A 56,228-nucleotide genomic window follows, 5' to 3' on the forward strand; every position below is an offset into this window, starting at 1 on the left:
CGAGGACTGCAGGAAAGAAGACTTCTTCGGCAACCCCGACGCCCGTTCCCCTCGCGCCAAGGACTTCCTCTCCAAGATCCTCCAGCATTGAGCGCGACGGGTCCTGCAGCGACAATTCGTGCATGACCCAGACCCTCACCATCACCCGCCCGGACGACTGGCACCTGCACGTGCGCGATGGCGCCGCGATGGCCGCCGTCGTGCCGCACACGGCGCGCCAGTTCGGCCGCGCCATCATCATGCCCAACCTGCGCCCGCCGGTGACCACGGCCGAGCAGGCGGTGGCCTACCGCGAGCGCATCCAGGCCGCGGTGCCGGCCGGCGTGGACTTCACGCCGCTGATGACGCTGTACCTGACCGACAACACCCCGGCCGAAGAGATCGCCCGGGCGCAGGCGGTCGGCGTGGTCGCGCTCAAGCTGTACCCGGCCGGCGCCACGACCAACAGCGATGCCGGCGTCACCGACATCCGCAAGACCTACCGGACGCTGGAGGCGATGCAGCGCGCCGGCCTGCTGCTGCTGGTGCACGGCGAGGTCACCGACCCGGCGGTCGACATCTTCGACCGCGAGGCGGTCTTCATCGACCAGGTGATGATCCCGCTGCGGCGCGACTTCCCGGAGCTGAAGGTGGTGTTCGAGCACATCACCACCCGCGAAGCGGCCGAATACGTGGCCAGCGCCGACGAGCACACCGCCGCCACGATCACCGCCCACCACCTGCTCTACAACCGCAACGCGATCTTCACCGGCGGACTGCGCCCGCACTACTACTGCCTGCCGGTGCTCAAGCGCGAGCTGCACCGCGAGGCCCTGGTGAAGGCCGCGACCTCGGACAGCCGCCGCTTCTTCCTGGGCACCGACAGTGCGCCCCACGCCGCGCACCTGAAGGAACATGCCGCGGCCTGTGCCGGCTGCTACACCGCGCTGAGCGCGCTGGAGCTCTACGCCCTGGCCTTCGAGCAGGCCGGAGCGCTCGAGCGCCTCGAAGCCTTCGCCAGCTTCAACGGCCCGGACTTCTACCGCCTGCCACGCAACACCGGCACGGTGACCCTGAAGCGCGAAGCCTGGACCCTGCCCGAGACGCTGCCCTTCGGCGAAGCCCTGATCAAGCCGCTGGGCGGCGGCGAGACGCTGGCCTGGCGACAGGTCGACTGAGCGCGGCCACCCCTCAGCGCCCGGCGCGGCGCTCTTCCCTCAGCATGAAGAGGTAGAGCGCCTCCACCTGCTCGCGGGCCCAGGGCGTCTTGCGCAGGAACTTCAGGCTCGACGGGATGCTCGGGTCGCTGGTGAAACAGCGCACGGGCATGCGCTCGCCCAGGCCGGCCCAGCCGTAACGGGCGACCAGGGCGGTGACGAGGGCTTCCAGCGTCACGCCGTGCAGCGGGTTGCGGGGTTGAGCGGACGTGGGAGGCGGCGCGGAGGACATGGCGGGATTCTGGCATCCCCGCCGCCGGCCCCGGCTCAGGCGGGACCGGCCAGGTCGATCTCGAACAGGCCGTCGACCTGGCGCAGCGGGTATTCGTCCAGCTGGCAGCCGGCAGGTCTCAGGCCCGCGCCGCTGCGGCCGTCGAACACCCAGCCATGGGCGGTGCACACCAGCACCCGGCCGTTGAACTCGGAGTTGTTGACCAGCGACTGCTGCTCGTGCGGGCACACGCCCTGGAAGGCACGGGGCCGACCGCCGTCGGGCCACAGCACCAGGACCTCGTGGCCATCGACCAGGAAAGGCGTGGACTCCCCCTCGCCCAGGTAACGCTGCTTGCAGAGGGTCTGGAAGGCCATGGTCCGCTCCTGTCGGCATCGGTTCGATGGGCTCCATTGAAGACCATCTCCGGCCGGCGGCTTCGGGGCACTTCGCAATCCGCAGCAAAGCACTGCACCGATTTCCGCGGCCGATGCGCAGCCGGGCCGCAGCTGCAATAGTGGAGCGCCGCTGCAGCGCCTGCAGTCCCTGATCGCGACACGCCATGAGCAACCTGTTGTCCGGCGAGACCTCGCCCTACCTGCTGCAGCATGCCGGGCAACCGGTGCACTGGTTTCCCTGGGGCCCCGCCGCGCTGGAGCGGGCGCGCCGGGACGACCGACCCATCCTGCTGTCGATCGGTTATTCGGCCTGCCACTGGTGCCATGTGATGGCCCACGAGTCCTTCGACGACGAGGCCACGGCGGCGCTGATGAACCGGCTGTTCGTCAACATCAAGGTCGACCGGGAAGAACGGCCCGACCTCGACCAGATCTACCAGACGGCCCACCAGCTGCTGACCCGCCAGGGCGGGGGCTGGCCGCTGACCGTCTTCCTGGCACCGGACGGCACGCCGTTCCACAGCGGCACCTACTACCCGCCCGAGGCCCGGCACGGCCGGCCGGCGTGGCGTGACCTGCTGGAGTCGGTCGCGGCCGCCTGGCAGTCGCAGCGGGGCGCCATCGACCAGCAGGGCGAGGCGGTGCGCCAGGCGCTCGCGCGGACCACGCCGCAGGCGACGGCGTCGGAGCCCGCCGCCGTGCTCGCCGCGCTGGGCGGGCCGCTGCAGGCCGTCGCCGGCGCCTGGCTGGCGCAGCGCCACGACCGGGAGCACGGCGGCTTCGGCGGCGCCCCGAAGTTCCCGCATGCGACCGACCTGGCCTGGCTGCTGGAGCGTGGTGTGGCCGAAGGGGATGGCGACGCCCGGGACATCGCCCTGCTCACGCTCACCCGCATGGCGCAGGGCGGGCTGCAGGACCAGCTCGGCGGCGGCTTCTTCCGCTACAGCGTCGACGAGCGCTGGCAGATCCCCCATTTCGAGAAGATGCTCAGCGACAACGGTCTGCTGCTCGGCCTCTACGCCGAGGCCACCGCGCTGACCGGCGATCCGCTCCACGGGCGGGCGGTCGAGGACGGCGCAGGCTGGCTGATGCGGGAGATGCAGGCGCCCGAAGGGGGTTACCTGTCGTCCCTGGACGCCGACGTCGAGGGACGGGAGGGGCGCCACTACGTCTGGACGTCCGAGGAGGTGCGCGCGGCGCTGACGCCGCTGGAATGGGACCTGGCGTCGGCGCACTGGGACCTGATCGCCGCGCCGAATTTCGAGGCGCGCCACTGGCACCTCGGCGTGGTGCGGCCCACCGCGCAGCTGGCCGCGACCTTCGATCAGCCGCAGGCCGCGATCGACGAGATCATCACCACCGTGCGGGCCAAGCTGCTGGCGCGGCGGGAACAGCGCCTGCCCCCCGGACGCGACGACAAGGTGCTGACGAGCTGGAACGCGCTGGCGATCACCGGGATGGTCCGCGCCGCCGGCCTGGCCGGCCGGCCCGACTGGCTGCAGTCCGCCCGCCGGGCCGCCGACTTCATCCACGACCACCTGTGGATCGAACACCAGGGACGGCACCGCCTGCTGGCGACCTGGAAGGACGGCCAGGCCCGGTTCGACGCCTACCTCGACGACCACGCCTTCCTGATCGAGGCGATGCTGGCGCTGCTGCAGGCCGACTTCCGCCTCGAGGACCTGCGGTTCGCGCAGGCGCTGGCCGACGAGCTGCTCGACGGCTTCGAGGACACCGCGCAGGGCGGCTTCTTCTTCACCCGGCACGACCACGAGCGGCTGATCCACCGGACCAAGACCGGCCGGGACCAGGCCCTGCCCTCGGGCAACGCCTCGGCCGCCTGGGCGCTGCAGCGCCTCGGACACCTGGTGAGCGAGCCGCGTTACCTGCGGGCGGCCGAGCGCACCCTGCTGCTCTTCGCAGCCGAGGTGGCCCACCAGCCGGGCGCGTGGTCCCGGCTGCTGCAGGCCGCGGTGGAGCAGCAGTGCCCGCCGGCGCTGATCGTGCTGCGCGGGCCCCAGGCCCGCGAGTGGCGGGATGCGCTGCTGCAGCGCTGCCTGCCGCACACCCTGGTGCTGGCCCCGCCCGACGCCACCACCGGGCTGCCGGCACCGCTGGACCACCCGCTGCCGGCCGCAGGCGGCACCACGGCCTGGGTCTGCAGCGGCACGCAGTGCCTGCCGCCGGTGCACCGACTGGACGAGCTGCTGGCCGGTCTGGCCCCGGCACCGGCACCGCCCACGGGCCGCTAGCGCCGAGGCCGGGCACCCCCGTGACGACATGCCCCTTGAAGTCACGGGGACACACCCTCACTTCATGATGGTCGCCATCCCACGACGCTGCCCCACGCCATGAAACGCATCTTCCTGTTCCTGCTGACCAACTTCGCGGTGATGATCGTGCTGAGCATCGCCGCGCGCGTGCTCGGAGTCGACCGTTTCCTGACGGCCAACGGGCTGAACATGGGGGCGCTGCTCGGCTTCGCGCTGATCATGGGCTTCGGCGGCGCGATCATCTCGCTGCTGATGAGCAAGCCGATGGCCAAGTGGAGCACCGGCGCGCAGATCATCAACGACTCGGCCGACCCGACCCACCGCTGGATCGTTCAGACCGTCGCCCGTTTTGCCGAGCGGGCCGGCATCGGCATGCCCGAGGTGGCGATCTACGAAGGCGAGCCCAACGCCTTCGCCACCGGGGCGTTCAAGAACGAGGCGCTGGTGGCCGTCTCGACCGGCCTGCTGCACGGCATGACCCGCGAGGAGGTCGAGGCCGTCATCGGCCACGAGGTCGCCCACGTCGCCAACGGCGACATGGTCACGCTGACGCTGATCCAGGGCGTGACCAACACCTTCGTGATCTTCCTGTCGCGGGTCATCGGCTACGCGGTCGACCGCATGCTCTCGCGCGGCGACGACCGCGAGCACAGCGGCCCGGGCATCGGCTACATGGTCACCTCCTTCGTGCTGGAGATGGTGCTGGGCGTGCTGGCCTCGATGATCGTGGCCTGGTTCTCGCGCCAGCGCGAGTTCCGCGCCGATGCCGGCGCCGCGCAGCTGATGGGCGACCGCGCACCGATGATGCGGGCCCTGGCCCGCCTGGGCGGCATCGACTCGGGCGACCTGCCCCAGAGCGTGCAGGCCATGGGCATCACCGGCCGGCCCGGCGGCCTGATGGCGCTGCTGTCGAGCCACCCGCCGATCGAGCAGCGGATCCAGGCGCTGCGCGACGCCCGCTGAGCCGCCCCGGCCCGACGCGCCGACCCGACTCAGTAGCGCCCGGTCACCCCGGCCAGGCGCAGGTAGAGCGATGCGCACCAGGCGATGAAGGTGCGGCGCGCCAGCCCCGTCCAGCCCTGGGCGCGCACGCGCTGCGGCGTGATCATGTCGGCCTGGGTGAAGGCCTGCTCGATCTCGCTGGCCAGCGCCAGGCTGAAGTCGACGTCGCGCACGATCAGGTTGGCCTCGAGGTTGAGCAGCAGCGACAACGGGTCGATGTTGGAGCTGCCGACGGTGGCCCAGGCCTGGTCGACGACCATGACCTTGGCATGCAGGAAGGCCGGCAGGTACTCGTAGACCTCGATGCCGCTGCGCAGCAGGTCGTCGTAGAGCACCCGGGCGGCCATGGCCGCGAAGCGGTAGTCGGGCTTGCCCTGCATCAGCAGGCGCACCTGCACGCCCCGCTCGGCCGCCTCGCGCAGCACGCGGCGGAAATCGCGCCCCGGATAGAAGTACGGCGTGACCAGCCAGATGCGTTCGCTCGCGGACTCGATGGCCTGGGTGTAGGCGCGCTCGATGGTGCGGCGCTGGCGCACGTTGTCACGCAGCACGAAGGCGGCCAGCGCGGGCGTGCCGTGTTCGCTACGCCGGGACACCGCCTCATGGCGACGGCTGCCACGCGGCAGCCTCAGTCCGCGGATCATGCCGCGCAGGTGCTCGAAGGAGCGTGGCGCACGCACCAGCGCGCGAGCCTCCTCGCGCCAGTCCTGCCCGAACCAGGCGCGGGACCACATCGCCCGCACCGCCTGCTGCATGGCCAGCACGACCGGGCCGTGCACACGCACCGCGTAGTCGAGCCGCGGCTGCGTGCTGCGGCCGTGGTGCAGGTCGTGGCAGTCGTCGATCAGGTTGATGCCGCCGACGAACCCGACGTCACCGTCGACGACGCAGAGCTTCATGTGCAGGCGGCGCAGCTGGCCGGGCTGCAGCCAGTGGGTCCAGCGCTCGAGCGGGCGGAACACGGTCACCGCCACGCCGGCCGCGCTCAGGCGCGGCTCGATCTGCGCCAGGCCGTCGTGGCCGCCGAAGCCGTCGATCACTACCCTCACGCGCACCCCGCGGCGCGCCGCCTGCTCCAGCGCCTGCGCCACCTGCAGCGCCGCGTCATCGGTGTGGAAGATGTAGGTCGCCAGCCAGACCTCGTGGCGGGCGTGGCCGATCGCCTCGATCATCGCGGGAAAGAGCTCGCGCCCGCCGCGCATCAGGTCGAGCCGGTGACCGGGCCGGAACACCGGCCGGGGCATCAGGTACCAGGACCAGGGCGGCAGGTCGCTGCCGTCCGCTCCGGGCGCTGCCGCCGCGGGCCCGCTCACGTCGGCTCCAGCTCCATGATGAGCGGCAGGTGATCGGACAGGCGCGCCCAGGCGGGGCCGCGTGGCACGGCCAGGCCGGTGCAGCGCAGGCCGCGGGTGTAGACCCGGTCGAGCGAGAACAGCGGCAGGCGCGACGGGAAGGTCAGCGGCGCACGACCCTGGCTGTCCAGCCCGGCACGCAGCAGGCCGCAGGCGTGCAGCACCGGATCGAGCCGCTCGCCCCAGTCGTTGAAGTCGCCGGCCACCAGGATCGGCGCCTCGGGTGGCACCCGCTCGTTCAGGTAGGCCCCCAGGCGCTCGGCCTGGCGCAGCCGGCTGGCGTGGATCAGGCCGAAGTGCGCGACGACCGCATGGATCTCGAGGCCCTGCCAGTAGATCGGCACGTGCAGCAGGCCACGCTGTTCGAAGCGGTGGTCCGACACGTCGTGGTGGCCGACCTCGCCCGTGGGCCAGCGACTCAGCAGCGCGTTGCCGTGCTCGCCATCGCGGGTGATGGCGTTGCTGCGGTAGATCGACTCGTAGCCGTCGGGCGCCAGGAACTCGGCCTGGCCCTGGTTGGGCCAGCCGAAGGTGCTGCGGTCGAAGCGGCGCGCATCACGCTGATGGAACAGCCGCACCTCCTGCAGGAAGACCAGGTCGGCCTGCAGCGCCGCCATGGCCGCACCCTGGTTGTGGATCTCCAGCCGCTTGCCCGGACCGACCCCGCGCACCCCCTTGTGGATGTTGTAGGTGACGATGCGCAGGCGCCGCGCCGGGGCGCTCTCACCCTCCTCGCCCGAGGGGCCGAGATCGCGCCAGGCGGTCGTGCTCCAGAGGCGTCCGGCACCGGTGCGGCGCGTGCTCATCGGGCGGCCCCGCAGCGCGCCGGCAGGGCCCGGATGGCCTCGGCATTGCTGCGCGAGAAACAGCGCCCGGCCGCCTCCTGCCAGGGCAGCCAGACGTGCTGCAGGTGCTCGCGCGGCGCCAGCGTCACCGGGATGCCCGCCGGCACCTGCAGGCCGAAGACATGTTCCGTGTTCTGCGTCACGCCGGGCCCGTAGCGGTGGCGCCACATCGGGTAGATCTCGTAGACATTGCGCAGGTCCCAGTCGACCAGCGCCGACGGCGGCACCCCGGGGCTGCCGACGACGATGCCGGTCTCCTCGGCGACCTCGCGGATGCAGGTGGCCCGCGGGGGCTCGTCGACGAAGTCCATCGAGCCGGTGACGCTCTGCCAGAAGCCGGGCTTGTCCGCCCGCTCGATCAGCAGCACGTCGAGCGCGGCGGTGTGGATCACGACCAGCACCGAGGTGGGAATCTTGGGGGGACGGGGAACGGGCGCAGTGGGCATCGGGGGTCCCGGCGGGGCCGGTCAGCGGAGGACTCGAGCCGATTTTGCCCGGGTTGCCCACCGCGCAGGCGGCGAACGACTTTCGGCTCCTAAAATGTAACCAGAGTTTTCAAGGAGGGATGCATGACGTCTGTTGCGACACCCGCAGGAGCCCGGGCCCGGTCGACACCGGCCCCCGACCTGGCCCGTGCGCTCTCGCGGCCGCGGGTGGCCGGACTGGACTTCCTGCGGGCGGTGGCCGTGCTGCTCGTGCTGGCCGACCACTCGGGCCTGACCCACGTCGGCCCGCTGGCGATCATCGACGGCGGCCTGGGGGTGGAGGCGTTTTTTGTCATCAGCGGCTTCCTGATCACCTGGCTGCTGCTGGGCGAGCATGAAGCCCGCGGCCGCATCACCCTGCTGGCCTTCTACCGCCGGCGTGTCGCGCGGCTGATGCCGGCGATGCTGCTCTACATGGCCGTGGGCATGGCGCTGCTGCTGGCCACCGGCCGGCCCGTGCCCTGGGGCGCCGTGGCCTCGACGACGCTGCACGTCGTCAACTACTACCAGGCCTTCACCGGCGCGGCCTCGCACTACCTGTCGCACTGCTGGTCGCTGGCGGTCGAGGAGCAGTTCTACCTGCTCTGGCCGGCGCTGCTGCTGGTGCTGCTGCGCCGGGGCTGGCCGCTGGCGCGTGTGCTCGCCGGGGCGCTGCTGGGGCTGTGGGCCCTGAAGGTGGTGCTGGTGCTGGGCGTGGGCATCAGCGACGAATACGCCTACCGGGCGCTGGAGATGCGGGCCGACCAGCTGCTGGTCGGCTGCCTGCTGGCCGTGCTGCTGAAGTCGGCGGCCGGACGGCACTGGTTCGAGCGGCAGGCCCGGCGGCGCTGGGTGGCCGGGGCCGTGCTGGTCGCGCTGCTGGCGTCGACCGCGCTGCTGCGCGACTCGATGGTGGCCAAGTACCTGCTGGGTTATTCGATCGAGCCGGTGCTGGTCGCGCTGCTGCTGCCGCTGGTGGTGCTGGCGGCCCAGGGCGAAGGCTGGCCGGCCAGGCTGCTGAACCTGCCCTTCATGGTGCTGGTGGGGCAGATCTCCTATGGCGTCTACCTCTACCACCCCTTCGTCATGCACCCGGTGCGCAAGGGGGTCGAGCGCCTGAGCGGCGCGCCCGGGCTGGGCATCGGCGTGTCGATGCTGGCGGTGATCGGCGTGGCCTGGCTGTCGTTCCGCTGGGTCGAGCAGCCGCTGCGCGAGCGCTGGCGCGGCCGCTGAGCGCGTCCCTCGGGCTCAGCGCTGCCGCATCACCGACACGAAGGCGGCGATCAGCAGCGCCGCATGCAGCACCACGGCGCCCAGCGTCAGCACGATGACCGGCCGCAGGCGCCGTGGCTGCCGGGCCCGCACGATCAGCCCGATCGCCGCCACCAGGCTCAGCGGCGCCGAGCCCAGCGCCCACCAGGCGGTGGTCGGCAGCCACAGCGCCAGCCACCACCCCGCCAGCCAGGCATGGGCCGACAGCACCAGGACCAGATGTCCCCAGGCAGCCCGCACCGGGCCGAGCCGCACGACCAGCGTGCGCTTGCCGACCTGGGCATCGCTGCGGGCGTCGGGGAACTCGGCCACCCACAGCATCGCCGCGATCAGCAGCGCCAGGCTGACCCCGGCCAGTGCAGGTGCGGCATCGAAGTGCCGCCGCTGCACGTAGTCCGCCCCGATCACCACCAGCCACCAGCCCGCCGCGACCGCCAGCTCGCCCACCCCGCGCGACATCAGCGCCAGCCGCGGATGTGAATAGGCCCAGCCGAGCGCCAGCCCCGCCAGACCGATGGCGAGCAGTCCCGGCCCGGCGCGCGCGGTCAGCAGCAACCCGCCACCGACGACGACCATGCCCAGCATCTGCACCATGTCGCGCAGTTGCGCCGCGCTGAACACGCCGTCCTGCACCACCCGCGAGCCGCCGGTGAACGGCCCGATGCGCTCGGTGTTGGCCGCATCCGAGCCGATCAGCGCATCCCCCCAGTCGTTGTGCAGATTGACCGCCGCATGGGCCAGCAGGGCCAGCACGACGGTGGCCAGCGCCGCCGGGCGATCGATCACCACCCCGCAGGCGGCGGCCGAGCCGATGCCGGTGAGCACCGCCCCCAGCGTGACCACCAGGAAACCCGGGCGGGACGCCACCACCCAGCGCCCCACGGAAGCGAGAGACTCGTGCCATGACATGCCCCTGAGCGTGCCCGCTGGCCGCCCGAGCCGCCTTGACGGCCGTCAAGCGGCTGCCGGCCGGCGACACGGGCCCCGCCGTGCCGCGGCACCAGGACAAAGGGCGCCCGAAGGCGCCCTGTGCAGACCGGCCCGGACGGTGTCCGGATCAGCTGGCGGCCGCGGCCTGCGCATTGCGCAGGCGGATGTGCAGTTCGCGCAGCTGCTTGTCCTCGACCACCGACGGTGCGCCGGTCAGCAGGCACTGGGCCCGCTGGGTCTTCGGGAAGGCGATGACGTCGCGGATCGACTCGGCCTTGGTCATCAGCGTGACCAGGCGGTCCAGGCCGAAGGCCAGGCCACCGTGCGGCGGGGCGCCGTACTGCAGCGCGTCGAGCAGGAAGCCGAACTTGACCTGCGCGTCTTCCTTGCTGATGTTGAGCGCGCTGAACACCTTGCTCTGCACCTCGGCGCGGTGGATGCGGATCGAACCGCCGCCCAGCTCCCAGCCGTTGAGCACCATGTCGTAGGCCTTGGCGATGCACTGGCCCGGATCGGTGTCCATGTAGTCCTCATGGCCGTCCTTGGGCGCGGTGAACGGGTGGTGCACCGCGTTCCAGCGGTCGCCCTCGTCGTCGTGCTCGAACATCGGGAAGTCGACCACCCACAGCGGCGCCCAGCGGTCCTCGAACAGGCCGTTCTTCTTGCCGAACTCGCTGTGGCCGACCTTCAGGCGCAGCGCGCCGATGGCGTCGTTGACGATCTTGGCCTTGTCGGCGCCGAAGAACAGCAGGTCGCCGTTCTGCGCACCGGTGCGCGCCAGGATGTCGGCGAGCGCCTGGTCATGCAGGTTCTTGACGATCGGCGACTGCAGGCCGTCACGACCCTTGGCCACGTCGTTGACCTTGATCCAGGCCAGGCCCTTGGCGCCGTAGATCTTGACGAACTCGGTGTAGCTGTCGATCTCGCCGCGGCTGATCGCGCTGCCCCCCGGCACCCGCAGGGCCACCACGCGGCCGCCCGGGGTGGTCGCCGGCGTCGAGAAGACCTTGAAGTCGACCGTGCCCATCACGTCGGTCAGCTCGGTGAACTCGAGCTTGACGCGCAGGTCGGGCTTGTCCGAGCCGTACAGGCGCATCGTGTCGGCGTAGGCCATGACCGGGTAGTCGCCCAGCTCGACGTTCATGGTCTTGCGGAAGACGTGGCGGATCATGCCTTCGAACATCGAACGGATCTCTTCTTCGGTCAGGAAGGAGGTCTCGATGTCGATCTGCGTGAATTCGGGCTGGCGGTCGGCGCGCAGGTCCTCGTCACGGAAGCACTTGGTGATCTGGTAGTAGCGGTCGAAGCCGGCCACCATCAGCAGCTGCTTGAACAGCTGGGGCGACTGCGGCAGCGCGAAGAAGTGGCCGTCGTTGACGCGGCTGGGCACCAGGTAGTCACGCGCGCCTTCGGGCGTGGACTTGGTCAGCATCGGGGTCTCGATGTCGACGAAGCCGTTCTCGTCGAGGAACTTGCGCACCTCCATCGCGACCTTGTAGCGCAGCATCAGGTTCTTCTGCATCTGCGGGCGGCGCAGGTCCAGCACGCGGTGCGTCAGGCGGGTGGTCTCCGACAGGTTCTCGTCGTCGATCTGGAACGGCGGCGTGACGCTCGGGTTCAGCACCTCGAGCTCATGGCACAGCACCTCGACCTTGCCCGACACCAGGTTGGCGTTGTCGGTGCCCGACGGGCGGGCGCGCACCAGGCCGACCACCTTCAGGCAGAACTCGTTGCGCACGCCTTCGGCGATCCTGAACATCTCGGCACGATCGGGGTCGCAGACGATCTGGACCAGGCCTTCGCGGTCACGCAGGTCGATGAAGATCACGCCGCCATGGTCGCGGCGACGATGGGCCCAGCCCATCAGGGTAACGGTCTGGCCGGTCAGTGCTTCGCTGACGAGGCCGGCATAGCTGCTGCGCATGTTGTGTTCTCCGGGAATCTGGTTCTTGGGGCCCGTGCGCCCGGGACGGGGCGGCACGGGCACGGGCGCCCCGTCAGGGCGCCCGCGGGGAGGGGGTCACTTGAGGGCGACCGGCACGGTCGCCGGGGCCTCGACCGGACCGACCACCCCCATCGAGATGATGTATTTCAGGGCCTCGTCCACGCTCATGCCGAGCACGCGCACGTCGCGGCGCGGCACCATCAGGAAAAAGCCCGAGGTCGGGTTCGGCGTGGTCGGCACGTAGAGGCTGACGTGGTCGTCGTCGAGGTGCTGGGCCACTTCACCGCCGGGCTTGCCGGTCACGAAGGCGATGGTCCAGGAGCCTTCGCGCGGGTACTGCACCAGCACCGCCTCGCGGAACGCGTTGCCATTGCTGGAGAACAGCGTGTCCGAGACCTGCTTGACCGAGCTGTAGATCGACTTGACGATCGGGATGTTCGTCAGGATGCGGTCCCACTGGCGCAGCCACCACTGGCCGACGAAGTTGGCCACGAACATGCCGGTCAGCAGCATCAGCAGCACCAGCAGCAGTACCCCGAGACCGGGCACGTCGCCCAGCACGTTCAGCGCATGCTGGGCGCTGACGGGCAGCACGGCGCCGGCCGCCGACAGCAGGGCCTGGAACACCCCGTCGAGCACCCCCACGATCCACAGCAGGACCCAGATGGTGATCGCCAGAGGCAGCCAGACCAGCAGTCCGGCGATGATGTATTTCTTCACGTGTACTCGAAGCAGGGGGCCAGGGGCACTGCGCCTCGCAGACGCCCGACCCGCAAGATTAACAGCGCCGGGCCCGGCGCCCGTGACAACCGGGCGGCAGGCCGCAGCGCCGACGGGGCTTCAGTGACAGGCGCAGGAGCCGCCGCACGGCGTGCTGCCACCGGCCGAAGCGGCCGGTGCGGCATCGGCGGGCGCCGCCGCAGGCGCCGGTGCCGCAGCGGCCGCACCCGCGGCCGGCACGGCGGCGGCGCTGGTCGCGCTGCCCGAGCCATTGCGGAAATCGGTCGCATACCAGCCCGAGCCCTTGAGCTGGAAGCCGGCGGCGGTGAGCTGCTTGGAGAAGGCCTCGGCCCCGCAGGCCGGGCAGGTGGTCAGCAGCGGATCGGACATCTTCTGCAGCACGTCCTTGGCATGGCCGCAGGCACTGCAGCGGTAGGCGTAGATAGGCATGTCTAAACCCTTGATTCGAAAACGGGATTGTAAATTAGGGGGTCTGTCCGCGTCTGCGGGCGGTCAACCTGAGAGCTGCCAGCGCAGCAGCAGGGCCGCACCCAGCACGCCGACCAGGAAGCCGAAGAACATCAGCAGCAGCGCCTGCAGCAGGCGGTTGGTGCGGCGCTGTTCGACCAGCACCGCCTGCATCAGCTCGCGCGACGGGCCGGCCTGCTGGGCCGGCGCACCGGCCTGGGCCTGCAGCGCGTCATGCAGCAGGCGGGGCAGCGCGGGCAGCAGTCGGGCGTAACGCGGCGCTTCGCTCTTGAGCTGGTGGACCAGCGCGCGCCAGCCGACCTGCTCGTTCATCCAGCGCTCGAGGAAAGGCTGGGCCGTGCTCCAGAGGTCGAGCTCCGGATCGAGCTGGCGCCCCAGGCCCTCGACGTTGAGCAGCGTCTTCTGCAGCAGCACCAGCTGAGGCTGGATCTCGACGTTGAAGCGGCGCGAGGTCTGGAACAGCCGCAGCAGCACCTGGCCCAGCGAGATGTCCTTGAGCGGCCGGTCGAAGTGCGGCTCGCAGACCGCCCGCACCGCGCCTTCGAGCTCGTCGATGCGGGTGCTCGCCGGCACCCAGCCGGACTCGACGTGCAGCTCGGCCACCCGGCGGTAGTCCCGCTGGAAGAAGGCCAGGAAGTTCTGCGCCAGGTAGTCCTTGTCGCGCTCGTCGAGCGTGCCGACGATGCCGAAGTCCAGCGCGATGTAGCGCTGGAAGGTCTGCGGCGCGGTCGACACCATGATGTTGCCCGGGTGCATGTCGGCGTGGAAGAAGCCGTCGCGGAACACCTGGGTGAAGAAGATCGTCACGCCGTCGCGGGCCAGCTTGGGGATGTCGACCCCGGCCTCGCGCAGCCGGTCGACCTGGCTGATGGGCATGCCCACCATGCGCTCCATCACCAGCACCTCGGCGGTGCTGAGCTCCCAGATCATCTCCGGGATCATCACCAGGCCGAGCCCGTCCATGTTGCGGCGCAGCTGGGTGGCGTTGGCGGCCTCGCGCACCAGGTCGAGCTCGTCGTGCAGGTACTTGTCGAACTCGGCCACCACCTCGCGCGGGCGCAGCCGGCGGCCGTCGCCCGACAGGCGCTCGACCCAGCGGGCGGCGCTGCGCAGCAGGCCGAGATCGGCGTCGATGATGTCGAGCACGCCCGGGCGCAGCACCTTGACCGCGACCTCGCGGCCGTCGTGCAGCTGGCCGAAATGCACCTGCGCGATCGAGGCGCTGGCCACCGGGTCGGCGTCGAACTGGCGGAAGACCTCGTGGATCGGGCGGCCCAGCGCCCGCTCGATCAGCGCATGGGCCTGCTCGCTCGGGAACGGCGGCACCCGGTCCTGCAGGCGGGCCAGCTCGTCGGCGATGTCGGGCGGGATCAGGTCGCGACGCGTCGACAGCACCTGGCCGAACTTGACGAAGATCGGACCGAGGCGCTCGAAGGTCAGGCGCAGCCGCACGCCCCGGGGGGCGTCGAGCCGCCGGCCCAGCACCAGCACCCGCGCCAGCGTCATCAGGCCCGGGTAGCGCAGCTGCTGCAGCACCATCTGGTCCAGTCCGTTGCGCAGGCAGACCCAGGCGATCAGCGCCAGCCGCAGGGCGTGTTTCATGAAGGCAGCCGGTGGAAGGAGGATCGGGACCCGCGGATCACGACAGCGCGCCGCCCGCACGGGGCAGGCGCTGCAGCAGCGCACGCAGCGCCTGGGCCGCCGCGCGGGCCACGCCGCCGAGCAGGCGGGCCGGTCCGTCGCCGACGATGCGGGCCAGGTCGTCCTCGATGTCCCAGCGCAGGTGCTCGGCCAGCCAGCTGACCTCGGCGGCCAGGCCGGCGTCGCCGCGGATGTCCAGCGGCGGGCGACCATCGGCGCCCGACAGGCTCCAGCGCAGCAGTTCGGTGGCCGACAGCGTCACGGTCAGCGTGGCCTGGTCGGCCGGCAGCGCGCCCTCGGCGGCGCCGTCGTCCAGCTCCAGCAGGCCGGCGGGCGTGATGCGCCAGACCATCGCCGGCGGGGGCGGCAGCAAGCGGGGCCACTGCTGCCAGTCCACCCCGATGGTGCGGCCGATCTGCGTGCCCAGGCGACGCTGCGCCTCGGGTTCCGCATGGATCACGTGGTTGAGCAGGAGGGTGACGCGGGCCAGGGCCTCGCGGCCGAGCGGATCGAGCAGCGCTTGCAACATCCCGCGATTGTAGGAGGCTGGTCCGTTTGACCGTGATGTGCACCCGTTTTTGTCCCCCGCAGGCCACGCCCGGAACGCAAGCGGCTCAGGGTTTGCCAGAATCCGCAGCAACGGCATGGAGACCGGTCTCCGCATGGTGCGGACCCGGCCCGGCACAGGGAAGAGCGTACACATCCACATGGCAACCATCCTGCTCACCGGCGCGACCGGCTACATCGCATCCCACACCTGGCTGGCGCTGGACGCCGCCGGCTACCAGGTGCTCGGCGTGGACAACCACGCCAACAGCTCGCCGAAGGTGCTCGACCGCCTGGCCGCGCTGCTGGGCAAGACGCCGGTGTTCGAGAAGGCCGACGTCAACGACTGCGCCGCGATGCAGGAGATCATGACGCGCCACCAGGTCGACGGCGTGGTGCACTTCGCCGCGCACAAGGCCGTGGGCGAGTCGACCCAGAAGCCGCTGGAATATTTCCGCAACAACCTGGGCGGGCTGATCAGCGTGGCCCAGGCGCTGGAGAACACCGGCAAGCACACGCTGGTGTTCAGCTCGTCGGCCACCGTCTACGGCCAGCCCGAGGCGCTGCCCATCACCGAAGGCTCGGCGCTGACCGCCACCAACCCCTACGGCCTGACCAAGCTGCTGGGCGAGGAACTGCTGCGTGAGCTGGAGCGCTGCAAGCCCGAGTGGCGCATCGCCTACCTGCGCTACTTCAACCCGGTGGGCGCGCACCCGAGCGGCACCATCGGCGAGGACCCCAGCGGCATCCCGAACAACCTGATGCCCTTCGTCACCCAGGTGGCCGTGGGCAAGCGCGCCCACCTCAACGTGTTCGGCGGCGACTACGACACGCACGACGGCACCGGCGTGCGGGACTACATCCACGTGGTCGACCTCGCCGACGGCCACGTCGCGGCGCTGCGCTACCTGCAGGAGCAGCAGAAGTCGGTCACCGTCAACCTCGGCACCGGCCAGGGCTACAGCGTGCTTGATGTCATCAAGGCCTTCGAGGCCGCCAGCGGCCGCCCGATCTCCTACCAGATCGCGCCGCGCCGCGCCGGTGACGTGGCCGCCTGCTACGCCGACCCGGGTGCCGCCGAACGCCTGCTGGGCTGGAAGGCCAAGCTGGGCCTGAAGGCCATGTGCGAGGACAGCTGGCGCTGGCAGAGCCAGAACCCGAACGGCTTCGAGCCGGCCGCCTGAGGACGCCCGGCGGGCCACGGCCCGCCACCCCACGCCCGGGACGCCTCTGCGACAATCGGGCATGGATTCCACCGACGTCATCGCCTACATGAACCGGGTCGGCGCCGCCGCCCGGGGTGCCGCAGCCGCCATGGCCGCCGCCTCCACCGCCGCCAAGAACCAGGCCCTGAGCCTGCTGGCCGCCAAGCTGGAAGCGCACCGCCCGCTGCTGGCCGCCGCCAACCAGCTCGACCTCGACCGGGCCGCCGCCAACGGCCTCGAAGGCCCGCTGCTGGACCGCCTCAAGCTGGACGCCAAGAGCCTGGCCACGGTGGCAGAGGGCTGCGTGCAGCTCGCGGCCATGCCCGACCCCATCGGCGAGATCCTGAACGTGCGCCGTCGCCCCACGGGCATCAGCGTCGGCCAGATGCGCGTGCCGCTGGGCGTGTTCGGCATGATCTACGAGAGCCGCCCGAACGTGACCATCGAGGCCGCCTCGCTGGCCATCAAGAGCGGCAACGCCTGCATCCTGCGCGGCGGCTCCGAGGCCATCAACTCCAACGTCGCGCTGGCCCGCCTGGTGCGCGAGGCCCTGCTCGAAGCCGGCCTGCCCGCCGACGGCGTGCAGCTGGTCGAGACCACCGACCGCGCCGCCGTGGGCCGCCTGATCGCGATGCCCGAATTTGTGGACGTGATCATCCCGCGCGGCGGCAAGGGCCTGATCGAGCGCATCAGCGCCGAGGCCAAGGTGCCCGTCATCAAGCACCTGGACGGCAACTGCCACACCTACGTCGACGCCGAGTTCGACCTGGAACAGGCGCTGGTCGTCACCGACAACGCCAAGACGCAGAAGTACAGCCCCTGCAACGCCACCGAGTCGCTGCTGGTGCACCGCGACGCGGCCATGGCCTTCCTGCCGCGCATCGGCGAGATCTTTGCGCGCAAGAGCGTGGAGATGCGCTGCGATGCCGCCGCCAAGGCGATCCTCGCGGATGTCCCGGGCGCGAAGGTCGTGGACGCCGTCGAGTCCGACTGGTCCGAGGAATACCTCGCCCCGATCATCAGCGTGAAGGTCGTGGCCGATCTGGACGAGGCCATCGCCCACATCAACCGTTACAGCTCGCACCACACCGAAGCCATCCTCACGACCAACCACCCGAACGCGATGCGCTTCCTGCGCGAGGTGGATTCGGCCAGCGTGATGGTCAACGCCAGCACGCGCTTCGCCGACGGCTTCGAGTACGGCCTGGGCGCCGAGATCGGCATCTCCACCGACAAGTTCCACGCCCGCGGCCCGGTGGGCCTGGAAGGACTGACCTCGCTGAAGTACATCGTGCTGGGCCAGGGCGAGATCCGCCGATGACCGATCCCCGCACGGCGCTGGTGCTGTTCTCGGGCGGCCAGGACTCGACCACCTGCCTGGCCTGGGCGCTGGAGCGCCATGCGCGCGTCGAGACGCTGGGCTTCGACTACGGCCAGCGCCACCGCATCGAGCTCGACTGCCGGCTGACCGTGCTCGACGAGCTGCGCGCCCGCTTTCCGCACTGGGCCGACCGGCTCGGCGACGACCACGTGCTCGACCTGAGCCTGATCGGCCAGATCTCCGACACCGCGCTGACCTCCGAGCGGGCCATCGAGCTGCAGGCCGACGGCCTGCCCAACACCTTCGTGCCGGGTCGCAACCTGCTGTTCCTCGGTTTCGCGGCCACGCTGGCCTACCGCCGCAGCGCCTCGGTGCTGGTGGGCGGCATGTGCGAGACCGACTACTCCGGCTACCCGGACTGCCGCGACAACACGCTCAAGGCGCTGCAGGTCGCGCTGTCGCTCGGGCTCGATGCGCCGATGACGGTCGAGACGCCGCTGATGTTCCTGACCAAGGCGCAGACCTGGACGCTGGCGCACGAGCTCGGCGGCGATGCGCTGGTCGACCTGATGATCGAGCACACCCACACCTGCTACCTCGGCGAGCGGGGCCGGCGCCATGCCTGGGGCCATGGCTGCGGCCACTGCCCGGCCTGTGCGCTGCGGGCCAGCGGCCACGCCACCTGGATCGGCACCCGGCCCGGGCCGGCCGCAGGCTGAAGCGGGGGCACGCCGGTGTCCACGCTGCTGACCCTCGTCGCGATCGCGATCCTGTCGTTCTGGCTGCTCGGGGCGCACAACCGCCTGGTCAAGCTGCGCCACCGGCACCACAACCACTTCACGCCGCTGGCCGCCGCGCTGCGCCAGCGCCATGCGGTCGCCCTGACGCTGGCCGAATCGGCCCGCCACCTGTCGGGCAGCGACCACGACCAGATCGAGGACGTGCTCACCGCGACACGCGAGGCCGGCAGCGCCAGCGACGGCGCCACCACCCGGCCGCTGCGGACCCTCGCGCTGCAGCGGGTGGCCCATGCCGAGGAGCGGCTCGGCCAGGTGCTCGACCAGCTCTGCAACACGCTGCAGGACATGAGCTACGGCGACGCGCCCGAACCGGCCATCAGCGAGCTGCTGCGCCAGCGGCACGCGCTGCAGGGCCAGATCCTGTTCGCCGGGCAGGTCTACAACGACAGCGCCCGCCTCTACAACGACGCGCTGGCGCTGTTCCCGACGACGCTGGCGGCCCGCCTGCTGCGCTTCGACCCCGCGCCGACCTTCCCCCAGATCGTCGTCACGCCCGCCCTGCTGATCGCGGTGGACCCGTCCACCGGCACACCCAGCCGCCCCGGCGACCTGATCTGAGGCGTACCAGGGCGCACGATCCGGATTTTTCATCCCGACGCTGGACAACCCCCCATTCAGGCGGGCACGATGGTGCATCGCCCTGTCTCGGGCCGCACCTTGCCAGGCACCGTCCGGATGAGCCCTGCCATCGCCGCCATGGTCCCGACCGCCCGGGCGGACGAGGTCCGCATGGTCCAGGCCGCCTGGCCGGTGCTGGATCGCCTGCACGGCCCCGGCGAGCTGCGCGCGGCCGTGCTGTCCCTGCTGATGTCGGGACACGACGAGGCCGAGCACGACGCCTGGCAGCTCGAGACCCGGGGGGTGGCCGGAGCGGCCGACACCCGCTCGCTGCTCGTCAGCCTGCCGGCGGCCGCTCACCCCGCGCTGACCGAGGCCTTCTCGCGTCGCCTGGCCAGCCACCCGCTGGAGATCCGGCAGGAGACGCTGGCCGGTGCCCGCCGGCTGATGTGCGCCGACCAGCGGGTCAGCCCGCTGGACCGGCTCCACCTGCTGCAACTGCGCCACCTGCTGCACGAACCGACGCCGCTGCACCGCGGCGGCCTGCGGGAGTGGAACGAACTGACCAGCCTGCCGCTGGCGCTGCGGCAGGCGATCGCCAGCCTGACGGCCTTCATGGCCCGCTGCGTGCCGGAGCCGGACGCCCACGCCACCGTCGGGCTGGCCGGCACCGCGTGGTATCAGGCGGTGGTCACGGCGCTGTGGCGGGACCCGCGCCAAGCGCCGGCCTGCCATGTGCCGGACGGCGACACGCTGGTGCGGGCCCTGCGCACGCTGACGGCGCTGTCCTGGCACCACCGACCGCTGCTGGCCCGCACCTGGACCCTGCCCGCGCTGGCCCACCACGGGCGGCGCCTGCCGCTGGTGGCCGCCCGCAGCCTGCGCTGCGCCTGCGTGCTGCTCGACACCCCTCTGCCGCCCGACCTCGGGCCGGCCTTCATCGAACTGCCGGACGACGGGCCCCGCGACGACACCGCGTGAGTCCGGCCACGCCGCCCCGTAGACTCGCGGCCGTGAAACCCGACCGCTCCCCTCGCCCCTCCACGCCGACCGGCCGCCCCGCGCCGGGCCAGGCCCTGCCGCTCGCGACCCTGCTCGAGCACACCGCACATGCGGTCGCCGCCGTGCGCGCCGGACGCTCGCTGACCGATGCGCTGGCCGACTGCCCGCCGGCGGCACGCCCGGGTTGCCAGGCGCTGAGCTTCCACGTGATGAAACACCTGGGCGGGGCCCAGGCGGCCCGCGCCGCGCTCGTGCCTCGCCAGCCCCCGGCCGAGGTCGAGGCGCTGCTGCTGTGCGCGCTCGCCCTGCTGTGGCCCGATGGCGAGCCACCCTACGGCGAACACACGCTGGTCGACCAGACCGTGCGCTGCGCCCGCCAGCGCACCCCCGCCCAGGCCGGTTTCATCAACGCCGTGCTGCGCCGCTTCCTGCGTGAACGGGCCGCGCTGGTGCCCAGGCTCGAGCAAAGCGACCCGGTCGCCCGCTTCCAGCACCCGCGCTGGTGGATAGCCCGGGTGCGCCAGGACTGGCCGCAGCAGGCCGAGGCGCTGCTGGCGGCCAACCAGGTGCACGCGCCCATGGCGCTGCGGGTCAACGCCCGGCACGGCGACGCGAGCCGCTATCTGGCCGAGCTCGCCGGCATCGACCTGCCCGCCATCGCCGCCGGCGAGCACGCGGTGGTGCTGGACCGGGCCGTGCCGGTCGACCGCCTGCCCGGTTTTGCCGAAGGCCGGGTGTCGGTGCAGGACCTGTCGGCCCAGCGGGCCGCGCTGCTGGTGCTGGGCCAGGGCGACGAGCGCCTGCCCGAGGGCGCCCGGGTGCTCGACGCCTGCTCGGCCCCGGGGGGCAAGACCGCCCACCTGCTCGAGCTGGCCACGCTCGACCTGACCGCGCTCGACGCCGACGCCAGCCGCCTCGAACGGGTGGCCGGCACGCTGCAGCGCCTGCAGCTGCACGCCCGGCTGCAGGCCGCCGACGCCGGCGACGTCGAGCGCTGGTGGGACGGCCAGCCCTTCGACGCCATCCTGCTGGACGCGCCCTGCAGCGCCTCGGGCATCGTGCGGCGCCACCCGGACGCCCGCTGGCTGCGCCGCCCGGGCGACATCCCCGAACTGGCCCGGCTGCAGGCCCGCCTGCTCGACCGGCTGTGGCCGCTGCTGCGCCCGGGCGGACGCCTGATCTACGCCACCTGCTCGATCTTCAAGGCCGAGGGGGAAGACCAGGTTGAAGCCTTTTTGCAACGCACCGTGGACGCCGAGCGACGAAACGCCCCCGGTCACCTGCTGCCCTTGGTCGACAATTCCATCGGATCCAGCGCGGCCGGCGTGGGTGACGGCTTCTACTACGCCCGCCTGGACAAGCGCACCTGAACCCGACGGGCGCCGGGGCGCCCGAGCACAAGAACAACCCATCACCACCACATGGCCGTGCAGCCGCGCCTCGCCTCGTCGATCGACACCTCCCGGGCCTTCGCCACGGCCGCCGCCTGCGCCCTCGGGGCAGGCGCCCGCCGGATGCACGCGGCCCTGCGGGCCGGCCTGCTGATGCTGGCGCTGCTGCTGGTGGCGGCCCGCCCGTGCCACGCGGCGGCCCTGGAGCTGCCGCTGCTGCAGGCCCAGGACAGCGAGCAGGGCGTGATGCTGACCTTCGAGACCCGCTTCGACCTGCCCGCCGGGGTCAGCGAGGCCCTGCAGAAGGGCGTGGCGCTGCATTTCGTGGCGACCGCCGAGGTGGTGCGACCCCGCTGGTACTGGCGCGACAAGCGCATCGCCCAGGCCACGCGGCTCTGGCGCCTGTCCTACCAGCCACTGACCTTCAGCTACCGGGTCAGCTTGGGCGGGCTGTCGCAGACCTACCGCTCGCTCAGCGAGGCGCTGCGGGCGGTGCAGAGCAGCGCACAATGGCGCATCGCCGAGCCCCTGACGGGCGGCGACGAAGGCAGCTGCCACCTCGAGTTCAGCTACCGCCTCGACACCGACCAGCTGCCGCGTCCGCTGCAGATCGGCATCGGCTCCCAACCTGAATGGAATCTGCGCGTGGACCGAACTGTCAGCTTGAGCGCCGACAATCGCTGATCAGGCTCCGGCCGCCCCGTCGGGCGGACGCTCCTGCTCGCCGTTGCCTTCCCCTGTTCCCATGAGTCGTCGTTCCCTGCGCTGGACCCTGCTGATCGCCCTGCTGGCGACCGGTGCGACCGTGCTGGTGCTGGTCTTCCTGCTGACCGTGGCGACCAACAACCGGGCGCTGTACGAGCACCACTTCGGCTGGCTGCTGTGGGTCAACATCGGCGTGGCCGCCGCCCTCGGGCTGGTGATCCTGATCGCGCTGCTGCACCTGACGCGGCGCATGCGGCGTGGCAAGTTCGGCAGCCGGCTGCTGTTCAAGCTGGCCGCCATCTTCGCCTTCGTCGGCGTGGTGCCGGGCGCGCTGATCTACGGCGTGTCCTACCAGTTCGTCTCGCGCAGCATCGAGAGCTGGTTCGACGTCGAGGTCGAAGGCGCGCTCGAATCCGGCCTCAACCTGGGCCGCAGCACGCTGCAGACCCTCGTCACCGACCTGGGCACCAAGACCCGCACGGCCGCCGAGCGTGCGGCCGACAACCACGAGCGCCTGCAGGTGCTGGCGCTGGAGCGGCTGCGCGAGCAGCTGTCGGCGCAGAGCGTCGCGGTGCTGTCGAGCAACGGCCAGGTGATGGCCTCGGCCGGCGGCTCGATCGGCGTGGTGCTGCTGCCCGACCGCCCCTCGGCGCTGCTGCTGCGCCAGACCCGCAACGCCCGCGTGACCTCCGTGCTCGAGGGCCTGGACGCCGATCCCGGCGACCCTTCGGGCGCAGCCCCCGAGGCCCGCGTCCGCGCCCTGGCGTGGATCCCCTCGCCCGAGTTCAGCCTCGGCAACGAGGACCGCTACCTGCAGGTCACCCAGTCCATTCCCGCCGAGCTCTCGGCCAATGCCCTGCGGGTCCAGGCCGCCTACAGCGAATACCAGCAGCGGGCGCTCGGCCGCGAAGGCCTGCGCCGGATGTACATCGGCACGCTGACGCTGGCGCTCATCCTCGGCGTGTTCAGCGCGCTGCTGATGGCCGCGGCCCTGGGCCACCAGCTGGCGCGGCCGCTGCTGGTGCTGGCCGAAGGCGTGCGCCAGGTCGCCCGTGGCGACCTCACGCCCAAGGCCGTGTTCGACTCGCGCGACGAGCTCGGCGGGCTGACCCGCTCGTTCGCCGACATGACCCAGCAGCTCGCCGACGCCCGCTCGCTGGTCCAGCGCAGCCTGGCCGAGGTGGAGAGCGCCAAGGCCCACCTGCAGACCATCCTCGACAACCTCAACGCCGGCGTGCTGGTCTTCGACGCCCAGGGGCGCATCGAGATGGCCAACCCCGGCGCGGCGCGCATCCTGCGCCTGCCACCCGACCTCGGCCACGGCCGCACGCTGGCGCAGCTGCCCGGCCTGGCCGACTTCGCGCTCGCCGTCGCGCAGCGCTTCTCCAAGGCCAACCTCGACACCGAGCGCAGCGAGCACAGCCACTGGCAGGACACGCTCGAGATCACCTCCAGCACCGACAGCGCCACCGTGACCCTGCTGGTGCGGGGCGCGCTGCTGCCCGAGATGCAGCCGCTGATCGTCTTCGACGACATCACCGAGGTCGTCTCCGCCCAGCGCAGCGTCGCCTGGGCCGAAGTCGCCCGCCGGCTCGCCCACGAGATCAAGAATCCGCTCACCCCCATCCAGCTGTCGGCCGAGCGCCTGCAGCACAAGCTCGAGAGCAAGCTCACCGGCACCGACCAGCAGATGCTGGTGCGCTCGGTGGGCACCATCGTCACCCAGGTCCAGGCGATGAAGACCCTGGTCAACGAATTCCGCGACTACGCCCGGCTGCCTGCGGCCAGCCTCGCGCCGCTCGACCTCAACAGCCTCGTCAGCGACGTGCTCGGGCTCTACGCCGTGCAGCAGGAACGTGGCGTGCTCAGCGCCGACCTGGGTGCGGACCTGCCCGCGCTCGAGGGGGATGCCACCCAGCTGCGCCAGGTCATCCACAACCTGGTGCAGAACGCGCTCGACGCCATCGACGGCCAGCCCGAAGGTGAGGTCGAGGTCTGCACCGACCTCTGCCTGCACCCCGACGGGCGCCTGCGCAGCGTGCGGCTGAAGGTCATCGACAACGGCCCGGGCTTCTCCGACAAGGTCCTGAAACGGGCCTTCGAGCCCTACGTCACCACCAAGGCGCGTGGCACCGGACTGGGCCTGGCGGTGGTGCGCAAGATCGTCGAGGAGCACGGTGCCCGGATCCGTCTGCGCAACCGCAACGAGCAGACTCAGGACACCACTTTCGACGGCGCGCAGCACGGCGCCGAAGTTTCTATATCATTTTCCCGCTGGGTACCGGTGATTGACCCTGCGCCAAGCCTGACGGCTTGAGCAAAAACGCTACAGCCCGTACCCCTGAAACGAGTCAGCTTCGATCCTTCCATGGCCAATATTCTTGTCGTCGACGATGAAATGGGCATCCGTGCCCTGCTGCAGGAAATCCTGACGGACGAAGGACACACCGTCGAGCTGGCCGAAAACGCCGCTCAGGCCCGTGCCAAGCGCGAGCAGATGCAGCCCGACCTGGTGCTGCTCGACATCTGGATGCCCGATGTCGACGGCATCACCCTGCTCAAGGAATGGGGCTCGGGCTCGCAGCTGTGCATGCCCGTGATCATGATGTCCGGCCACGGCACCATCGACACCGCGGTCGAGGCCACCAAGTACGGCGCGATGGCCTTCCTCGAGAAGCCCATCACCCTGCAGAAGCTGCTGCGTGCCGTCGAGCAGGGCCTGGCCAAGCCGGCGCCCAAGAGCGCCGCACCCGCCGAGGCCGGCGGCGGCGCCCTGCCGCTGCGCGCCGAACGCGGCTACGGCACCTACCAGCACAGCAGCGACACCGCCACGCTGGCCGCGCCCGTCTACAACCCGAGCCATGGCCAGACCAGCACCGCACCGCTGAACCACGGCAGCGGCGGCTTCAGCAGCCACCCGCACCCGCCCCACGGCAACCACCACGCCACCAGCATCCTCGCCCCCAGCGGCCCGATCCCCGAACAGAGCTTTGCACTCGACCGCCCGCTGCGCGAGGCCCGTGACGCCTTCGAGAAGGCCTACTTCGAGTTCCACCTCGCCCGCGAGAACGGCAGCATGACCCGCGTGGCCGAGCGCACCGGCCTCGAACGCACCCACCTCTACCGCAAGCTCAAGCAGCTCGGCGTCGACCTGACCCGCAACAAGCGCGGCGGCAACTGAGCCGATCCGGACCCTTTCAAAAAAATCAGCCCGAAAAGCTTGGACAACTCAGAAAAGCTGGTTATACTAGCGTTCTTGATGGCCTGGTAGCTCAGTTGGTAGAGCAGCGGATTGAAAATCCGCGTGTCGGTGGTTCGATTCCGCCCCAGGCCACCAGAATTTTTCAAGCATTGACGCCTACTTGAGCCAGTAGGCGTTTTTGTTTGTGCAGTCAGAGCCCACGAGTCCGGTTCCTGTCCGGTCTCCCGGCGGAACTGCAGCGAAGCGGACGCCGACCGGCACCGCTTCCGATTCGGCACGATGCGGGATTAGCTCAGTTGGTAGAGCGATACCTTGCCAAGGTATAGGTCGAGAGTTCGAGTCTCTTATCCCGCTCCATGCGCATCAAGCAGCGCCAGCCCCAGCGGGCTGGCGTTTTGCTTCGTGACGCAGACACGTCCGCAGGCCACACTCTGCGGTCGCTCTCTGGCCACGAAGCCGACCGCAACCCGAGCACTTCGTGACCGACGACAGCCCCCATCGGCCGCACGGCTCACGGCCAGCCAACGGCAGACACGGCCGGCACGAAATCCGCATCCAGTCCGGCAGCGATGGACTGGCCTGAAATTTCCGCCCTTCGTCGCCCGGACGGGGCAGAAGCGCCTGGTTCATCAAATTTCCGTACGGAAATCAACGGATCGGTGCCGATGCATCGGGCCCGTCTTTCTTCTCTCGTCGCAGACCGCGCCCTTCCCTCCATCGGGTTCGCGCCTCATTTCCCTCTCAAGGATCCCACATCCAAAGTCTTCACCCCGCAGCAGCATCCTTCCAGCTGAACGAATCGGCCGGCCTCGCCCAGTTCGGGCTTGCCCACACCCAGGTGATCGCCTACCTGAGTGAATCCGTGTGCCGGGCGCGCTTCAAGCCCGCCCACCAGGACCCCAGCTTCGCCGAGCTGCTGGTCACCAACGCCGAACAGATCACCGCGGCCATCGCCCGCCGCTTCGCCTCGGGCGCCCGGAGCATCTTCGTGCTGCGTCCGACGGACTTCTGATCCGGCACCGCCACGCCGCGCCAGCAGCGAATCGACCTCGGCGCCGTGCATGCCCCTTCGGCGACATGCCGCCTCGACGACTCAAGCTTTCGGGCCGGGCGCCGATGACGACGGATCACCCTCGAAGTGCCGCGCATGACCTCCTCCGCCACCCCGCCCGCCACCAGGCATCGCCCGTTGACCTGCAGGTGCTGTCGGACGTTTGCCTTCCAGAGGAGGCTCATGAGCGCCAACGACTGGTCCGCCGACTTTCGTCCGCTCACGACACCCTCGGAAGACTGCTTCTTTCCGGGCACTCATGACTACGTCGTCTTTCTCAGGGGCTCGCCCGAGATCGAGCAGATGGTGCGCGACCGGACGATCTGGAGCGTGGCCAGCGGCAAGGCCGGCGAGTTCTTGGTGCCGGGCGCCGGAGATGACTGCCCGACGGTGCGCTACCACTACCGCACGGCAGTGCCTTGGGATGACCACACGCCATCGGTGGCGTGGATGCTGATCGAGGGACTGCCATCGCTGGAAGAGATCGTTCAAAGGCATCGTGATGAAGACTGATCATGCGGTCGTCGCGCGCACAACCACCGTCGGACTTCGATGAAGCTGCCGCGACGCCAGTTCCTGCGCGCGTTCGTCCGATGGGCCCAACACCACCGCGCCGACCTGCCCTTCAGCCTGCGAACCACCTTGAGACGGGATGACCACCTGACCTTCACGATGAGGGGCATCCACCCGGCGCTGGTGCTGGTCGTCGGGCGACAAGAGGTTTGCGTCGACATCCACCACGCCGGCCGCTCCTGGGACATGCTCGGCTGCTTCGAGGCCGTCGCCCGGCACCGGCCCGATGGCCATCACTGCGACCTCTGCCTTGACCAGCAGCAGACCTGGCCGACGCGCGAGGCGCTGTGGCTCGACCACTGCTTCGAGCCGCTGGCCGCCTGGATGGCGGGCCCGCTGACTTCAGCCCGCTGGCTGGACCTGTGCGCCCACGAGGGCATGACCTGGGCGACGCTGACGGACGCCGATCGGACACCGGAAGGCCTGCGATACCGCCTGCCCGTCCACCTCTGAACTCACACCGCGCCACGCCGCATCGACCGCTCCCGCCGCACCGACTCTTCGCGCAGCGAGGTCAGCGTGCGGTCGACGAAGTCGATGTGCGCTTCGGCGGCGGCGCGGGCGGCCGCGCCCTGGCGGGCCTGCACGGCCAGCCAGACGGCGCGGTGCTGATCGAGCAGCTGGGCCGACACCGTGCCGGCGGCGAACAGGTTGGCGATGTTGTCGTGCACATGGGTGTGCAGCATGGTCAGCAGGTTGGCGCTGAGGTGGGTGAACAGGGCGTTGTGGGCCGCGTCGGCCAGCGCCTGGTGGAACTGCACGTCGATCCGTGACGTCAGGTCGAGCCCGCCCTGGCGGTGGGCCGCCTCCATCTGCGCGAACAGCGTGCCGATGCGCTCGATGTCGGCATCGGTCGCCCGCTCGGCGGCCATCTGCGCCACCGTGCCTTCGAGCATGCGCCGGAACTCCAGCACGTCACGGTGCAGTTCGGGGTGCTTGCCCAGCATCTCCTGCCAAGGATCGGCAAAACCGCTGTCGAGATGACCGGTCACGTAGGTGCCGCCACCCTGGCGGGACGTGACCAGGCCGCGCGCGGCCAGCTTCTGGATCGCCTCGCGCAGCGACGGCCGCGACACGCCCAGCTGCTCGGCCAGCTGACGCTCGGGCGGCAGGCGGTCACCGGGCTTGAACGAGCCCTCCAGCATCATGGTCTCGAGCTGCTGGACGATCTGGTCGGACAGGCGGGTGACGTTCAACGGCTTGATCGGGACGGCGGTCGATGCGGGCATGGCAGGCAATCGGCTGCAGTCGCAGCCAAATCTGAATTGGTCTTACCAATGATAGCGCCTGTCCGGAAAATTCAGTTCAACGCCATTTATTGGTCAGACCAATTTACTAAATTGACTGAACCAAGGGTTAACACCGATCTTTTTTCGTTGACCGGTCGGATGGGTCGCTCTAAATTTCCGCCCCATCGCGCCATTTATTGGCCTGACCAATTAACCAAGACTGCGGCCGCCCATGTCACCCCAGCACCAGGCCTTCCTGAAGGCACTCAGCCAGCGCATCACGACCGAGCGGCTCGTCACCGACCCGCTGCGCACGCTGGCCTACGGCACGGACGCGAGCTTCTACCGCCTGGTGCCGCAGATCGTCGTGCTGGCGCGGGACGAGGCCGAGGTCTCGGCCGTGCTGGCGCTGGCGCACGCGCATCAGGTGGCGGTGACCTTCCGGGCGGCAGGCACCAGCCTGTCGGGGCAGGCGGTGAGCGATTCGGTGCTGGTGGTGATCGGCGAGGGCTGGACGGGCATCGAGATCCTGGACGGCGGCGAGCGCATCCGCCTGCAGCCGGGCGTGATCGGCCAGCACGCCAACGACGCGCTGCGCCACCTGGGCCGCAAGATCGGCCCGGATCCGGCGTCCATCGCCACGGCCCGCATCGGCGGCATGGCGGCCAACAACAGCTCGGGCATGTGCTGCGGCACGGCGCAGAACGGCTACCACACGCTGGCCGCGCTGCGCGTGATGCTGCGCGACGGCCAGGTGCTCGACACCTCGGACGCGATCAGCGTGGCCGCCTTCCGGCGTTCGCACGCCGGGCTGCTGCACGGGCTGAGCGCGCTGTCGGACCGCATCCGCAGCCAGCCGGAGCTGGAAGCCCGGGTGCGGCGCAAGTACCGGCTCAAGAACACCACGGGCTACGGCATCAACGCGCTGATCGACTTCATCGATCCGGTGGACATGCTGGCGCATCTGATGATCGGCTCGGAGGGCACGCTGGGCTTCATCTCCAGCATCACCTACCGCACGGTGGCCGACCATGCGCACAAGGCCTCGTGCCTGGTGCTGTTCGACGAGCTGGAGGACTGCTGCCGCGCGGTCACGGCGCTGAAGGACGGCGGTGCGGTGGACGCGGTCGAGCTGGTGGACCGCCGCAGCATCCTGGCCGTGCAGGGCAAGAAGGGCCTGCCCGGTTTCCTCTATGGCGAGCCGGCGCCGCAGGCGGCCGCGCTGCTGATCGAGACCCGCGGCGCCGACGCGGCGGAGCTGGCCGCGCGCTGCGCCGCCATCGGCGCCACGCTGGCGGCCTGCCGCCCCGCGGCCGACAGCGGCTTCTCGACCGACGCCGCCGTGTGCGAGACCTACTGGGCCGTGCGCAAGGGCCTGTTCCCCGCCGTGGGTGCGCAGCGTGCGGTGGGCACGACCTGCGTGATCGAGGACGTGGCCTTCCCGGTCGAGCTGCTGGCCGAAGGCGTGCTGCGCCTGACCGCCTTGTTCGACAAGCACGGCTACGACGAGGCGCTGATCTTCGGCCACGCGCTGGAGGGCAATCTGCACTTCGTCTTCGCGCCGGGCTTCGACAGCCCCGCCGAGGTGCAGCGCTACAGCGACTTCATGGACGAGGTCAGCACGCTGGTGGCGGTCGAGTTCGGCGGCTCGCTGAAGGCCGAACACGGCACCGGCCGCAACGTCGCGCCCTTCGTGAAGCTCGAATGGGGCGACGAGGCCTACGCGGTGATGTGCGAGATCAAGCGGCTGTTCGACCCCGAAGGCCTGCTCAACCCCGACGTCATCATCAGCAGCGACGCGCAGATCCACCTGCAGGACCTCAAGCGCATGCCGGCGGCCGACGCGCTGGTGGACCGCTGCATCGAGTGCGGCTTCTGCGAGCCGGCCTGCCCGTCCAACGGGCTGTCGCTGACGCCGCGCCAGCGCATCGTGCTGTGGCGGCGCATCCAGCAGCTGCGGCGCGACGGCAGCGATGCCGCCCTGCTGGCGCAGCTGGAGGCCGACTACCAGTGGGCCGGCCTGGACACCTGCGCGGCCACCGGCATGTGCGCCACGCGCTGCCCGGTCGGCATCAACACCGGTGACCTGGTGCGCCAGCTGCGCGGCGAGGCCCGCCACCCGGGCGTGGCCTCGACGGTGGAAGCACACCTGGGCGCGGTGCTGGGCACGGCACGGGCCGGCCTGGGCGTGCTGAAGCTGGCCCGTGGCGTGCTCGGCCCGGACACGGCCACCGCCCTGAACCGGGCGGTGCACCGGGTGATCCCGGTGCTGCCGGTCGCCCCGGCGGCGACGCCGGGGGCCGCCTCGGCGCTGCCGGCGGCACCCGCCGCACCGGCCGGTGGCAGCGCCGAGTCGTCGGTGGTGTACTTCTCGTCCTGCGTCAACCGGGTCTTCGCCGAAAGCCCGCAGGGCGGCGACAACCTGGCGGAGTCGACCTTCAGCCTCTTCGCCAAGGCCGGCCTGACGCCGATCTACCCGCCGGACTGCGACGGCCTGTGCTGCGGCCAGCCCTTCGAGAGCAAGGGCGCCAGCCAGGCGGCCGAGCGGGCGCTGCGCCGCACCGGCGAGGCCCTGCTGGCGGCCAGCGACGGCGGCCGCATTCCGGTCTACCTGGACAACGCCCCCTGCGCGCTGCGCCTGGTCGAGGCGCAGCGCGCAGGCCAGCTCGACGCGCGGCTGAAGCTGCACGACGCCACCAGCTTCATGGCCGACGTGGTCGCGCCGCGGCTGCACATCACGCCCCAGCTGCAGCAGCTGGCGGTGCACATCCCGTGCAGCACCAGCAAGATCGGCTCGGCCGCCAAGCTCGTCGCGCTGGCGCGCCGCTGCGCCGAAGAAGTCACCGTGCCCGACATCGCCTGCTGCGGCTTTGCCGGTGACAAGGGTTTCACGCTGCCCGAACTCAATGCCAACAGCCTCAAGCGACTGGCGCCCGCCCTGCCCGCCGGCTGCGGCACCGGGGTGTCGTGCAGCCGCACCTGCCAGATCGGCCTGAGCGGCCACTCCGGCCTGCCCTACCGCAGCCTGGAGGCGCTGCTCGATGACTGCGCCACTCCGTCCGACAGCGCCCGCTGAACGCCGCCCTTCGAACTTCCCCCGCCTACCCGGAAAGATCCACCCATGCCCACCTGGCTTCAAACCTACGACCCGCTCGGCAACCTGACACTGTCAGCGCTGGTCGCGGTCATCCCCGTCGTCTTCTTCTTCATCGCGCTGGCGGTGCTGCGCATGAAGGGCCACATCGCCGGCACGATCACCGTGGCGCTGGCGCTGGGCATCGCCATCCTGTTCTACGGCATGCCGGTGGACATGGCGCTGGCCTCGGCCGGCTACGGCTTCGTCTACGGCCTGTGGCCGATCGCGTGGATCATCGTGTGCTCGGTGTTCCTCTACAAGGTCACGGTCAAGACCGGCCAGTTCGACATCATCCGCGCGTCGATCCTGTCGATCACCGATGACCAGCGCCTGCAGATGCTGCTGGTGGGCTTCGCCTTCGGCGCCTTCCTGGAAGGCGCGGCGGGCTTCGGCGCGCCGGTGGCCATCACCGCCGCGCTGCTGGTGGGCCTGGGTTTCAACCCGCTGTACGCGGCCGGCCTGTGCCTGATCGCCAACACCGCCCCGGTGGCCTTCGGCGCCATGGGCATCCCCATCCTGGTGGCGGGCAAGGTCACCGGCATCGACCCCTTCCTGATCGGCAAGATGGCCGGCCACCAGCTGCCGCTGCTGTCGCTGTTCGTGCCCTTCTGGCTGGTGTTCATGATGAACGGCCTCAAGGGCGTGAAGGACACCTGGCCGGCCGTGCTGGTCGCCGGTGGCAGCTTCGCCGTGACCCAGTTCTTCACCGCCAGCTACCTCGGCCCCGAACTGCCCGACATCACCTCGGCGCTGGTCAGCCTGGTCTGCCTGACGCTGTTCCTGAAGGTCTGGCACCCGAAGGAGACCTTCCGCTTCGCCGCCGCCGGTGGCGTGGGCGCCTCGGCCGTGGCCGGTGCCGGCCTGAACGTGGCCGGCGGCAGCAAGCGCAAGCCCTCGGGCTACAGCGCCGGCCAGATCTTCAAGGCCTGGTCGCCGTTCGTGATCCTGACCGTGCTGGTCACGATCTGGAGCCTCAAGCCCTTCAAGATGCTGTTCGACAAGGGCGGCGCGATGGCCGGCTGGGTCTTCAAGGTGGAAGTGCCGCACCTGCACAACCTGGTGATCAAGACCACCCCCATCGTCAGCGCCGACAAGGCCTACGAGGCGATCTACAAGCTCGACCTGATCTCCGCCACCGGCACGGCCATCCTGCTGGCCGCCGTGCTGTCGATGATCGTGCTGCGCATGAAGCCGCTGGACGGCCTGCGCACCTTCGGTGAAGTGGTGATGGAACTCAAGCGCCCGATCTACTCGATCGGCATGGTGCTGGCCTTCGCCTTCGTCGCCAACTACTCGGGCCTGTCGTCGACGCTGGCGCTGGTGCTGGCCGGCACGGGTGCGGCGTTCCCGTTCTTCTCGCCCTTCCTGGGCTGGCTGGGCGTGTTCCTGACCGGCTCGGACACCTCGGCCAACGCGCTGTTCGGCTCGCTGCAGGCGACCACCGCGCACCAGATCGGCGTCAGCGACACCCTGCTGGTGGCGGCCAACACCACCGGCGGCGTGACCGGCAAGATGATCTCGCCGCAATCGATCGCCGTGGCCTGCGCCGCGGTGGGCCTGGTGGGCAAGGAGTCGGACCTGTTCCGCTTCACGCTCAAGCACAGCCTGTTCTTCGCCACCATCGTGGGCGTGATCACCTACCTGCAGGCCTACTACCTGACAGGCATGATCCCGCACTGAACGGTGCTCCCGGGCTCCGCCGGCCCCTGTGCCCGGCGGAGCCTGCAGCGGCCAGAATGCCAAATAACGGGTTTTCGACAATCACTTGACCGATTCCCGGTGACCCGATCTGCGTAGGATCGGCCGATTCTTTCCATCAGAGTCGGCAGAGGTGTACCGGATGAGCGCCAAGCGCATCGTGACCAGTTTCCTGGCGTTCGGCACGGCCTGGATCCTGGCCTCGGACCGGGCGATCGACCTGATCACCCGGGACGCGGCGATCGTCTCGTCGATCCAGTCGGCCAAGGGCCTGGTCTTCGTGGGCCTGAGCGCCCTGCTCATCTACGTGCTGGTGCGCCATGCGGAGCGCTCCCAGGCGGCCCTCAAGGCCGAGACCGTGCGCCAGCGCGACCGGCTCGCCCACATCCTGGACGTCTCCCCGGCCGTCATCTACACGCTGAGCAGGCGCCAGGATGGCCAGCCCGGCTGGGACGTCGACTTCATCAGCCAGAACGTCGAGCAGGTCACCGGCCATGGACCGGCCCGCTGGTCCTCCCGGGCCGATTTCTGGCGTGAGCACATCCACCCCGACGACCGGACCCCGGCCGAGCTCGCGCAGCAGCGGCTGATGCAGCAGGGCACGGTGCAGCACGAGTACCGCTTCCGGCACGCCGACGGCCGCTGGCGCTGGATCAACGACACCGTCACCCTGCTGCGCGACGCGGCCGGCCAGCCGGTCACGCTGACCGGCGCCTGGCTGGACGTGACCGACCGCAAGCAGGCCGAGCTGGCCACGCAGGCCTCCGAACACCGCTACCACGAGCTGTTCGACCTCAACCCGCTGCCGATGTGGGTGCACGACCTCGAGACCCGGCGCTTCGTCGCGGTGAACGCGGCCACGACCGCGCGGTATGGCTACAGCCACGCCGAGTTCAGCACGATGACGCTGGAGGACATCCAGCCCGAGGCGCCGGGCACGGCGCTGCCGCCCGGAGAGTCGATGCACCGGCGCCGGGACGGCACGAGCTTCCGGGCCGAGCTGAGCACCCGCACGCTGGACCGCGAGGGCCGTGCGGTGCAGCTGGTGCTGGTGCACGACCTCACCGACCGCCTCGACGCGCAGGAACATGCAAGGCTGATCGCCCAGGTGTTCGAGTCCAGCCAGGAAGGCATCTTCATCACCGATGCCCAGACCCGCTTCCTGTCGGTCAACGGCTCCTTCACCCGCATCACCGGCTACAGCGACGCCGAGGTGCAGGGCCACACGCCGGCCCTGCTGAAGTCGGGCCGCCAGGACCGGCTGTTCTACGCCGAGATGTGGGCCCGCATCAAGGCCGAGGGCCGCTGGGAAGGCGAGATCTGGAACCGCCGCAAGAACGGCGAGATCTTCCCCGAGTGGCTCACGATCAGCGCCATCCAGGACTCGCACGGCACACTGCAGCAGTACCTCGGCATCTTCACCGAGACCTCCAACCGCAAGGCGGCGGAGGAGCGCATCCTGCGCCTGTCGAACTACGACACGCTGACCGACCTGCCCAACCGCACCCTGCTGGCCGAGCGGGCCCGCGTGGTGCTGGCCGCCGCGCACCAGCAGGACCGCCCCGCCCTGCTGATGCACCTGAACGTGGACCATTTCGGGGGCGTCAACGAATCGCTCGGTCATGACGCCGGCGACCAGGTGCTGCGCGAACTGGCCCAGCGCCTGTCGCGCGCGCTCAAGCCGGAGGACATCCTCTGCCGCCTGGGCGGAGACGACTTCATCCTGCTGCTGCCCGGCAGCGCGGTGCACGACGTGGCGCCGATCGGCCTGCGGCTGATGGAAGCCGTCGCCCGGCCGATGACCGTGGCCGGCCAGGCGCTGCGCCTGAGCGCCAGCATCGGCGTGGCCGAGTATCCGGGCAACGGCAAGGACCTCGCCCAGCTGACCCAGGCGGCCGAGCTGGCCGTGCACCTGGCCAAGCGCGAGGGGCGCAACACGATGCGGCTGTTCTCGCTGCGCATGCAGCAGCAGGTGCAGGAGACGCTGGCCATCGCCCGGGACCTGCGCTGGGCGGTGGAGCGCCGGCAGCTCGTGCTGCACTACCAGCCGCAGGTCGATGCCCTGACCCACCGCCTGGTCGGCGTCGAGGCGCTGGTGCGCTGGCAGCACCCTCAGTGGGGCCTGGTGTCGCCGGCACGTTTCATCCCGATCGCCGAGGACACCGGGCTGATCCAGGAGATCGGCACCTGGGTGCTGCACGAGGCGCTGCGCCAGAACGGCGCCTGGCAGGCCGCCGGCCTGCCCATCGTGCCGATGGCGGTCAACCTGTCGGTGGCGCAGTTCCGCCATCCGCTGCTGCACGGCACGCTGGCCGAGGCGCTGCGCCACAGCGGCCAGCCCGCCCACATGCTCGAGCTCGAGCTCACCGAGAGCGTGGCGATGGAAGATTCGGACTTCACCGTCACCACGATCGCCGGGCTCAAGCAGCTCGGCGTGTCGCTGTCGATCGACGATTTCGGCACCGGTTACTCCTCGCTGAGCTACCTGAAGCGCTTCAAGGTGGACAAGCTGAAGATCGACCAGTCCTTCGTGCGCGGCCTGAACCGCGACCCGCAGGACGAGGCCATCGTCGACACCGTCATCAGCCTGGCGCGCAGCCTCGGGCTGCGCACCATCGCCGAGGGCGTGGAGACGAGCGACCAGCTGCAGTTCCTGCAGCAGCACGGCTGCGACGAGATCCAGGGTTACCTGTTCAGCCGTCCGGTGCCGGCCGACGCTTTCCCCGAACTGCTGCGCTCGCTCAGCGGAATCGACCGCGTGACCACCATGGCGCCCCATCCGGTGTCATGCTGACGGTCCAGCGGCAGATCAGGGAGAGCGACATGTCGTCCACACGCACGGAAACCGACGGCTTCGGCCCGATCGAGGTGCCCGGCGAGGCCCTCTGGGGCGCGCAGACCGAGCGCAGCCGGCGCCACTTCGCGATCGGCACGCAGCGCATGCCCATCGAGCTGGTGCATGCGCTGGCCGAGGTCAAGCGGGCCGCCGCCGACGTCAACGGCGAACTCGGCCTGCTGGAGGCCGGCAAGGCGGCCGCCGTGTCGGCCGCGGCCGCCCGGGTGGCGGCCGGGGAGTTCGATGCCGAGTTCCCGCTGTCGGTGTGGCAGACCGGCTCGGGCACGCAGAGCAACATGAACACCAACGAGGTGATCGCCAGCCTGGCCTCGCTGGCGCTGGGCGGTGGCCTCGGCGCCGACCGCACGGTGCATCCCAACGACGACGTCAACCTCGGGCAGTCCTCCAACGACGTGTTCCCGACGGCGATGCACGTGGCCGCCGTGCTGCGCACGCGCCCGCTGCTGGCCGCGCTCGGACGGCTGCGCGCCGCCCTGCAGGCCAAGGCGGTCACCTTCGCGGACACGATCAAGATCGGCCGCACCCACCTGCAGGACGCCACCCCGATCACGCTCGGCCTGGAGTTCGGTGGCTACGACGCCCAGCTGGCGATCGCCGAGCACGCGCTGCGGCAGGCCCTGCCCGCCGTGCACGCCCTGGCCATCGGCGGCACGGCGGTGGGCACCGGCCTGAACACCCACGCCCAGTTCGGTCGCCGGGTCGCGGCCACGCTGGCGCAGCGGCTGGATGCGCCCTTCGTGGTGGCCGACAACCTGTTCGCCGCGATGGCCGGGCACGAGGCGCTGGTCGTGCTGCACGGCGCGCTGCGCACCCTGGCCATCGCGCTGACCAAGGTGGCCAACGACATCCGGCTGATGGGCAGCGGCCCGCGTGCCGGCCTGGGCGAGCTGCACCTGCCGGAGAACGAGCCCGGCAGCTCGATCATGCCCGGCAAGGTCAACCCCACGCAGGTCGAGGCGCTGACGATGGTCTGCGCCCAGGTGATGGGCCACGACGTGGCCATCGGCGTGGCCGCCAGCCAGGGCCAGTTCGAGCTGAACGTCTACAAGCCGCTGATCGCCTTCGACGTGCTCGACAGCCTGCGGCTGCTGGCCGACGCGATGGACAGCTTCGCCGCCCATTGTGTCGAGGGCATCGAGGTCGACCTGCCGCGCATGCAGGAGCTGCTGGGCCGCTCGCTGATGCTGGTGACCGCGCTGGCGCCCCACATCGGCTACGACCGCGCCGCGCGCATCGCCAAGCACGCCAGCACCCACCGGACCAGCCTGCAGGAGGCCGCGCTGAGTGTCGGCGGACTGAGCGTCGAGCAGTTCGACGCCTGGGTGGACCCGCGCCACATGCTGGGGCCGCGCTGACGCGACGCCGGCGGCCGATCCGTGATCAGTAGTGCGGCGGCAGCTCGTCGCGCAGGTTGCGCTCCGAGCTGGTCGGGCCGTCGGGCACCTGCTGGCGCAGCTGGCTGACCTCGCGCAGCAGCCGGTCGATCTGCTGCTGCTGGCTCACGACGACCTGGTTGAGGTGATCCACCAGGTCCTCGGTGAAGCTGGCCTTGACCTCGAGGTCGGTCAGGCGGCGGTCGATGTCGCTCGGGCTCACTTCTTCTTCGAGCGGTCCGGCACGATGGTCGTGATCGTGGGCATCACGGCGCCCGGAGAGACCGGCTTGGACGGCGTCTGGTCCTTCTTGGGCTTCTTGGCTTCTTTGGTGCTGCGCTGACCCTTGGGCATGGACATCTCCTCGGCATGGTGGGTGTAGAGCCGCACAGGTTACCCGGTTCCGGCGACGGCACGCGCGGGGCGCCGTCAAGCTGCGTGCAAACCCGTGCCCGCCGACGGCGCCGGCCCTCGAGAATCGACCGACCGCCGGCCCCCGGCACCGCGAGGACCTCCGCATGGATCGCAGACACTGGCTGATGGACATGGCCGCGCTGTGCGTGCTGGCGGGCCCGGGTCGGGCGGCGCGGGCGCAGACGCAGACGCAGACGGGTAGTGAGCTGCCCACGCTGGTCGTGCTCGACTTCGAGCTGGTCGACGACCAGGACAACCCGCTGACGAAGGCCGCCCAGGTGATCCGCCTGCAGCGGGCCACCGCGCAGCTGCAGCAGGAACTGGCGCAGCGCCAGCTCTACCGGGTGATCGATCCCGAGGCCTCGGCCGTGCGCCAGCGCCAGCTGCGCGAGCAGCAGGCCTACCTGTACCGCTGCGACGACTGCGCGGCACAGATCGGCCAGCTCACCGGCGCCGACCTGGTGATGTCGACCTGGGTGCAGAAGGTCAGCGAGCTGATCCTGAACCTGAACGTGCAGGTCCACGACGGCCGCACCGGGCGGGTGCTGCTGAGCAAGTCGGTCGACCTGCGCGGCAACGAGGACGAGTCCTGGCGCCGGGCCGTGCGTTACCTGGTGCGCGACATGGCGCAGCGGCGCGAGCGCCAGCCGGGTTACGGCCGCTGAGCCGCCACGAACCGGCCGGGCTCAGCGCCCCAGCGTCTCGTTGAGCAGCAGGGCCAGTCGCACGCCGGCCCGCTGCAGGCGCGCCTCGGCCAGCTCGCGGGCGGCCTGGTACTGCGCGGCCGTCAGGCGACTCGCCCCCGCCTCGCCCGGCGCCGGCAGCGTGGCATAGACCTCGCGGCGCGCCACCTCGTGGGACTCGAGCGCCCACGCGTCGGCCGAGCGCTGCGAGCGCCAGAGGCGCAGGTCGGCCGGCCGGATGCGCTGCACCAGGCGATCGGCGATCACCTGCGGATCGCGGCTGATCGAGCGCACCAGGTGGTGGTCCCACAGGCTGTGCAGCGAGATCGGCCGGGTGCTGCGCCCCACCAGCACCTGCCGGTCGTTGCCGCCGTGGTCCCCGTCGTCGATGGTGTGCAGCGGCTGGTGCACATCACCCACCAGGTGCAGCAGGAACTGCAGCGCACGGCGGCGCTCGTCGCGCGGGGCCTCGCGGGAGGCCAGCGTGGCGCGGAACTGCTCGATCTTGTCGACGATGCAGGCCCGGGCCGGGCCGGTCGACGCCCGGCTGCCCTCGGGCAGCGGCGGGCGGCCGAAACACGCGGCGGACAGGTCGGGCGGCTGGCCTGCGGGCAGCAGGGGCAGGTTGACGAAGTGCCACTGGCGCGTGCCCAGGTAGTTCACCTTGCTGCCGTAGCGGTCGGCGTCGCGCCAGCGGTCGGCCCAGACCGACTCGCTGGCCAGGCCCCGGTCGGGCACCAGCGCGGTGTCGTCGCCCGACAGCAGCGCCTCGATGCGCTCGCGGGTGCGGCTGTGCAGGTAGTGCTGGGCGACCAGCGCGATGGCCCGGTGGCCACCTTCGCTCCAGGCCCGCGCCGGCGCCGGCACCAGGCCGGCCAGCGTGGCCAGCCCGCCCAGCAGCAGGGCCGTCAGCGCGCGGCGCGCACCCCCGCGACGCGGCGGCACGGGCACGGCGCGGGTGCCGCGGGGCATCGCTGGCGCTTACACGTTGAACAGGAAGTTCAGCACGTCGCCGTCCTTGACGACGTATTCCTTGCCTTCGGCGCGCATCTTGCCGGCATCCTTGGCGCCCTGCTCACCCTTGTACTGGATGAAATCCTCGTAGGCGATGGTCTGGGCGCGGATGAAACCGCGCTCGAAGTCGGTGTGGATCACGCCGGCGGCCTGCGGCGCGGTGTCGCCGATGTGGATGGTCCAGGCGCGAACTTCCTTCACCCCGGCGGTGAAGTAGGTCTGCAGGCCCAGCAGCTTGAAGCCGGCGCGGATCAGGCGGTTCAGGCCGGGTTCGTCCTGGCCCATCTCGGCCAGGAACATCTCGCGGTCCTCGTCGCTCATCTCGGCCAGCTCGGCTTCGGTCTTGGCGCAGATGGCCACGACCGGCGCGTTCTGCTTCGCGGCGAACTCCTTCAGGCGATCGAGGAAGGGGTTGTTCTCGAAGCCGTTCTCGTCGACGTTGCCCACGAACATCGCCGGCTTGGCGGTGATCAGGCACAGCGGCTTGAGGATGGCCAGCTCTTCCTTGCTGAACTCGATGCTGCGCACCGGCTGGGCCTGGTCGAGCGCGGCCTGGCACTTCTCGAGCACCTTGACCAGCGCGGCGGCTTCCTTGTCGTTGCCCGAGCGTGCGGCCTTGAGCGAGCGGTGCATCGTCTTCTCGACGGTGCCCAGGTCGGCCAGGCAGAGCTCGGTCTGGATCACCTCGATGTCGCTGATCGGGTCGATCTTGCCAGCGACGTGGATGACGTTCTCGTCCTCGAAGCAGCGCACCACGTTGACGATGGCGTCGGTCTCGCGGATGTGGCTGAGGAACTTGTTGCCCAGGCCCTCCCCCTTGGAGGCGCCCGCCACCAGGCCGGCGATGTCGACGAACTCGACGATGGCCGGCAGGATGCGCTCGGGCTGCACGATCTCGGCCAGGCCCTGCAGGCGCGGGTCGGGCAGCTCCACCACGCCGACGTTGGGCTCGATGGTGCAGAACGGATAGTTCTCGGCGGCGATGCCGGCCTTGGTCAGCGCATTGAAGAGGGTGGACTTGCCGACGTTGGGCAGGCCCACGATGCCGCACTTGAGGCTCATGATGGGTGGTTCTCGGGAGGGGATGCGTGATTGTAGGTGGCCCCCTCCCTACAATTCACCGCCATGAGCTCAACAGCATCTTTCACGGCGGGTCCGGCACTGGACGTGTGCATCCGGGGGGGCGGCGCCGTGGGCACCAGCCTGGCGCTGGCGCTGTCGCGCCAGGGGCTGCAGGTCGGCCTGGTGGCGCCGCCCGCGCCCCGCACCGGCACGGGTGACCTGCGCGCCTACGCGCTCAATGCCGGCTCGGTCGCGCTGCTGCAGAGCCTGCGGGTGTGGGATGCGCTGCCCGACACCGCACGCACCCCGGTCGACGAGATGCGGGTGCATGGCGACGAGCGTGGCCAGCTGGGCTTCTCCGCCTGGCAGCAGCAGGTCGACCACCTGGCGTGGATCGTCGACGCCGCCGCCCTCGACCGGGTGCTGGGCGAGGCATTGCGTTACGCCCCGCATGTGCAGCGCCTCGACGAGGCGGCTCCGGCGGCGCTGCTGGCCGTCTGCGAAGGCCGGGCCTCGGCCACCCGCGAGGCGCTGGGCGCCGGCTACGAGGCCCGCCCCTACGGCCACACCGCGATCGCCGCCCGGCTGGTCTGCGACCTGCCGCACCGCGCCACCGCCTGGCAGTGGTTCCGCAGCCCGGACATCCTGGCGCTGCTCCCCTTCGACCAGCCCGAGCCGGGCCGCTCCTTCGGGCTGGTCTGGTCGCTGCCGCAGGCGCAGGCCGAGGCGCTGCTGGCCGACGACGACCGCAGCTTCGAGGCCCGCCTGAACCTGGCGGTGCAGGAAGGGCTGGCGCACCAGGGCCTGGACGCGGCCGAGACCCTCGGCACGCTGCAGCTGGCCTCGGCACGCGCCGGCTGGCCGCTGATGATCGCCAACGCGCAGCGCTGGTCCGGCGACGGCTGGGTGCTGGTGGGCGACGCCGCCCACGCGGTGCATCCGCTGTCGGGCCAGGGCCTGAACCTGGGGCTGGGTGACGTGAGCTGCCTGGTGCGGGTGATCGCCCAGGCGCGCCGCAGCACGCCGTGGCGCTCGCCCGGAGACGCCCGGGTGCTGCGCCGTTATGCACGCGAGCGCCGCCTGCCCACGCTGGCGATGGGCGGGCTGACCGACGGCCTGCTGAACCTTTTCGCCACGCCCGCCGGCCCGCTGAAGGAGCTGCGCAACCACGGCATGGACCTGATCCACCGGCTCGGCCCGCTCAAGCGCTGGCTGGGCCATCAGGCCCTGGACTCGAGCCCGCCACGCTGAACCGGCCGCCGCCGCGCGGCCCGACACCACCCCGACCCCCAAGGATTCCCCGATGCTGCTGCGTCACGCCCTCACCGCCGCCCTGCTCACCGTCGCCACCGGCGCCGCCGTGGCCGACGAAGCGACCATCCGTCGCACGCTGCAGGAGCGCTTCCCGCAGCTGCCGCGCATCGACGAGGTCCGCCCGACACCGATGACCGGCGTCTGGGAGGTCCGCATGGGCACCGACCTGGTCTACAGCGACGCACGCGGACAGTTCCTGCTGCAGGGCTCGCTGATCGAGACGACGACCCGGCGCAACCTGACCGAGGAGCGCATCGACAAGCTGACCGCGATCGACTTCTCCGACCTGCCGCTGAAGGACGCCATCGTCTGGAAGAACGGCAACGGCAAGCGCCGCATCGCGGTGTTCGCCGATCCGAACTGCGGCTACTGCAAGCGCCTGGAGAAGGACCTGCTCAACGTCCGGGACGTGACGGTCTACACCTTCGTGATCCCCATCCTCGGCGGCGACTCGCCCGACAAGTCGAAGTCGATCTGGTGCGCCCGCGACAACACCGCCGCCTGGCGCAACTGGATGGTCGACAACACCACGCCGCCGCGGGTGATGGGCCAGTGCGACGCCTCGGCGATCGAGCGCAACAGCGCCCTGGCCCGCAAGTACAAGGTCACCGGCACGCCGGCGATCGTGTTCGAGGACGGCTCGCGGGCCCCGGGGGCGATCCCCGCCGCCGAGATCGAGAAGCGGCTCGCCTCGAAGTCCTGAGGCTCCCGGTTCAGCGGTGCGTGAACTTCGGGGCGCGCTTCTGCAGGAAGGCCTGCATGCCTTCCTTCTGGTCGTCGGTGGCGAACAGGGCGTGGAAGGCACGGCGCTCGAACAGCAGGCCTTCGGTCAGCGGCGCCTCGTAGGCGCGGTTGACGCTCTCCTTGGCCGCCATCAGCGCGATCAGCGAGAAGCCGCACATCGCCTGGGCCGCCTTGTCGGCCTCGGCCTGCAGCTCGGCCGCCGGCACCACGCGCGAGACCAGCCCGCTGCGCTCGGCCTCGGCCGCATCCATCATGCGGGCGGTCAGCGCCAGGTCCATCGCCTTGCTCTTGCCCACCGAGCGTGGCAGGCGCTGCGTGCCGCCCGCGCCGGGGATGATGCCCAGCTTGATCTCGGGCTGGCCGAACTTCGCGCTGTCGGCGGCGATGATCAGGTCGCAGGTCATCGCCAGCTCGCAGCCTCCGCCCAGCGCAAAACCGGCCACCGCGGCGATCACCGGCTTGCGCACCTCGCGCAGCGTGTCCCAGTTGCGCGAGATCAGGTTGCCCCGGTAGGCCTGGGCGTAATCGAAGGTCGACATCATCGAGATGTCGGCCCCGGCGGCAAAGGCCTTCTCGCTGCCGGTGACGACGATGCAGGCGATGCCGTCGTCGGCGTCGAAGGCCCGCAGCGCCGCGCCCAGCTCGTCCATCAGCGCGTCGTTGAGCGCGTTCAGCGCCTTCGGGCGGTTCAGCGTGATCCAGCCGTAGCTCAGCGCGCCCTCGCCGGTGCCGGCGCGGGTCTCGACCAGGATGTTCTCGTAGGGGGTGCTCATGCGGGGGTCTCCTTGGGAATCCATCGACTGTACGCAGAGGGCATGACGCCAGGCTGGCACCTGCGCGACAGTGCGCCTCAGGGCCCGCCCTGCTCCGGCGCGGCCGCCAGGCGCAGATCGGCCCAGGTGTCCTCGTCCTGCTGGATGCGGATGCGCACCGGCAGCCACTGCAGCGACGGGGCATACCAGATCTCGGCCGACAGCGCGCCTTTCACCTGCACGCGGCGGGGACGCACGTGCACCGTGTCCAGCCCGCCGACCGGCGTCTCCAGGCGCTCGCGCTGGCCGACATCGTAGACCCAGCGCTCGAGCTTGTGCGGCAGCGCCAGGCCGAACTCGATGCGCTGCCCGGCCCGGGCCAGCTCCGGCCGGGTGGTGAACAGGAAGATCATCTGGATGAACTGGCTGGCGGTGTCCTGCACATCGGCCATCGTCGCCACCCGGTCGCCGTTGGCCAGGCGCACGCCGTCGGCATCGAAGCTCATGCGCACCCGCTTGTCGGCCCCGATGATCTGGCGCGTGTGCTGCTCGTAGCGCTGCGGCTCGAGCCCCTGTTCGCCCAGTCGGCCTTCGCTGCTCATGCGCCGCGTCACCAGCGGCGCGATCGACGGGCCGATCGCGACCTCGAGGTGCACCTGGTAACGCTCGCCCTCACGCAGCCACTCGACCTGGGCACTGCCCTGCACATCACCGCGGTACCAGCCCTGCAGGTCGTAGCGCACCCGCGACGAACGGGGCCAGACCACCGCCGGCCCGCCCGATGCCGCCGATGCCGATGCCACGACCGCCGCCGGGCGACCGGACGCGGCCTCGGCCACCGGCAGCGGCACTGCGCTGGCGGCCGCCCCGGGCAGCAGGTCGACGGCCGGCGGGGCCGAGGCGCCCGCCACCACCGCAGCGGCGGCGTCAGCCCTCTGCGGCGCGGAGGCCGGCTCGGGCGCCGACGCGGCCTCGTCCACGCCCGAGGCGGCGGCTTCGGCACCCGCCACGGCCGGCGGGGCCGAGCGGGAGCGAGGCGGCGGCCCCGGCCGGGGAGCCTGGGGTGGTGCCGCGGGCTGCAGCAGGCGGGTGTAGCTGACGCTCATGCGCTCGATGGCGGGCTGGGGGTCCAGGCCCTCGACCTGGCGCTCGAGCCAGGCCATCACCAGCGCATGGCCGGCGAGCACCGCCAGCAGCAGCGCCACCAGCGCGCCGGCACGGCGCCGCCGGCTCAGCATGCGGCCGAGCCGCACGACACGGACAGCGGGTGACGCCGCGACACCGGGATCAGCGCATCAGGCCGGATCGGCCACGGCCGGACGCAGCCAGGCGGTGCGGTCGCGGGTCCGGGCCTCGGTGGAGGCGCCCACGCCCAGCGCGACGGCGCCCTCGAGCGCCGTGACGGCGGGCAGCGTCAGGTTCAGCAGCCGGCGGTCCCGGCTGACCAGCAGCTCGGCCGCCTGCTCGAAGGCGCCGTAGAGCGGCAGGTCGTCGAGCTTGCCCAGGCGCCACTGGTTCAGCGCGATCAGCTCGTCCCCGGCGGCCAGGCCGGCCTGCTCGGCCGCCCCGCCACGCAGCACCGACTGCACCTTGAGGCTGTCCTGCACCCGCGCGCCGAGGCGATGGGCCAGCGTGGGCGCCTCGCGGCTCCAGGCCACGCCCATGGTCGCCAGCAGGCGCTCGAGCGGCAGGTCGTCGGTGCCATGCACCCAGGCCGGCAGCATCTCGGCCACCCCCGGCGCCACCGACCGCACGGCCGCGACGATGTCGGCCTCGTCGATGCCGCGGTCGCCGGCGTGGTCCGGCTGCCCGGCCGGGGCGCTGCGCTGCCACAGCAGGTGCATGACGTCGTCGAGCGTGCCGGTGCCCGCCTCGCGCAGGCTCAGGTCCAGCGCCAGCGCGACCAGCGCGCCCTTGGTGTAGTAGCTGACCGTCGCGTTGACGGTGTTCTCGTCGGGGCGGTAGTACTTGACCCAGGCGTCCCAGCTGGCGCGGGCCAGGCTCTGGACATGGCGCCCGGGCGTGCCCAGCACCTGGTTGATCGTGCGGGTGAGCAGCTTCAGGTAACGCGCCTCGTCGATCAGCCCGGTGCGCACCAGGAACTGGTCGTCGTAGTAGCTGGTGAAGCCCTCGAAGAACCACAGCAGCTCGGTGTGGTTCTCGCGCGTGAGGTCGTAGGGAACGAACTCGCGCGGCTTGAGGCGCTTGACGTTCCAGGTGTGGAAGTACTCGTGGCTGATCAGCCCGAGCAGCGTGACGTAGCCGTCGCTGCCCGCCCCCGGCGGCTGGCCCCGGCGCGGCAGGTCGCGGCGCCCGGCGATCAGCGCGGTGCTGTTGCGGTGCTCCAGCCCGCCATAGCCGTCGTCGACCGCGTTGAGCATGAACACGTAACGCTCGAAGGGCGGCCGCCCTTCGCCATGCCAGAAGCGGATCTGCGCCTCGCAGAGGCGGCGGGTGTCCTCGAGCAGGCGCTCGCCGTCGAAGCTGGGCAGCGCCCCGGCGACGACCAGCTCGTGCGGCACGCCACCGGCGACGAACTCGCCACGCCAGAACGGACCGAGCTCGATCGGGTGGTCGATCAGCGCGTCGTAGTCCGGCGCCAGCCAGCCGCCCTCGGCGGCGGCCGGCAGCCCGGTGGCCACCTGCCAGCCTTCAGGCAAGGGGCCCAGCGTCAGCCGCTGCGGCCGGTGCTCGTGGCCCTCGCAGCGCAGGAAGGTGCTGGTGCCGTTGAGGAAACCCCGCTGGCGGTCGAGCCACGCGGTGCGCACCGAGGCGTCGAAGGCATAGACCAGGCAGCTGACCGTCAGCGGTCGGGCGTCGGTGCAGCCGGCCTGCCAGGTGGTCTTGTCGAGCTGGGTCAGCGGCACCTCGTGGTGGTCCTGCCAGGCCTGCAGCGACTGCAGGTGCCGGCCGAACTCGCGCACCAGGTAGCTGCCCGGGATCCACACCGGCAGCGACAGGCGCTGCAGGGCGGCCGGCGAGTCCAGCGTCAGCGTCACGCGCAGCAGGTGCGCCTGCAGGTCGACGATCTCGAGGTGGTAGCGGACCATGGGCTCAGGTCCGGGCGGCGGCGAGGAAACAGCTCAGGGTCGCGATGGCCGTCAGGCGGAAACGCATCGTCAGCCAGTTCGACAGCCCGTAGCCCGGATAGGTCCGGCGGTCGAAGAGGTAGCAGCCCACCAGCAGCAGGCCGTCGATCACCAGGCCGGCATGGGCGGGCATCACCACCGCGATCCAGGCCAGGCAGGACACGACCGCGGCCCAGGCGAACGGCGCCGGCGACGGCACCGTGCCCTTCATGCCCATGCCCCAGTGGATGCCACCCAGGAAGGAGAGGATCACCGCGGCATAACCGGCCAGCATCAGCACCACGTAGGGATGCACGTCGTCCCAGACCACCAGCGACAGGAAGGCCCCGCCGACGAAGGGGATCAGCCCGGCGTAACAGAGCTTCGTCGCGACGGGGTTGAGCGGTTCGGCAACACGGTAGGAGGGGGTCAAGGCGGACACGGCGAGGTGTTTTCAGGCTGGGGGTCGATGACAGCCACTGCCCGCCGGTGCGTGGCCGGACCGGGACAGGCTGCCCGCGACCCCGGCCGACGTCACCGGCCGCAACGGCCGAGCTGGGCACATTGTCGCCGCAGCCGCCCGCGGCCGCACAAAACCGCCACAAGCCCGATCAGGGCGAGATCCAGCGGGCCCCTCCGGCGTCGAAGCGCGCCCGGCGGTGGCCCTCGGGACGCAGCTCCAGCCAGTCGACCGACTCGACCTGGGCCGTCAGCACCGCGAAGTGCTGGCGGGTGCGCCGCTCGCCCAGGCACTCCCGGCCCGGCGTGGCGTGGCCCTGCGACCCCTCGAGCAGCACGGTGCCGGGCGCCCTCGGGGCCAGGTAGTCCTGCGCCGACGGGCTGTGGCGCAGGCGGGCCCAGCGGGCCGTGACATGCAGGCCGTCGGTGGCCACCTGGAGGCGGCAGCGCAGGCGCAGCTGCCAGCTCAGCGCACGCGACCAGCACACCACCATCGCCACGGGCTGGCGGCGCAGCTGGTCGATCTTGCTGGCCCGGGTGTCGCTGTAGAACATCAGCTCATGGCGATCGACCTGGACCTCGCGCAGCACCACCGTGCGGGCGTCGGGGCCGTGTTCGTCGTCCTGGGTGGCCAGCGTCAGGTGCTGCCATTCATGGGCCGGCTGCACGGCCGCGCGGGCCAGTTCGGACCACAGCGCCGCCTCGATGCGCTCCAGCCGGTCCGTCTGCCCATCCTCCGCCTCGACCACTCCCGCCATCCTGCCTGTGCGCATGATTCACCCCCGACTTCATTCATTCATTCGCGTGACTGCGAACGTACACCGCGTGCGGGTCGCGGGGCGACAGGGTTTTCGAGCGAAGCCGGTGCGAGCCGGCGGCGCCCCCGTCGATCGACGGGGGCCGTGACCGTGCTCAGCCCTCGCGGCGCAGCGCCGGGAACAGGATCACGTCGCGGATGCTGGGCGAGTCGGTCAGCAGCATCATCAGGCGGTCGATGCCGATGCCGCAGCCGCCCGTCGGGGGCATGCCGTACTCGAGCGCACGGATGAAGTCGGCGTCGAAGAACATCGCCTCCTCGTCGCCGGCATCCTTGTTGGCCACCTGGCTGTGGAAGCGGGCGGCCTGGTCCTCGGCGTCGTTGAGCTCCGAGAAGCCGTTGCCGAACTCGCGGCCGGTGATGAAGAGCTCGAAGCGTTCGGTGATCGCCGGGTTGCTGTCGGACGCACGCGCCAGCGGGCTGACCTCGACGGGGTAGTCGATGATGAAGGTCGGCTGCCAGAGCTTCTCCTCGACCACCGCCTCGAACAGGCCGAACTGCAGCTGGGCCAGCTTCCAGTGCTTGGGCGGCTCCTCGCCCAGCTCCTTGAGGCGGGCGTGCACGGCGTCGGCCGAGTCGGCCTGCTCCGGGCTCAGGCCGGCATGCACCACCAGCGAGTCACGCACCGACAGGCGGGCGAAAGGCTCGTCGAGGTGCACGTCCTTGCCGGCATAGCTCAGGCGGGCCGAACCGGTCGCCGAGCGGGCCGCGTGGCGCAGCAGCTGCTCGGTGAAGTCCATCAGGTCGTGGTGGTTCCAGTAGGCCGCGTAGAACTCCATCATCGTGAATTCGGGGTTGTGCCGAACCGAGATGCCTTCGTTGCGGAAGTTGCGGTTGATCTCGAACACGCGCTCGAAGCCGCCCACCACCAGGCGCTTGAGATAGAGCTCAGGCGCGATGCGCAGGAACATCTCCTGGTCCAGCGCGTTGTGGTGCGTGATGAAGGGCTTGGCGTTGGCGCCGCCCGGGATCGGGTGCAGCATCGGCGTCTCCACTTCCAGGAAGTGGTGCTCGATCATGAACTGGCGGATGCTCGAGACCGCCTTGCTGCGCGCACGGAACCGGTCGCGGGCCGACTCGTCGGTGATCAGGTCGACGTAGCGCTGGCGGTACTTCTGCTCCTGGTCGGTCATGCCGTGGAACTTGTCGGGCAGCGGACGCAGCGCCTTGGTCAGCAGGCGGATCGTCGTCACCTTGATCGACAGCTCGCCGGTCTTGGTGCGGAACAGCGTGCCTTCGGCGCCCAGGATGTCGCCCAGGTCCCAGTGCTTGAACGCGGCCAGCTTGTCGGCCCCGACGTTGTCCTGGGTGACGTAGAGCTGGATGCGGCCCGAAGCGTCCTGCAGCGTCGCGAAGCAGGCCTTGCCCATCACCCGCTTGAGCATCATGCGGCCGGCCACGCAGGCCGTCACCGGAGCGGCCTCGAGCGCCTCGTTGTCCCTGGGCTCGTGCACGCGGTGCAGGTCGACCGCGTGGTCACGCGGCTTGAAGTCGTTCGGGAAGGCGACGCCCTGGGTGCGGATGGCGGCCAGCTTCTCGCGGCGTTCGGCCATCAGCTGGTTGTCGTCGACGGCAGGGGCGGCGTGGGGGGTGGGGGCGTTGGTCATCTTGTGCTCGTGAGGTCTGCCGCAATTTTAGGCTGTCGGGACGGGTCGCCCGGCGCCGCGGGAGCGCAGTTCTAGAATCGTCGGCTTGGCCGGCCCCGGATATTCCCCATGAGCGCTCCGCAGCACCCCATCACAGATCGCAGGATCCGCTTCGCCCTGGCGGGCTGCGGACGCATCGCGAAGAACCACTTCGCCTCGCTGCAGCAGCACGCCGACCGCGCCGAGCTGGTCGCCGTCTGCGACACCGTGCCCGAGCGGGCGCAGGCCGCGGCGGCCGCCTGCGGCGCGCAGGCCTACACCTCGCTGGACACGCTGCTCGCCGGCAGCGACGCCGACATCGTCGTGCTGACCACCCCCAGCGGCCTGCACTCGCAGCAGGCGGTGCGGGTGGCACGCGCCGGGCGCCACGTGCTGAGCGAAAAACCGATGGCCACCAAGTGGGACGAAGGCATGGCGATGGTGCGCGAGTGCCGCGACGCCGGCGTCAAGCTCTTCGTCGTCAAGCAGAACCGCCTGAACGCGACGATGCAGCTGCTGAAGAAGGCGATCGACCAGAAGCGCTTCGGCCGCATCCACATGGTCACGGTCAACGTCTTCTGGACCCGCCCGCAGAGCTACTACGACGAGGCACCGTGGCGCGGCCGCTGGGACATGGACGGCGGCGCCTTCATGAACCAGGCCAGCCACTACGTCGACATGGTCGACTGGCTGGTCGGCCCGGTCGACAACGTGCACGCCTACACCGCCACGCAGGGCCGCGACATCGAGGCCGAGGACTCGGGCGTGATGAGCCTGCGCCTGCGCGCGGGCGGGCTGGCCAGCATCAACGTGACGATGCTGACCTACCCGAAGAACCTCGAAGGCTCGATCACCGTGCTCGGCGAGCGCGGCACGGTGCGCATCGGCGGCGTGGCGGTCAACGACATCCAGCACTGGGAGTTCGACCAGCCCACGCCCGAGGACGAGCAGATCAAGGCCGCCAGCTACGCGACCACCTCGGTCTACGGCTTCGGCCACCCGCTGTACTACGCCAACGTCATCGACACGCTGCGCGGCGAGGCCCACGCCGAGGTCGACGGCTACAGCGGCCTGCGCTCGCTGGAGGTGCTGATCGCCGGCTACCGCTCGGCGCGCGACGGCGTGCGCGTCGGCCTGCCGCTGGTGTTCTGAGACCCCGACCCCTGACCGGAGCCCCGACATGAGCAGCCCCTCCCCCGCCTGGCAGCATGAATCCGCCATCATCGACGCCGGCGCGCAGATCGGCGCGGGCAGCAAGGTCTGGCACTTCAGCCACGTCTGCGGCGGAGCGCGCATCGGCGAAGGCTGCTCGCTGGGCCAGAACGTCTTCGTCGGCAACGACGTCGAGATCGGCCACGGCGTGAAGATCCAGAACAACGTCTCGGTCTACGACGCGGTCACGCTCGAGGACGACGTGTTCTGCGGCCCGAGCGTGGTGTTCACCAACGTCTACAACCCGCGGGCCGCGGTCTCGCGCAGGAACGAGTACCTGCGCACGCTCATCCGCCAGGGTGCGACGCTGGGGGCCAACTGCACCATCGTCTGCGGCACCACCGTCGGGCAGTACGCCTTCATCGGCGCGGGCACCGTGGTCAACCGCGACGTGCCCGACTACGCGCTGATGGTCGGGGTGCCAGCGCGGCGCATCGGCTGGATGAGCCGCCACGGCGAGCGGCTCGGCCTGGCCCTGCGCGGCGAAGGCGAAGCCACCTGCCCGGCCACCGGCGAGCGCTACCGGCTGCGCGGCGAGGTCGTGACCCGGGTGATGGACAGCGCCACACCCACCGCCTAGACCCCGGAGAACGCCCCGCATGTACAGCGCCACCTTCATCTTCGACAAGAAGCAGTTCGACCCGGAGTTCCACGCCCTGGACCTCGAGATCGCCGCCGCGGCCCGGCTCAGCACCGGCTACCTCGGCGAGGAGTCGTGGGAGAACCCCGGGACCGGCCGGATCTGCAATGTCTACTACTGGTCCGACGAGCTCGGCCTGCAGGAGCTGATCCGCCACCCGCGCCACCTGCAGGCCAAGGCCAGCCAGGAGCGCTGGCTGAACGGCTACCAGGTGGTGATCGCCAAGGTGCTGCGCAGCTACGGCGATGGCGCCATGGACCACCCCACGCTGCGAACGCCCGGAGCACCGGCGTGAACGACGACGACGTGGGCGACGTGGGCGACGACGGGCAACCGCCGGTGCGCATCCGCCGCGCCGGCCTGCCGGACGTGGCCGTGCTGGCGCCGCTGTTCGACGCCTACCGGCGCTTCTACGAGCAGCCCGCCGACCTGGAGCGGGCGGCCCGTTTCCTGACCGAGCGGCTGGAGCGCCACGAATCGCTGCTGCTGATCGCCGAGACCGGCCCGGCGCAGGCCGTGCAGGCGATCGGCCTGTGCCAGTGCTATCCGACCTTCTGCTCGGTGATCGCCGAGCCCGTCCTGGCGCTCTACGACCTGTTCGTCGTGCCCGAGGCCCGCGGACTCGGCGCCGCGCGGGCGCTGATGCGGGCCGCCGAGCACGAGGCCCGTCGCCAGGGCAAGGCCCGGCTGGACCTGACCACCGCCAAGAGCAACCTGCCGGCGCAGCGCCTGTACGAATCGCTGGGCTGGCAGCGTGACGAGGTGTTCCTGATCTACAACCGGGTGCTGGCGCCGGCCTGAGCCGGTCAGACGTTGGCCACGGTGTGGATGTCGAAGGGCAGCGGCGGCAGGGCCCGGCCCTGCGGCGGGTGCGGGCCGCGCACGGCGGCGCCCATGAGCTCGATCAGCCGGCGGGCCATGCCCTCGCGCGGATGGGACAGCACCATGCTGACGTGGCCGTCGAGCAGGGCCTGACGGGTCACGTCGGTCAGGTCGTGGCAGACCGTGACCAGGCGCGGCGGCAGGCCGGCCGTCAGGCCTTCGAGCACCCCCTCGATGCCCCCGCCGGCGATGTAGATGCCGACCAGGTCCGGGTGCTGGTGCAGCAGCTCGAGCACCGCCGTCTGCGCGACCTGCACGTCCTCCAGGCTCACCAGCGTCTCCAGCAGGTGGAAGTTGGGGGCATGCTCGCGCAGGTAGGAGCGGAAGCCGATCTCGCACTGCTCCTGGCACAGGTAGCGGTGGCTGCCCAGGATCAGCCCCACCTTGCCGGGGCCCCGGCTCAGGTGCGCCATCGTCCACGCCGCCATGCGGCCCATCTTGCGGTTGTCCACGCCCACGTAGGCGGCCAGCGCGGGTGAGCTCAGGTCGGACACCAGCGCGAACACCGGCACCCCGTCGGCGCTCACCGCCTCGACGGCCTGCGTGATCTGCGGGTGCTCGGCGGCGACCAGCGCCACCGCGTCGCAGCGCTGCCCGAGCGCGGCGAGGTGGTGCGCGACGCTGCGCGGGGTCAGGTCGCCCAGGTGCACGATGAGCAGCTCCGGCGGCGGCTCGGGCAGCACCCGCACCGCCGCGCGCAAGGCCTCGGCCAGCTCCCGGTAGAAGGGGGAGCGTTCGGTCTGCAGCAGCACGCCCAGGACGGGTGGGCGGGTCGGTTCGCCCAGGCGGCGCTGGATCAGGCCGGTGCGGCGGAAACCCAGCGCCTGCGCGGCCTCGAGCACACGCCGCGCCGTCTCGGCGCGCACCGGCGCACGGCGGTTGATCACCCGGTCCACCGTGGCCACGCCCACGCCCGCGGCCTGGGCCACGTCGGCCATGGTGGGTTCCGTCGGCTTGGGCGGCTTCATGATGGATCTATCAGGAATGGTGGATCCACATGATAGAGGTGATAGGCGATTCACCCCGTGGATTGACCCTGATCAGCCACAAACCAATAATCCATCGAACGATTTCGAAAGGGAACGGCCAGCGTCCGTCAGGCCGGATCTATCAAGAACATTGATAGCCCACGATTTCCCGAGGCGCGCAGACGCCCCATCCGCCCACTGGAGACACCCGCACATGAAGATCGCGCTGGACCCGTACATGATCCGCCACCTGCCGTTGACCGAGCTGCCCGCCGTGGTGGCCGATCTCGGCTACGACCAGATCGAGCTTTCTCCCCGGTCGGACTTCCTGGACTGGTGGGTCATGCCACGCGCCACCCGGGAGCGCATGGCCGCCTTCAAGTCCGCCCTGCGCTCGGCCGGCGTGGGCCTGGCCACGCTGCAGCCCATGTACCGCTGGGCCAGCCCCTTCGAGGACGAGCGGACCTGGGCCGTGCGCTGCTGGAAGAAGGCCATCGAGGTCTCGGTGGAGATGGACTGCCCGCTGATGATCTCCGAGTTCGGCCGGGGGGCCTCCCCCGAGCGCTCGGTCGGCGAGCGCCCCGGTGCCAACACCAAGGAGATGTGCGAAGCCGCCTGGTTCCGCTCGATGGACGAGCTGCTGCCCATCCTCGAGCGCGAGGGCATCACGCTGAGCGTGGAGCCGCACCCGGAGGACTGGATCGAGACGATGCAGCCGGCGGCCGACATCGTCAAGAACATCGGCTCCAAGGCACTCAAGCTCAGCTACATCGCCCCGCACACCTTCTACTACGGCGACGACATGGCCGCGATGATCAAGGAAGCGGCCCCGGTGCTGGCCCACGTGCGCGTGGCCGACACCTTCGACCACAAGAAGAGCAGCCAGCTGCGCTACATCGTCAACCCGCCGGGCTCCACGCAGATCCGGGTGCACCAGCACCTGGACATGGGCCAGGGCGAGATCGACTGGGACCTGTTCTTCAGCACGCTGGCCGAGGTGGGCTTCGACGGGGTGATGTCGTCCTGCGTGTTCGCCTGGGAGGAGCGCGCCGCCGACTCCAGCCGCTTCATGCGCTGCGAGATCCAGCGCCTCCTCGAGCGGCACGCCTGCGCCCGCTGAGCAGGCGTCCGGACGCGTCACCCTTCACGCCGCTCACCTCGTCCATGAGCGCGCCCCTGCCCGCGCGCTGAACGCCCCCGACCTCACCCCACCACGCCCACCCACCGCCCCTGCGCGGCGGGTGCGCGGCAGCCCGTCCATCCGCGACCGAAAGACCCGCCACCATGGCCATCCACATCACCGGAGCCCCCTGCAGCTGGGGCGTCGACGACCCCAAGAACCCGCACCTGCCGCCCTGGACCACGGTGCTGCGCGAGGCCGCCAGCGCCGGCTACCGCGGCATCGAGCTCGGCCCCTACGGCTACCTGCCGCTGGACGTGGCCACCGTCTCGGCCGAGCTGGATACGAACGGCCTGCGCGTGGTGGCCGGCACCATCTTCGACGACCTGGTCAGCCCCGCCAACCGCGAGTCCCTGCTGCGCCAGACGCATCAGATCTGCGCCCTGCTGCGCCAGCTGCCGCCGCTGCCCACAGAGGCCGGCCAGCGCTTCGAGGCACCCTACCTGGTCGTGATCGACTGGGGCAGCGATCAGCGCCACGTGGCGCGCGACTACGCCGCCGGCCACGGCGACCGCGCGGTGCGCCTGCCGGCCGCCGACTGGCAGACCATGGTCGGCCACATCACCGAGATTGCCGAGCTGTCGTGGCAGACCTACGGCGTGCGCACCGTGATCCACCCGCACGCGGGCGGCCACATCGAGTTCGCCGACGAGGTCGCGCAGATCGTGGCCGACATCCCGGCCGCCGTCGCGGGCCTGTGCATCGACACCGGCCACACCCACTACGCCGGCATGGACCCGGTGGCCACGCTGCGCCAGTACGCCCACCGCATCGACTACGTGCACTTCAAGGACATCGACGCCGACGTGTTCGATGCCGTGCTCGCCAAACGCATCCGCTTCTTCGCCGCTTGCGGCGAGGGCGTGATGTGCCCGATCGGCCGCGGCGTGCTGGACTACGACGGCATCCGCCAGGCCCTCACCGACATCGGCTACCAGGGCTACATCACCGTCGAGCAGGAGCGCGACCCGCGCAACACCGGCTCGGTGCTGGCCGACGTCCAGGCCAGCCGCGACTTCCTGCGCGGCGTCGGCTTCGTCTGAACCCCGGCACCGGACCCGCCCTTCATCCTCGGAAAGCACTTCATCATGATCAACGGAGAAAACCTCGTGCCCGCCCCCATCCGCTGGGGCATGGTCGGCGGCGGCCGCGGCAGCCAGATCGGCTACATCCACCGCTCGGCCGCGCTGCGCGACGGCGTGTTCACCCTCGTCGCCGGCGCGTTCGACCTCGACGCCGAGCGCGGCCGCGCCTTCGGCACCGGCATCGGCGTGGCGGCCGAGCGCTGCTACGCAGACTACCAGGCGATGTTCGCCGCCGAAGCGCAGCGCCCCGACGGCCTGCAGGCCGTGTCCATCGCCACGCCCAACGGCACGCACTTCGCCATCTGCAAGGCCGCGCTCGAAGCCGGCCTGCACGTGGTCTGCGAGAAGCCGCTGTGCTTCACCACCGCCGAGGCCGAGGAACTGCGCGAGCTGGCCGAGGCAAAGCGCCGCGTGGTCGGCGTGACCTACGGCTACGCCGGCCATCAGCTGATCGAGCAGGCGCGCGAGATGATCGCGGCCGGCGAGCTGGGCGAGATCCGCATCGTGCAGATGCAGTTCGCGCACGGCTTCCACAACGAGGCGGTCGAGGCCGCCAACCCCGCCACGAAATGGCGCGTGGACCCGAAGATGGCCGGCCCCAGCTACGTGCTGGGCGACATCGGCACCCACCCGCTGTACCTGAGCGAGGTCATGCTGCCGCAGCTGAAGATCAGGCGCCTGATGTGCTCGCGCCAGAGCTTCGTGAAAAGCCGCGCGCCGCTGGAAGACAACGCCTTCACCCTCATGGAATACGACAGCGGCGCGGTCGGCTGCGTGTGGTCCTGCGCGGTCAACGCCGGCTCCATGCATGGCCAGAAGATCCGCGTGATCGGCAGCAAGGCCAGCCTCGAGTGGTGGGACGAACGGCCCAACCAGATGAGCTTCGAGGTGCAGGGCAAACCGCTGCAGGTGCTGGAGCGCGGC

The 56,228-nt window shown here is 70.7% G+C and carries 53 protein-coding genes, 2 tRNA genes and 1 pseudogene (1 of these 56 running past the window's edge); 33 read left to right on the forward strand and 23 right to left on the reverse strand.

Features of this window, described 5'->3' with window-relative positions; genetic code table 11:
* Positions 1–91, forward strand: a pseudogene (locus C7444_RS16640) (amino acid ABC transporter ATP-binding protein); the annotation flags it as partial.
* 31 nt (positions 92–122) lie between these two features.
* Entirely contained in the window at positions 123–1,157 is a 1,035-nt protein-coding gene (gene pyrC, locus C7444_RS16645) for a dihydroorotase (RefSeq protein ID WP_110401984.1), read from the forward strand.
* 13 nt (positions 1,158–1,170) lie between these two features.
* Here the strand turns inward: pyrC and C7444_RS16650 are convergent, their stop codons facing one another.
* Positions 1,171–1,428 carry a VF530 family protein gene (locus C7444_RS16650; protein WP_110401985.1) on the reverse strand — a complete coding sequence of 86 codons (258 nt, stop codon included), beginning with the start codon at positions 1,426–1,428 and terminating at the stop codon, positions 1,171–1,173.
* Between the two features lie 35 nt (positions 1,429–1,463).
* Positions 1,464–1,784, reverse strand: a complete 321-nt coding sequence (locus tag C7444_RS16655; RefSeq protein WP_110401986.1) for a Rieske 2Fe-2S domain-containing protein — start codon at positions 1,782–1,784, stop codon at positions 1,464–1,466.
* A gap of 185 nt (positions 1,785–1,969) precedes the next feature.
* On the opposite strand from C7444_RS16655, the gene C7444_RS16660 reads away from it, so the two are divergent.
* The gene (locus C7444_RS16660) at positions 1,970–4,057 is read left to right on the forward strand and encodes a thioredoxin domain-containing protein (RefSeq protein ID WP_110401987.1); all 2,088 of its coding nucleotides are present in this window, start codon (positions 1,970–1,972) and stop codon (positions 4,055–4,057) included.
* A gap of 99 nt (positions 4,058–4,156) precedes the next feature.
* On the forward strand, positions 4,157–5,041 hold the full coding sequence (htpX, locus tag C7444_RS16665) for a protease HtpX (protein ID WP_110401988.1): 885 nt from the start codon (positions 4,157–4,159) through the stop codon (positions 5,039–5,041).
* A 29-nt stretch (positions 5,042–5,070) separates the two neighbouring features.
* Here htpX and clsB read toward each other — a convergent pair whose 3' ends face one another.
* The 3 genes from clsB to nudB are packed head-to-tail and all read right to left on the reverse strand — an operon-like array spanning position 5,071 to position 7,723.
* Positions 5,071–6,393 carry a cardiolipin synthase ClsB gene (clsB, locus tag C7444_RS16670; RefSeq protein ID WP_245909605.1) on the reverse strand — a complete coding sequence of 441 codons (1,323 nt, stop codon included), beginning with the start codon at positions 6,391–6,393 and terminating at the stop codon, positions 5,071–5,073.
* Positions 6,390–7,238, reverse strand: a complete 849-nt coding sequence (locus C7444_RS16675) for an endonuclease/exonuclease/phosphatase family protein (protein ID WP_110401990.1) — start codon at positions 7,236–7,238, stop codon at positions 6,390–6,392. Before C7444_RS16675 ends, clsB begins: the two co-directional genes overlap by 4 nt.
* Positions 7,235–7,723 carry a dihydroneopterin triphosphate diphosphatase gene (nudB, locus tag C7444_RS16680; protein ID WP_110401991.1) on the reverse strand — a complete coding sequence of 163 codons (489 nt, stop codon included), beginning with the start codon at positions 7,721–7,723 and terminating at the stop codon, positions 7,235–7,237. The genes C7444_RS16675 and nudB overlap by 4 nt, the downstream gene beginning before the upstream one ends.
* A gap of 123 nt (positions 7,724–7,846) precedes the next feature.
* Between nudB and C7444_RS16685 the strand changes: the two genes are divergently transcribed.
* Entirely contained in the window at positions 7,847–8,974 is a 1,128-nt protein-coding gene (locus tag C7444_RS16685; RefSeq protein WP_110401992.1) for an acyltransferase family protein, read from the forward strand.
* Between the two features lie 15 nt (positions 8,975–8,989).
* Here the strand turns inward: C7444_RS16685 and C7444_RS16690 are convergent, their stop codons facing one another.
* The 6 genes from C7444_RS16690 to C7444_RS16715 all read right to left on the reverse strand — a co-directional run bounded on the left by C7444_RS16690 (position 8,990) and on the right by C7444_RS16715 (position 15,267).
* The gene (locus C7444_RS16690; RefSeq protein ID WP_110401993.1) at positions 8,990–9,922 is read right to left on the reverse strand and encodes a prenyltransferase; all 933 of its coding nucleotides are present in this window, start codon (positions 9,920–9,922) and stop codon (positions 8,990–8,992) included.
* Between the two features lie 148 nt (positions 9,923–10,070).
* The gene (aspS, locus tag C7444_RS16695) at positions 10,071–11,867 is read right to left on the reverse strand and encodes an aspartate--tRNA ligase (protein ID WP_110401994.1); all 1,797 of its coding nucleotides are present in this window, start codon (positions 11,865–11,867) and stop codon (positions 10,071–10,073) included.
* Between the two features lie 96 nt (positions 11,868–11,963).
* Complete coding sequence (locus C7444_RS16700) at positions 11,964–12,608, reverse strand: DUF502 domain-containing protein (protein ID WP_110401995.1); 645 nt, start codon at positions 12,606–12,608, stop codon at positions 11,964–11,966.
* Between the two features lie 120 nt (positions 12,609–12,728).
* Positions 12,729–13,058: an FmdB family zinc ribbon protein gene (locus tag C7444_RS16705; protein WP_110401996.1), complete on the reverse strand. Its 330-nt coding sequence runs from the start codon at positions 13,056–13,058 to the stop codon at positions 12,729–12,731.
* 63 nt (positions 13,059–13,121) lie between these two features.
* Positions 13,122–14,699 carry a ubiquinone biosynthesis regulatory protein kinase UbiB gene (gene ubiB, locus C7444_RS16710; protein ID WP_110401997.1) on the reverse strand — a complete coding sequence of 526 codons (1,578 nt, stop codon included), beginning with the start codon at positions 14,697–14,699 and terminating at the stop codon, positions 13,122–13,124.
* A gap of 37 nt (positions 14,700–14,736) precedes the next feature.
* Positions 14,737–15,267 carry a hypothetical protein gene (locus tag C7444_RS16715; protein WP_110401998.1) on the reverse strand — a complete coding sequence of 177 codons (531 nt, stop codon included), beginning with the start codon at positions 15,265–15,267 and terminating at the stop codon, positions 14,737–14,739.
* A gap of 178 nt (positions 15,268–15,445) precedes the next feature.
* On the opposite strand from C7444_RS16715, the gene galE reads away from it, so the two are divergent.
* From galE to C7444_RS16780, 14 genes are all read left to right on the forward strand, one after another.
* Positions 15,446–16,468, forward strand: a complete 1,023-nt coding sequence (galE, locus tag C7444_RS16720) for a UDP-glucose 4-epimerase GalE (RefSeq protein ID WP_110401999.1) — start codon at positions 15,446–15,448, stop codon at positions 16,466–16,468.
* A gap of 61 nt (positions 16,469–16,529) precedes the next feature.
* A complete protein-coding gene (locus C7444_RS16725) occupies positions 16,530–17,810 on the forward strand; it encodes a glutamate-5-semialdehyde dehydrogenase (protein ID WP_110402000.1) in 1,281 nt (426 codons plus the stop codon).
* Positions 17,807–18,529 (forward strand): 7-cyano-7-deazaguanine synthase QueC, encoded by a 723-nt coding sequence (gene queC, locus C7444_RS16730; protein ID WP_110402001.1) that lies wholly within the window; start codon positions 17,807–17,809, stop codon positions 18,527–18,529. Before C7444_RS16725 ends, queC begins: the two co-directional genes overlap by 4 nt.
* A gap of 15 nt (positions 18,530–18,544) precedes the next feature.
* Positions 18,545–19,168 carry a LemA family protein gene (locus C7444_RS16735; RefSeq protein ID WP_110402002.1) on the forward strand — a complete coding sequence of 208 codons (624 nt, stop codon included), beginning with the start codon at positions 18,545–18,547 and terminating at the stop codon, positions 19,166–19,168.
* A gap of 117 nt (positions 19,169–19,285) precedes the next feature.
* Positions 19,286–20,149, forward strand: a complete 864-nt coding sequence (locus tag C7444_RS16740; RefSeq protein ID WP_110402003.1) for a hypothetical protein — start codon at positions 19,286–19,288, stop codon at positions 20,147–20,149.
* A gap of 32 nt (positions 20,150–20,181) precedes the next feature.
* Positions 20,182–21,540 (forward strand): 16S rRNA (cytosine(967)-C(5))-methyltransferase RsmB, encoded by a 1,359-nt coding sequence (gene rsmB, locus C7444_RS16745; RefSeq protein WP_245909606.1) that lies wholly within the window; start codon positions 20,182–20,184, stop codon positions 21,538–21,540.
* 51 nt (positions 21,541–21,591) lie between these two features.
* Positions 21,592–22,245, forward strand: a complete 654-nt coding sequence (locus C7444_RS16750) for a DUF4390 domain-containing protein (RefSeq protein WP_245909607.1) — start codon at positions 21,592–21,594, stop codon at positions 22,243–22,245.
* A 61-nt stretch (positions 22,246–22,306) separates the two neighbouring features.
* Positions 22,307–24,583 (forward strand): sensor histidine kinase, encoded by a 2,277-nt coding sequence (locus C7444_RS16755; RefSeq protein ID WP_110402004.1) that lies wholly within the window; start codon positions 22,307–22,309, stop codon positions 24,581–24,583.
* Between the two features lie 51 nt (positions 24,584–24,634).
* On the forward strand, positions 24,635–25,447 hold the full coding sequence (locus C7444_RS16760; RefSeq protein WP_110402005.1) for a response regulator: 813 nt from the start codon (positions 24,635–24,637) through the stop codon (positions 25,445–25,447).
* A gap of 80 nt (positions 25,448–25,527) precedes the next feature.
* A tRNA-Phe gene (locus C7444_RS16765) sits at positions 25,528–25,603 on the forward strand.
* Positions 25,604–25,749: 146 nt separating this feature from the next.
* Positions 25,750–25,825, forward strand: a tRNA-Gly gene (locus C7444_RS16770).
* Positions 25,826–26,306: 481 nt separating this feature from the next.
* On the forward strand, positions 26,307–26,480 hold the full coding sequence (locus C7444_RS20325) for a hypothetical protein (RefSeq protein ID WP_170130785.1): 174 nt from the start codon (positions 26,307–26,309) through the stop codon (positions 26,478–26,480).
* A gap of 222 nt (positions 26,481–26,702) precedes the next feature.
* Entirely contained in the window at positions 26,703–27,032 is a 330-nt protein-coding gene (locus tag C7444_RS16775) for a hypothetical protein (protein WP_146219423.1), read from the forward strand.
* Between the two features lie 39 nt (positions 27,033–27,071).
* On the forward strand, positions 27,072–27,545 hold the full coding sequence (locus tag C7444_RS16780) for a hypothetical protein (protein ID WP_110402007.1): 474 nt from the start codon (positions 27,072–27,074) through the stop codon (positions 27,543–27,545).
* 2 nt (positions 27,546–27,547) lie between these two features.
* On the opposite strand, the gene C7444_RS16785 is transcribed toward C7444_RS16780, so the two are convergent.
* On the reverse strand, positions 27,548–28,321 hold the full coding sequence (locus C7444_RS16785; RefSeq protein ID WP_110402008.1) for a GntR family transcriptional regulator: 774 nt from the start codon (positions 28,319–28,321) through the stop codon (positions 27,548–27,550).
* 232 nt (positions 28,322–28,553) lie between these two features.
* Here C7444_RS16785 and C7444_RS20935 point away from each other — a divergent pair, with 232 nt between their 5' ends.
* From C7444_RS20935 to fumC, 4 genes are all read left to right on the forward strand, one after another.
* On the forward strand, positions 28,554–31,397 hold the full coding sequence (locus C7444_RS20935) for an FAD-binding and (Fe-S)-binding domain-containing protein (protein WP_110402009.1): 2,844 nt from the start codon (positions 28,554–28,556) through the stop codon (positions 31,395–31,397).
* 45 nt (positions 31,398–31,442) lie between these two features.
* The gene (locus C7444_RS16795; protein WP_110402010.1) at positions 31,443–33,137 is read left to right on the forward strand and encodes a lactate permease LctP family transporter; all 1,695 of its coding nucleotides are present in this window, start codon (positions 31,443–31,445) and stop codon (positions 33,135–33,137) included.
* Positions 33,138–33,297: 160 nt separating this feature from the next.
* Positions 33,298–35,949 (forward strand): sensor domain-containing protein, encoded by a 2,652-nt coding sequence (locus C7444_RS16800; protein ID WP_110402011.1) that lies wholly within the window; start codon positions 33,298–33,300, stop codon positions 35,947–35,949.
* Positions 35,950–35,978: 29 nt separating this feature from the next.
* The gene (gene fumC, locus C7444_RS16805) at positions 35,979–37,367 is read left to right on the forward strand and encodes a class II fumarate hydratase (protein ID WP_110402056.1); all 1,389 of its coding nucleotides are present in this window, start codon (positions 35,979–35,981) and stop codon (positions 37,365–37,367) included.
* Positions 37,368–37,392: 25 nt separating this feature from the next.
* On the opposite strand, the gene C7444_RS20710 is transcribed toward fumC, so the two are convergent.
* Both C7444_RS20710 and C7444_RS20810 read right to left on the reverse strand, forming a co-directional pair.
* Complete coding sequence (locus tag C7444_RS20710; RefSeq protein ID WP_245909609.1) at positions 37,393–37,608, reverse strand: SlyX family protein; 216 nt, start codon at positions 37,606–37,608, stop codon at positions 37,393–37,395.
* A complete protein-coding gene (locus tag C7444_RS20810) occupies positions 37,605–37,739 on the reverse strand; it encodes a hypothetical protein (protein ID WP_259372563.1) in 135 nt (44 codons plus the stop codon). The genes C7444_RS20710 and C7444_RS20810 overlap by 4 nt, the downstream gene beginning before the upstream one ends.
* A 164-nt stretch (positions 37,740–37,903) precedes the next feature.
* Here C7444_RS20810 and C7444_RS16815 point away from each other — a divergent pair, with 164 nt between their 5' ends.
* On the forward strand, positions 37,904–38,464 hold the full coding sequence (locus C7444_RS16815) for a DUF3280 domain-containing protein (RefSeq protein WP_110402013.1): 561 nt from the start codon (positions 37,904–37,906) through the stop codon (positions 38,462–38,464).
* Positions 38,465–38,485: 21 nt separating this feature from the next.
* Here C7444_RS16815 and C7444_RS16820 read toward each other — a convergent pair whose 3' ends face one another.
* Both C7444_RS16820 and ychF read right to left on the reverse strand, forming a co-directional pair.
* Entirely contained in the window at positions 38,486–39,454 is a 969-nt protein-coding gene (locus C7444_RS16820) for a S1/P1 nuclease (protein WP_110402014.1), read from the reverse strand.
* 9 nt (positions 39,455–39,463) lie between these two features.
* The gene (gene ychF / locus C7444_RS16825; RefSeq protein WP_110402015.1) at positions 39,464–40,558 is read right to left on the reverse strand and encodes a redox-regulated ATPase YchF; all 1,095 of its coding nucleotides are present in this window, start codon (positions 40,556–40,558) and stop codon (positions 39,464–39,466) included.
* Between the two features lie 63 nt (positions 40,559–40,621).
* On the opposite strand from ychF, the gene C7444_RS16830 reads away from it, so the two are divergent.
* Positions 40,622–41,809, forward strand: a complete 1,188-nt coding sequence (locus C7444_RS16830; protein ID WP_110402016.1) for an FAD-dependent monooxygenase — start codon at positions 40,622–40,624, stop codon at positions 41,807–41,809.
* A 52-nt stretch (positions 41,810–41,861) separates the two neighbouring features.
* Positions 41,862–42,575, forward strand: a complete 714-nt coding sequence (locus C7444_RS16835) for a DsbC family protein (protein ID WP_110402017.1) — start codon at positions 41,862–41,864, stop codon at positions 42,573–42,575.
* A 10-nt stretch (positions 42,576–42,585) separates the two neighbouring features.
* Here the strand turns inward: C7444_RS16835 and C7444_RS16840 are convergent, their stop codons facing one another.
* The 6 genes from C7444_RS16840 to lysS all read right to left on the reverse strand — a co-directional run bounded on the left by C7444_RS16840 (position 42,586) and on the right by lysS (position 49,319).
* Positions 42,586–43,389, reverse strand: a complete 804-nt coding sequence (locus tag C7444_RS16840) for an enoyl-CoA hydratase (RefSeq protein WP_110402018.1) — start codon at positions 43,387–43,389, stop codon at positions 42,586–42,588.
* A gap of 77 nt (positions 43,390–43,466) precedes the next feature.
* Positions 43,467–44,606 carry a DUF3108 domain-containing protein gene (locus C7444_RS16845; RefSeq protein WP_170130786.1) on the reverse strand — a complete coding sequence of 380 codons (1,140 nt, stop codon included), beginning with the start codon at positions 44,604–44,606 and terminating at the stop codon, positions 43,467–43,469.
* A gap of 57 nt (positions 44,607–44,663) precedes the next feature.
* Positions 44,664–46,418 carry a M61 family metallopeptidase gene (locus tag C7444_RS16850; protein ID WP_110402020.1) on the reverse strand — a complete coding sequence of 585 codons (1,755 nt, stop codon included), beginning with the start codon at positions 46,416–46,418 and terminating at the stop codon, positions 44,664–44,666.
* A gap of 4 nt (positions 46,419–46,422) precedes the next feature.
* Positions 46,423–46,878, reverse strand: coding sequence for a DUF3429 domain-containing protein (locus C7444_RS16855; protein WP_245909610.1), 456 nt, complete (start codon positions 46,876–46,878; stop codon positions 46,423–46,425).
* Positions 46,879–47,047: 169 nt separating this feature from the next.
* Positions 47,048–47,668 (reverse strand): pyridoxamine 5'-phosphate oxidase family protein, encoded by a 621-nt coding sequence (locus tag C7444_RS16860; protein ID WP_245909611.1) that lies wholly within the window; start codon positions 47,666–47,668, stop codon positions 47,048–47,050.
* A 139-nt stretch (positions 47,669–47,807) separates the two neighbouring features.
* Positions 47,808–49,319 carry a lysine--tRNA ligase gene (gene lysS / locus C7444_RS16865; RefSeq protein ID WP_110402023.1) on the reverse strand — a complete coding sequence of 504 codons (1,512 nt, stop codon included), beginning with the start codon at positions 49,317–49,319 and terminating at the stop codon, positions 47,808–47,810.
* A 108-nt stretch (positions 49,320–49,427) separates the two neighbouring features.
* Between lysS and C7444_RS16870 the strand changes: the two genes are divergently transcribed.
* Genes C7444_RS16870 through C7444_RS16885 form a run of 4 tightly spaced genes read left to right on the forward strand, consistent with a single transcriptional unit; the run spans position 49,428 to position 51,990 of the window.
* Complete coding sequence (locus C7444_RS16870; protein WP_110402024.1) at positions 49,428–50,489, forward strand: Gfo/Idh/MocA family protein; 1,062 nt, start codon at positions 49,428–49,430, stop codon at positions 50,487–50,489.
* 28 nt (positions 50,490–50,517) lie between these two features.
* Entirely contained in the window at positions 50,518–51,129 is a 612-nt protein-coding gene (locus tag C7444_RS16875; protein WP_110402025.1) for an acyltransferase, read from the forward strand.
* A 19-nt stretch (positions 51,130–51,148) separates the two neighbouring features.
* Positions 51,149–51,484 carry an antibiotic biosynthesis monooxygenase gene (locus tag C7444_RS16880; RefSeq protein ID WP_110402026.1) on the forward strand — a complete coding sequence of 112 codons (336 nt, stop codon included), beginning with the start codon at positions 51,149–51,151 and terminating at the stop codon, positions 51,482–51,484.
* A complete protein-coding gene (locus tag C7444_RS16885; protein WP_375136941.1) occupies positions 51,481–51,990 on the forward strand; it encodes a GNAT family N-acetyltransferase in 510 nt (169 codons plus the stop codon). The genes C7444_RS16880 and C7444_RS16885 overlap by 4 nt, the downstream gene beginning before the upstream one ends.
* 5 nt (positions 51,991–51,995) lie before the next feature.
* Here C7444_RS16885 and C7444_RS16890 read toward each other — a convergent pair whose 3' ends face one another.
* Entirely contained in the window at positions 51,996–53,039 is a 1,044-nt protein-coding gene (locus tag C7444_RS16890) for a LacI family DNA-binding transcriptional regulator (protein ID WP_110402027.1), read from the reverse strand.
* Positions 53,040–53,253: 214 nt separating this feature from the next.
* On the opposite strand from C7444_RS16890, the gene C7444_RS16895 reads away from it, so the two are divergent.
* From C7444_RS16895 to C7444_RS16905, 3 genes are all read left to right on the forward strand, one after another.
* Positions 53,254–54,159, forward strand: a complete 906-nt coding sequence (locus C7444_RS16895) for a sugar phosphate isomerase/epimerase family protein (protein WP_110402028.1) — start codon at positions 53,254–53,256, stop codon at positions 54,157–54,159.
* 164 nt (positions 54,160–54,323) lie between these two features.
* Entirely contained in the window at positions 54,324–55,262 is a 939-nt protein-coding gene (locus tag C7444_RS16900; protein ID WP_110402029.1) for a sugar phosphate isomerase/epimerase family protein, read from the forward strand.
* A gap of 45 nt (positions 55,263–55,307) precedes the next feature.
* Positions 55,308–56,228 carry the 5' portion of a Gfo/Idh/MocA family protein gene (locus tag C7444_RS16905; protein ID WP_110402030.1) on the forward strand. It continues 252 nt past the right edge of the window, so only the first 921 of its 1,173 coding nucleotides appear in the window; it begins with the start codon at positions 55,308–55,310; its stop codon lies beyond the right edge, outside the window.

Origin of the sequence: Sphaerotilus hippei (assembly GCF_003201595.1) — a bacterium.
Lineage (GTDB): Bacteria > Pseudomonadota > Gammaproteobacteria > Burkholderiales > Burkholderiaceae_C > Sphaerotilus > Sphaerotilus hippei.

Coding starts and splice junctions, on each gene's coding strand:
- pyrC (WP_110401984.1), top strand. CDS start 123: ATGACCCAGACCCTCACCATCACCCGCCCGGACGACTGGCACCTGCAC.
- C7444_RS16650 (WP_110401985.1), bottom strand. CDS start 1,428: ATGTCCTCCGCGCCGCCTCCCACGTCCGCTCAACCCCGCAACCCGCTG.
- C7444_RS16655 (WP_110401986.1), bottom strand. CDS start 1,784: ATGGCCTTCCAGACCCTCTGCAAGCAGCGTTACCTGGGCGAGGGGGAG.
- C7444_RS16660 (WP_110401987.1), top strand. CDS start 1,970: ATGAGCAACCTGTTGTCCGGCGAGACCTCGCCCTACCTGCTGCAGCAT.
- htpX (WP_110401988.1), top strand. CDS start 4,157: ATGAAACGCATCTTCCTGTTCCTGCTGACCAACTTCGCGGTGATGATC.
- C7444_RS16675 (WP_110401990.1), bottom strand. CDS start 7,238: ATGAGCACGCGCCGCACCGGTGCCGGACGCCTCTGGAGCACGACCGCC.
- nudB (WP_110401991.1), bottom strand. CDS start 7,723: ATGCCCACTGCGCCCGTTCCCCGTCCCCCCAAGATTCCCACCTCGGTG.
- C7444_RS16685 (WP_110401992.1), top strand. CDS start 7,847: ATGACGTCTGTTGCGACACCCGCAGGAGCCCGGGCCCGGTCGACACCG.
- C7444_RS16690 (WP_110401993.1), bottom strand. CDS start 9,922: ATGTCATGGCACGAGTCTCTCGCTTCCGTGGGGCGCTGGGTGGTGGCG.
- aspS (WP_110401994.1), bottom strand. CDS start 11,867: ATGCGCAGCAGCTATGCCGGCCTCGTCAGCGAAGCACTGACCGGCCAG.
- C7444_RS16705 (WP_110401996.1), bottom strand. CDS start 13,058: ATGCCTATCTACGCCTACCGCTGCAGTGCCTGCGGCCATGCCAAGGAC.
- ubiB (WP_110401997.1), bottom strand. CDS start 14,699: ATGAAACACGCCCTGCGGCTGGCGCTGATCGCCTGGGTCTGCCTGCGC.
- C7444_RS16715 (WP_110401998.1), bottom strand. CDS start 15,267: ATGTTGCAAGCGCTGCTCGATCCGCTCGGCCGCGAGGCCCTGGCCCGC.
- galE (WP_110401999.1), top strand. CDS start 15,446: ATGGCAACCATCCTGCTCACCGGCGCGACCGGCTACATCGCATCCCAC.
- C7444_RS16725 (WP_110402000.1), top strand. CDS start 16,530: ATGGATTCCACCGACGTCATCGCCTACATGAACCGGGTCGGCGCCGCC.
- queC (WP_110402001.1), top strand. CDS start 17,807: ATGACCGATCCCCGCACGGCGCTGGTGCTGTTCTCGGGCGGCCAGGAC.
- C7444_RS16740 (WP_110402003.1), top strand. CDS start 19,286: ATGAGCCCTGCCATCGCCGCCATGGTCCCGACCGCCCGGGCGGACGAG.
- C7444_RS16750 (WP_245909607.1), top strand. CDS start 21,592: ATGGCCGTGCAGCCGCGCCTCGCCTCGTCGATCGACACCTCCCGGGCC.
- C7444_RS16755 (WP_110402004.1), top strand. CDS start 22,307: ATGAGTCGTCGTTCCCTGCGCTGGACCCTGCTGATCGCCCTGCTGGCG.
- C7444_RS16760 (WP_110402005.1), top strand. CDS start 24,635: ATGGCCAATATTCTTGTCGTCGACGATGAAATGGGCATCCGTGCCCTG.
- C7444_RS16775 (WP_146219423.1), top strand. CDS start 26,703: ATGAGCGCCAACGACTGGTCCGCCGACTTTCGTCCGCTCACGACACCC.
- C7444_RS16780 (WP_110402007.1), top strand. CDS start 27,072: ATGAAGCTGCCGCGACGCCAGTTCCTGCGCGCGTTCGTCCGATGGGCC.
- C7444_RS16785 (WP_110402008.1), bottom strand. CDS start 28,321: ATGCCCGCATCGACCGCCGTCCCGATCAAGCCGTTGAACGTCACCCGC.
- C7444_RS20935 (WP_110402009.1), top strand. CDS start 28,554: ATGTCACCCCAGCACCAGGCCTTCCTGAAGGCACTCAGCCAGCGCATC.
- C7444_RS16795 (WP_110402010.1), top strand. CDS start 31,443: ATGCCCACCTGGCTTCAAACCTACGACCCGCTCGGCAACCTGACACTG.
- C7444_RS16800 (WP_110402011.1), top strand. CDS start 33,298: ATGAGCGCCAAGCGCATCGTGACCAGTTTCCTGGCGTTCGGCACGGCC.
- fumC (WP_110402056.1), top strand. CDS start 35,979: ATGTCGTCCACACGCACGGAAACCGACGGCTTCGGCCCGATCGAGGTG.
- C7444_RS20810 (WP_259372563.1), bottom strand. CDS start 37,739: ATGCCCAAGGGTCAGCGCAGCACCAAAGAAGCCAAGAAGCCCAAGAAG.
- C7444_RS16815 (WP_110402013.1), top strand. CDS start 37,904: ATGGATCGCAGACACTGGCTGATGGACATGGCCGCGCTGTGCGTGCTG.
- C7444_RS16820 (WP_110402014.1), bottom strand. CDS start 39,454: ATGCCCCGCGGCACCCGCGCCGTGCCCGTGCCGCCGCGTCGCGGGGGT.
- ychF (WP_110402015.1), bottom strand. CDS start 40,558: ATGAGCCTCAAGTGCGGCATCGTGGGCCTGCCCAACGTCGGCAAGTCC.
- C7444_RS16830 (WP_110402016.1), top strand. CDS start 40,622: ATGAGCTCAACAGCATCTTTCACGGCGGGTCCGGCACTGGACGTGTGC.
- C7444_RS16835 (WP_110402017.1), top strand. CDS start 41,862: ATGCTGCTGCGTCACGCCCTCACCGCCGCCCTGCTCACCGTCGCCACC.
- C7444_RS16840 (WP_110402018.1), bottom strand. CDS start 43,389: ATGAGCACCCCCTACGAGAACATCCTGGTCGAGACCCGCGCCGGCACC.
- C7444_RS16845 (WP_170130786.1), bottom strand. CDS start 44,606: ATGCTGAGCCGGCGGCGCCGTGCCGGCGCGCTGGTGGCGCTGCTGCTG.
- C7444_RS16850 (WP_110402020.1), bottom strand. CDS start 46,418: ATGGTCCGCTACCACCTCGAGATCGTCGACCTGCAGGCGCACCTGCTG.
- C7444_RS16860 (WP_245909611.1), bottom strand. CDS start 47,668: ATGCGCACAGGCAGGATGGCGGGAGTGGTCGAGGCGGAGGATGGGCAG.
- lysS (WP_110402023.1), bottom strand. CDS start 49,319: ATGACCAACGCCCCCACCCCCCACGCCGCCCCTGCCGTCGACGACAAC.
- C7444_RS16870 (WP_110402024.1), top strand. CDS start 49,428: ATGAGCGCTCCGCAGCACCCCATCACAGATCGCAGGATCCGCTTCGCC.
- C7444_RS16875 (WP_110402025.1), top strand. CDS start 50,518: ATGAGCAGCCCCTCCCCCGCCTGGCAGCATGAATCCGCCATCATCGAC.
- C7444_RS16880 (WP_110402026.1), top strand. CDS start 51,149: ATGTACAGCGCCACCTTCATCTTCGACAAGAAGCAGTTCGACCCGGAG.
- C7444_RS16890 (WP_110402027.1), bottom strand. CDS start 53,039: ATGAAGCCGCCCAAGCCGACGGAACCCACCATGGCCGACGTGGCCCAG.
- C7444_RS16895 (WP_110402028.1), top strand. CDS start 53,254: ATGAAGATCGCGCTGGACCCGTACATGATCCGCCACCTGCCGTTGACC.
- C7444_RS16900 (WP_110402029.1), top strand. CDS start 54,324: ATGGCCATCCACATCACCGGAGCCCCCTGCAGCTGGGGCGTCGACGAC.